The 57,671-nt window shown below is 51.5% G+C and carries 53 protein-coding genes and 1 rRNA gene (1 of these 54 running past the window's edge); 25 read left to right on the top strand and 29 right to left on the bottom strand.

Annotated elements, in window-relative coordinates; all coding sequences use genetic code 11:
* Positions 1-407, bottom strand: a 16S ribosomal RNA gene (locus ACQKE4_RS10090); the annotation flags it as partial.
* 424 nt (positions 408-831) lie between these two features.
* On the opposite strand from ACQKE4_RS10090, the gene ACQKE4_RS10095 reads away from it, so the two are divergent.
* Entirely contained in the window at positions 832-1,023 is a 192-nt protein-coding gene (locus ACQKE4_RS10095) for a hypothetical protein (RefSeq protein WP_427388194.1), read from the top strand.
* Complete coding sequence (locus ACQKE4_RS10100; RefSeq protein WP_427388195.1) at positions 1,001-1,819, top strand: cytochrome-c peroxidase; 819 nt, start codon at positions 1,001-1,003, stop codon at positions 1,817-1,819. The genes ACQKE4_RS10095 and ACQKE4_RS10100 overlap by 23 nt, the downstream gene beginning before the upstream one ends.
* A gap of 77 nt (positions 1,820-1,896) precedes the next feature.
* Here the strand turns inward: ACQKE4_RS10100 and ACQKE4_RS10105 are convergent, their stop codons facing one another.
* The 6 genes from ACQKE4_RS10105 to ACQKE4_RS10130 form a co-directional block, all read right to left on the bottom strand.
* Positions 1,897-2,889 carry an adenosine deaminase gene (locus tag ACQKE4_RS10105; protein ID WP_427388196.1) on the bottom strand — a complete coding sequence of 331 codons (993 nt, stop codon included), beginning with the start codon at positions 2,887-2,889 and terminating at the stop codon, positions 1,897-1,899.
* Positions 2,890-2,914: 25 nt separating this feature from the next.
* The gene (gene cydC / locus ACQKE4_RS10110) at positions 2,915-4,621 is read right to left on the bottom strand and encodes a thiol reductant ABC exporter subunit CydC (protein WP_427388197.1); all 1,707 of its coding nucleotides are present in this window, start codon (positions 4,619-4,621) and stop codon (positions 2,915-2,917) included.
* Complete coding sequence (gene cydD / locus ACQKE4_RS10115; protein ID WP_427388198.1) at positions 4,618-6,288, bottom strand: thiol reductant ABC exporter subunit CydD; 1,671 nt, start codon at positions 6,286-6,288, stop codon at positions 4,618-4,620. Before cydD ends, cydC begins: the two co-directional genes overlap by 4 nt.
* Before the next feature lie 4 nt (positions 6,289-6,292).
* Positions 6,293-7,294: a cytochrome d ubiquinol oxidase subunit II gene (gene cydB, locus ACQKE4_RS10120; protein WP_427388289.1), complete on the bottom strand. Its 1,002-nt coding sequence runs from the start codon at positions 7,292-7,294 to the stop codon at positions 6,293-6,295.
* 8 nt (positions 7,295-7,302) lie between these two features.
* A complete protein-coding gene (locus tag ACQKE4_RS10125) occupies positions 7,303-8,718 on the bottom strand; it encodes a cytochrome ubiquinol oxidase subunit I (protein WP_427388199.1) in 1,416 nt (471 codons plus the stop codon).
* A gap of 247 nt (positions 8,719-8,965) precedes the next feature.
* Complete coding sequence (locus tag ACQKE4_RS10130; RefSeq protein WP_427388201.1) at positions 8,966-9,943, bottom strand: calcium/sodium antiporter; 978 nt, start codon at positions 9,941-9,943, stop codon at positions 8,966-8,968.
* A gap of 304 nt (positions 9,944-10,247) precedes the next feature.
* Between ACQKE4_RS10130 and ACQKE4_RS10135 the strand changes: the two genes are divergently transcribed.
* The 9 genes from ACQKE4_RS10135 (at position 10,248) to ACQKE4_RS10175 (ending at position 19,238) form a co-directional block, all read left to right on the top strand.
* On the top strand, positions 10,248-11,597 hold the full coding sequence (locus ACQKE4_RS10135; RefSeq protein WP_427388290.1) for a PqiA/YebS family transporter subunit: 1,350 nt from the start codon (positions 10,248-10,250) through the stop codon (positions 11,595-11,597).
* Positions 11,590-13,275 carry an intermembrane transport protein PqiB gene (gene pqiB / locus ACQKE4_RS10140; protein WP_427388203.1) on the top strand — a complete coding sequence of 562 codons (1,686 nt, stop codon included), beginning with the start codon at positions 11,590-11,592 and terminating at the stop codon, positions 13,273-13,275. The genes ACQKE4_RS10135 and pqiB overlap by 8 nt, the downstream gene beginning before the upstream one ends.
* A 79-nt stretch (positions 13,276-13,354) precedes the next feature.
* Entirely contained in the window at positions 13,355-13,909 is a 555-nt protein-coding gene (locus ACQKE4_RS10145; RefSeq protein WP_427388204.1) for a PqiC family protein, read from the top strand.
* 36 nt (positions 13,910-13,945) lie between these two features.
* The gene (locus tag ACQKE4_RS10150) at positions 13,946-14,413 is read left to right on the top strand and encodes a helix-hairpin-helix domain-containing protein (protein ID WP_427388205.1); all 468 of its coding nucleotides are present in this window, start codon (positions 13,946-13,948) and stop codon (positions 14,411-14,413) included.
* Between the two features lie 307 nt (positions 14,414-14,720).
* On the top strand, positions 14,721-15,977 hold the full coding sequence (locus tag ACQKE4_RS10155) for a DEAD/DEAH box helicase (protein ID WP_427388206.1): 1,257 nt from the start codon (positions 14,721-14,723) through the stop codon (positions 15,975-15,977).
* 107 nt (positions 15,978-16,084) lie between these two features.
* Complete coding sequence (locus ACQKE4_RS10160; RefSeq protein ID WP_290839446.1) at positions 16,085-16,588, top strand: hypothetical protein; 504 nt, start codon at positions 16,085-16,087, stop codon at positions 16,586-16,588.
* 15 nt (positions 16,589-16,603) lie between these two features.
* Positions 16,604-17,815, top strand: a complete 1,212-nt coding sequence (locus ACQKE4_RS10165) for an MFS transporter (RefSeq protein ID WP_427388207.1) — start codon at positions 16,604-16,606, stop codon at positions 17,813-17,815.
* 17 nt (positions 17,816-17,832) lie between these two features.
* A complete protein-coding gene (locus tag ACQKE4_RS10170) occupies positions 17,833-18,909 on the top strand; it encodes an asparaginase (protein WP_427388208.1) in 1,077 nt (358 codons plus the stop codon).
* Between the two features lie 89 nt (positions 18,910-18,998).
* The gene (locus ACQKE4_RS10175) at positions 18,999-19,238 is read left to right on the top strand and encodes a DUF2789 domain-containing protein (RefSeq protein WP_290839450.1); all 240 of its coding nucleotides are present in this window, start codon (positions 18,999-19,001) and stop codon (positions 19,236-19,238) included.
* 13 nt (positions 19,239-19,251) lie between these two features.
* Here the strand turns inward: ACQKE4_RS10175 and ACQKE4_RS10180 are convergent, their stop codons facing one another.
* Entirely contained in the window at positions 19,252-19,917 is a 666-nt protein-coding gene (locus tag ACQKE4_RS10180; RefSeq protein WP_427388209.1) for a TVP38/TMEM64 family protein, read from the bottom strand.
* A complete protein-coding gene (locus ACQKE4_RS10185) occupies positions 19,910-20,326 on the bottom strand; it encodes an SRPBCC family protein (protein WP_427388211.1) in 417 nt (138 codons plus the stop codon). The genes ACQKE4_RS10180 and ACQKE4_RS10185 overlap by 8 nt, the downstream gene beginning before the upstream one ends.
* A gap of 208 nt (positions 20,327-20,534) precedes the next feature.
* Here ACQKE4_RS10185 and queC point away from each other — a divergent pair, with 208 nt between their 5' ends.
* From queC to ACQKE4_RS10205, 4 genes are read left to right on the top strand one after another with little or no spacing between them, the layout of a single operon-like run.
* A complete protein-coding gene (queC, locus tag ACQKE4_RS10190) occupies positions 20,535-21,248 on the top strand; it encodes a 7-cyano-7-deazaguanine synthase QueC (protein WP_427388212.1) in 714 nt (237 codons plus the stop codon).
* A complete protein-coding gene (gene queE, locus ACQKE4_RS10195; protein ID WP_427388214.1) occupies positions 21,248-21,892 on the top strand; it encodes a 7-carboxy-7-deazaguanine synthase in 645 nt (214 codons plus the stop codon). The genes queC and queE overlap by 1 nt, the downstream gene beginning before the upstream one ends.
* Positions 21,892-22,737 (top strand): 6-pyruvoyl trahydropterin synthase family protein, encoded by an 846-nt coding sequence (locus tag ACQKE4_RS10200; protein WP_427388215.1) that lies wholly within the window; start codon positions 21,892-21,894, stop codon positions 22,735-22,737. The genes queE and ACQKE4_RS10200 overlap by 1 nt, the downstream gene beginning before the upstream one ends.
* Positions 22,734-22,991 (top strand): YkgJ family cysteine cluster protein, encoded by a 258-nt coding sequence (locus tag ACQKE4_RS10205; RefSeq protein ID WP_427388216.1) that lies wholly within the window; start codon positions 22,734-22,736, stop codon positions 22,989-22,991. The genes ACQKE4_RS10200 and ACQKE4_RS10205 overlap by 4 nt, the downstream gene beginning before the upstream one ends.
* 2 nt (positions 22,992-22,993) lie before the next feature.
* On the opposite strand, the gene ACQKE4_RS10210 is transcribed toward ACQKE4_RS10205, so the two are convergent.
* Positions 22,994-26,893: an AAA family ATPase gene (locus ACQKE4_RS10210; protein ID WP_427388217.1), complete on the bottom strand. Its 3,900-nt coding sequence runs from the start codon at positions 26,891-26,893 to the stop codon at positions 22,994-22,996.
* A 27-nt stretch (positions 26,894-26,920) separates the two neighbouring features.
* A complete protein-coding gene (locus ACQKE4_RS10215) occupies positions 26,921-27,622 on the bottom strand; it encodes a tRNA-(ms[2]io[6]A)-hydroxylase (RefSeq protein WP_427388219.1) in 702 nt (233 codons plus the stop codon).
* Positions 27,623-28,151: 529 nt separating this feature from the next.
* Between ACQKE4_RS10215 and acnB the strand changes: the two genes are divergently transcribed.
* From acnB to ACQKE4_RS10230, 3 genes are all read left to right on the top strand, one after another.
* Positions 28,152-30,755, top strand: coding sequence for a bifunctional aconitate hydratase 2/2-methylisocitrate dehydratase (acnB, locus tag ACQKE4_RS10220; RefSeq protein WP_427388220.1), 2,604 nt, complete (start codon positions 28,152-28,154; stop codon positions 30,753-30,755).
* Positions 30,756-30,959: 204 nt separating this feature from the next.
* Complete coding sequence (gene rraA / locus ACQKE4_RS10225) at positions 30,960-31,454, top strand: ribonuclease E activity regulator RraA (RefSeq protein WP_427388221.1); 495 nt, start codon at positions 30,960-30,962, stop codon at positions 31,452-31,454.
* A gap of 51 nt (positions 31,455-31,505) precedes the next feature.
* Positions 31,506-33,449 carry a glycerophosphodiester phosphodiesterase family protein gene (locus tag ACQKE4_RS10230; RefSeq protein ID WP_427388223.1) on the top strand — a complete coding sequence of 648 codons (1,944 nt, stop codon included), beginning with the start codon at positions 31,506-31,508 and terminating at the stop codon, positions 33,447-33,449.
* 4 nt (positions 33,450-33,453) lie between these two features.
* Here ACQKE4_RS10230 and ggt read toward each other — a convergent pair whose 3' ends face one another.
* Together ggt and ppsA are read right to left on the bottom strand one after the other, a co-directional pair.
* A complete protein-coding gene (ggt, locus tag ACQKE4_RS10235; RefSeq protein WP_427388224.1) occupies positions 33,454-35,244 on the bottom strand; it encodes a gamma-glutamyltransferase in 1,791 nt (596 codons plus the stop codon).
* Between the two features lie 233 nt (positions 35,245-35,477).
* Positions 35,478-37,862 (bottom strand): phosphoenolpyruvate synthase, encoded by a 2,385-nt coding sequence (gene ppsA, locus ACQKE4_RS10240; protein WP_427388291.1) that lies wholly within the window; start codon positions 37,860-37,862, stop codon positions 35,478-35,480.
* Between the two features lie 272 nt (positions 37,863-38,134).
* Between ppsA and ppsR the strand changes: the two genes are divergently transcribed.
* A complete protein-coding gene (ppsR, locus tag ACQKE4_RS10245; protein WP_290839474.1) occupies positions 38,135-38,968 on the top strand; it encodes a posphoenolpyruvate synthetase regulatory kinase/phosphorylase PpsR in 834 nt (277 codons plus the stop codon).
* An 18-nt stretch (positions 38,969-38,986) separates the two neighbouring features.
* Here the strand turns inward: ppsR and ACQKE4_RS10250 are convergent, their stop codons facing one another.
* The 4 genes from ACQKE4_RS10250 to ACQKE4_RS10265 form a co-directional block, all read right to left on the bottom strand.
* Positions 38,987-39,565, bottom strand: a complete 579-nt coding sequence (locus ACQKE4_RS10250; RefSeq protein WP_007114399.1) for a hypoxanthine-guanine phosphoribosyltransferase — start codon at positions 39,563-39,565, stop codon at positions 38,987-38,989.
* Between the two features lie 54 nt (positions 39,566-39,619).
* A complete protein-coding gene (gene nagZ / locus ACQKE4_RS10255; protein WP_427388225.1) occupies positions 39,620-40,633 on the bottom strand; it encodes a beta-N-acetylhexosaminidase in 1,014 nt (337 codons plus the stop codon).
* A 115-nt stretch (positions 40,634-40,748) separates the two neighbouring features.
* Positions 40,749-41,285: a L,D-transpeptidase family protein gene (locus ACQKE4_RS10260; RefSeq protein ID WP_427388226.1), complete on the bottom strand. Its 537-nt coding sequence runs from the start codon at positions 41,283-41,285 to the stop codon at positions 40,749-40,751.
* Positions 41,263-41,940, bottom strand: coding sequence for a TetR/AcrR family transcriptional regulator (locus ACQKE4_RS10265; protein ID WP_427388227.1), 678 nt, complete (start codon positions 41,938-41,940; stop codon positions 41,263-41,265). The genes ACQKE4_RS10260 and ACQKE4_RS10265 overlap by 23 nt, the downstream gene beginning before the upstream one ends.
* Before the next feature lie 267 nt (positions 41,941-42,207).
* On the opposite strand from ACQKE4_RS10265, the gene lexA reads away from it, so the two are divergent.
* Positions 42,208-42,885: a transcriptional repressor LexA gene (gene lexA, locus ACQKE4_RS10270; protein ID WP_427388228.1), complete on the top strand. Its 678-nt coding sequence runs from the start codon at positions 42,208-42,210 to the stop codon at positions 42,883-42,885.
* 10 nt (positions 42,886-42,895) lie between these two features.
* Here the strand turns inward: lexA and ACQKE4_RS10275 are convergent, their stop codons facing one another.
* Together ACQKE4_RS10275 and purU are read right to left on the bottom strand one after the other, a co-directional pair.
* Positions 42,896-43,567: an energy-coupling factor ABC transporter permease gene (locus tag ACQKE4_RS10275; protein ID WP_427388229.1), complete on the bottom strand. Its 672-nt coding sequence runs from the start codon at positions 43,565-43,567 to the stop codon at positions 42,896-42,898.
* Positions 43,568-43,604: 37 nt separating this feature from the next.
* Positions 43,605-44,459 (bottom strand): formyltetrahydrofolate deformylase, encoded by an 855-nt coding sequence (gene purU, locus ACQKE4_RS10280; protein WP_427388230.1) that lies wholly within the window; start codon positions 44,457-44,459, stop codon positions 43,605-43,607.
* A 257-nt stretch (positions 44,460-44,716) separates the two neighbouring features.
* On the opposite strand from purU, the gene ACQKE4_RS10285 reads away from it, so the two are divergent.
* Complete coding sequence (locus ACQKE4_RS10285; protein ID WP_427388293.1) at positions 44,717-46,327, top strand: ribonuclease J; 1,611 nt, start codon at positions 44,717-44,719, stop codon at positions 46,325-46,327.
* Between the two features lie 38 nt (positions 46,328-46,365).
* Here the strand turns inward: ACQKE4_RS10285 and moaE are convergent, their stop codons facing one another.
* The 10 genes from moaE to ACQKE4_RS10335 all read right to left on the bottom strand — a co-directional run bounded on the left by moaE (position 46,366) and on the right by ACQKE4_RS10335 (position 54,244).
* Positions 46,366-46,872: a molybdopterin synthase catalytic subunit MoaE gene (gene moaE / locus ACQKE4_RS10290; RefSeq protein ID WP_427388294.1), complete on the bottom strand. Its 507-nt coding sequence runs from the start codon at positions 46,870-46,872 to the stop codon at positions 46,366-46,368.
* Positions 46,835-47,632, bottom strand: a complete 798-nt coding sequence (gene moaC, locus ACQKE4_RS10295) for a cyclic pyranopterin monophosphate synthase MoaC (protein WP_427388231.1) — start codon at positions 47,630-47,632, stop codon at positions 46,835-46,837. Before moaC ends, moaE begins: the two co-directional genes overlap by 38 nt.
* A gap of 5 nt (positions 47,633-47,637) precedes the next feature.
* Positions 47,638-48,216 carry a molybdopterin-guanine dinucleotide biosynthesis protein B gene (gene mobB, locus ACQKE4_RS10300; RefSeq protein ID WP_427388232.1) on the bottom strand — a complete coding sequence of 193 codons (579 nt, stop codon included), beginning with the start codon at positions 48,214-48,216 and terminating at the stop codon, positions 47,638-47,640.
* 56 nt (positions 48,217-48,272) lie between these two features.
* On the bottom strand, positions 48,273-49,505 hold the full coding sequence (locus ACQKE4_RS10305) for a uracil-xanthine permease family protein (RefSeq protein ID WP_427388233.1): 1,233 nt from the start codon (positions 49,503-49,505) through the stop codon (positions 48,273-48,275).
* 84 nt (positions 49,506-49,589) lie between these two features.
* Positions 49,590-50,219, bottom strand: coding sequence for a uracil phosphoribosyltransferase (gene upp / locus ACQKE4_RS10310; RefSeq protein ID WP_290837224.1), 630 nt, complete (start codon positions 50,217-50,219; stop codon positions 49,590-49,592).
* 95 nt (positions 50,220-50,314) lie between these two features.
* On the bottom strand, positions 50,315-50,998 hold the full coding sequence (gene ung / locus ACQKE4_RS10315) for a uracil-DNA glycosylase (RefSeq protein WP_427388295.1): 684 nt from the start codon (positions 50,996-50,998) through the stop codon (positions 50,315-50,317).
* Positions 50,999-51,000: 2 nt separating this feature from the next.
* Positions 51,001-51,480 carry a xanthine phosphoribosyltransferase gene (gpt, locus tag ACQKE4_RS10320; protein WP_427388234.1) on the bottom strand — a complete coding sequence of 160 codons (480 nt, stop codon included), beginning with the start codon at positions 51,478-51,480 and terminating at the stop codon, positions 51,001-51,003.
* Between the two features lie 6 nt (positions 51,481-51,486).
* A complete protein-coding gene (locus ACQKE4_RS10325; protein WP_427388235.1) occupies positions 51,487-52,032 on the bottom strand; it encodes an adenine phosphoribosyltransferase in 546 nt (181 codons plus the stop codon).
* Positions 52,033-52,069: 37 nt separating this feature from the next.
* Positions 52,070-53,368, bottom strand: coding sequence for an NCS2 family permease (locus ACQKE4_RS10330; RefSeq protein WP_427388237.1), 1,299 nt, complete (start codon positions 53,366-53,368; stop codon positions 52,070-52,072).
* Between the two features lie 225 nt (positions 53,369-53,593).
* Entirely contained in the window at positions 53,594-54,244 is a 651-nt protein-coding gene (locus tag ACQKE4_RS10335; protein WP_427388238.1) for a riboflavin synthase subunit alpha, read from the bottom strand.
* A 309-nt stretch (positions 54,245-54,553) separates the two neighbouring features.
* Here ACQKE4_RS10335 and ACQKE4_RS10340 point away from each other — a divergent pair, with 309 nt between their 5' ends.
* The 4 genes from ACQKE4_RS10340 to ACQKE4_RS10355 all read left to right on the top strand — a co-directional run.
* On the top strand, positions 54,554-55,612 hold the full coding sequence (locus tag ACQKE4_RS10340) for a methionine ABC transporter ATP-binding protein (RefSeq protein WP_427388239.1): 1,059 nt from the start codon (positions 54,554-54,556) through the stop codon (positions 55,610-55,612).
* The gene (locus ACQKE4_RS10345; protein WP_290834324.1) at positions 55,593-56,246 is read left to right on the top strand and encodes a methionine ABC transporter permease; all 654 of its coding nucleotides are present in this window, start codon (positions 55,593-55,595) and stop codon (positions 56,244-56,246) included. The genes ACQKE4_RS10340 and ACQKE4_RS10345 overlap by 20 nt, the downstream gene beginning before the upstream one ends.
* 105 nt (positions 56,247-56,351) lie before the next feature.
* A complete protein-coding gene (locus tag ACQKE4_RS10350) occupies positions 56,352-57,143 on the top strand; it encodes a MetQ/NlpA family ABC transporter substrate-binding protein (protein ID WP_427388240.1) in 792 nt (263 codons plus the stop codon).
* 105 nt (positions 57,144-57,248) lie between these two features.
* A protein-coding gene (locus ACQKE4_RS10355; protein WP_427388241.1) for a GAF domain-containing protein crosses the window boundary here: on the top strand, positions 57,249-57,671 show its 5' portion. Its footprint extends 63 nt past the window's final position; the window shows 423 of its 486 coding nt (coding positions 1-423); it begins with the start codon at positions 57,249-57,251; its stop codon lies beyond the right edge, outside the window.

Genomic DNA, 57,671 nt, shown 5'->3' on the forward strand with positions numbered 1-57,671 from the left:
GGCCTTCTTCACACACGCGGCATGGCTGGATCAGGGTTGCCCCCATTGTCCAATATTCCCCACTGCTGCCTCCCGTAGGAGTTCGGGCCGTGTCTCAGTCCCGATGTGGCTGATCATCCTCTCAGACCAGCTACGGATCGTCGCCTTGGTGAGCCGTTACCTCACCAACTAGCTAATCCGACATAGGCTCATCCCGTAGCGGGAGCCGAAGCCCCCTTTCTCCCGTAGGACGTATGCGGTATTAGCCTGGGTTTCCCCAGGTTATCCCCCACTACCGGGCAGATTCCTATGCATTACTCACCCGTCCGCCGCTCGTCAGCATCCCGAAGGACCTGTTACCGCTCGACTTGCATGTGTTAGGCCTGCCGCCAGCGTTCAATCTGAGCCATGATCAAACTCTTCAGTTTAAAATCATTGTGATCCTTACTCGCTTTCTAAAGACTCGCCGAAGACAGCAAAAGCGGATCAAACTTGGCTCAAGGTTCAAACGAATTCATTTCAATTTACATTGCCATGACCGCTTGCCTTGATATTGGGTGACTTGTCACCGCATCAGCAAGCGCCCACATGAATTACCTGATCAAATTGTTAAAGAGCTAGTCGCTGAGGCCGTGCCCCGTTGACTTGTGGCGTATACTACCCGAATTCCTGGCGGGGTCAATAACGAATTGAATATTTATCGACAAAACTCGTTAAGAATTAACACTCCCTCAGTAAAGCCTACTTTGCAACCCAATTATTGATCCAGGACAAAGTGGCTACTCCTCTCTCCCGTAAGCTAATCAATAAGCGGTTTCAAACCGTGGACTGTAAAAGCAAGGGAGAATAATCATGACCATAAAAGCTACATCATTAGCCTTACTGGCAACGGGTAGCGTACTTGCCTCCAGCATCGCTATTGCTGACGATGGGCTAGAAAACTATCGCAACCGCTTCGAAGCCTTACCCTATTTACCTCCTATCCCAGCGGATAATTCGCTGACAGATGAGAAAGTAGAGCTTGGAAACATGCTGTTTTTTTGAACCTCGGATTTCATCCAGTGGAGTTATCAGCTGTGCCACGTGCCACAACCCTGCGCTTGGCTGGGCCGATCGCATTCCGCGCGCGGTGGGTCACGATGGTCAGGTTGGTGAGCGCAACACACCGACCGTATTGAATAGTGGTTTTTTGGGGTCGCAGTTTTGGGATGGTCGCGAGCCTGACTTAGAAGGCCAGGCATTAGGACCGATTCAAGCTCCGGTAGAAATGGCCATGGAGCTGGATCTAGCAATAGAAAGGCTAGTGGGGTTCGAGCTTTATCAGGAAAAATTCAGCGAAGCTTATCCTGATCAAGAAAACCCCATCACTGACGATAATTTGGCACACGCGTTAGCCTCTTTCCAACGCACGCTTAATACTCCCAACTCGCCCTTTGACCGCTACCTGCATGGCGATTTAGACGCCATCAGCCAAGCAGCGAAAAACGGCATGGTGGCCTTCGTAGACAATGGGTGTATTGCTTGCCACCGAGGACCTGCGCTTACCGATAGCCAATTCCATGCTATTCAAGTCCCAGGCTCAACCGATTTAGGCCGCTACATCGTTACCGAAGAAGAGGGTGACAAATATCGTTTTAGAACGCCCACACTACGCAATGTCGCAGTGACCTACCCTTATATGAATAATGGCGCGACAGAAACGCTAGAGGAGGCCGTCGCCATTATGGGCCAAGAGATGCTTGGACGAGAGTTCGATGATGAAACCATTGACGATATCACTGCATTCTTACACACACTAACCGGGGCAATGCCTGACTTTGAAGTGCCTGCATTGCCATAAAGTAGCGCAACAAAACAGCGGCACCGTTAACCAAGGGCCGCCTGGTTTACTAGGCGGCATGCACGTTTTTAGCGTGTTTATAGTGAAACTAAGCGTGCCAAAAGTTCTTCTCGACGCTCGGGAGTGGTGAAAGCCTCCTCAATAGCATTCTGCGTTAGTTGACGAAATACAGACTCATCCCAGCTAAATGCTTCTGCGCATGCGGTATGGTTAGCCAGCATTCCACCACCAAAGTAAGCCGGGTCATCCGAACTAATGGTCACCTTAAGCCCTTCTCTCAAAAGCTGGGGCAAGGGGTGGTCACGCAGATCCTCTACCACTTTAAGGCTTACGTTAGATAGTGGGCAGACCGTTAGGACTATCTGCTCCCTGCGCAAGCGCTCAACCACTGCGTCACTTTCCAAACAGCGCACACCATGATCGATGCGCTGCACACCCAATTCGTCCAAGGCCTCTTTAATATATTCAGCAGGGCCCTCTTCGCCGGCATGGGCAACGCATACTAGCCCGAGCTGTTTAGCGCGCTTAAATACCTCGACAAACTTTACCGGTGGATTATTTTGTTCCGCGCTATCCAACCCAATGGCATCCAGCATCTTCCAGCAAGGTGCAGCTTGTTCAAGCACGTGCAACGCTTCCTCTGCGGGGCGATCACGCAGAAAAGCCATAATCATACCGATAGAAAGATCGAGCGTTGCTTCTGCCTCTTGCTTGGCTTTTAGCAGCCCGCTCATAACTACCTCTAACGGCACGCCCCGCTGCAGGTGCGCCTGAGGGTCAAAATGCATGTCGATATGCACAACGCCCTCCTCTCTAGCGCGTTTGAAATAGTCCATGGCCAGGTCATAGAAGTCCTCTTCTTGGCAAAGCACACTCATACCCTGGAAATAAAGATTTAAGAACCCCTGTAGATCATCAAAGTGATAAGCATTTTTGGCTTCTTGCACAGTCGCGTAAGGCAGTTCAATTCCGTTACGTTGCGCCAGCGCAAACATTAACTCGGGCTCAAGCGAACCCTCAATGTGCAAGTGGAGCTCTACTTTAGGAAGGTTGCGTAAAAAATCATTCATAGTGGGCTCCTAACCGTGAGATCAATTAATCAAGTAAACATTGACTCAGTTTACCGGCATCAAGGTGCCAGTGATACTCAATGCCAGGAGGTCGGACTAATGAGCTAATTTGATGAACAAAATAGATGACCGTTCGACTCGCGAGCCATTGATCTAATGATATGGCAATGTGTTTAGCCGTTGTCTCATCGATACCTGCGAATGGCTCATCAAGCAGCACTACCTTGGGATTACGTAACATTAAGCGTGCTAACGCGACACGCCTAGCTTGACCACCTGAAAGCTGCTGCCCTTTCTCACCCACTGCTGTATTTAAGCCTTTCGGTAATTGCTGTACCCAGCTATCCAACGCGACGGCTCGCAGTACTTCCCATAACATGTGATCACTAGCAGAAGGGTTAGCGATACGCAGATTCTCAGCCAAAGAGCTGTCAAAGAGATCCACTTGTTGAGTGAGTACCGCAAAATGTTCCGCACGACTTTGCGATGAAAGCCGCCATGGTGCCACGCCCCCTACTATCACCTGTCCTTGAGACGCTATAAGCCGGCCAATCAATACGCTAACTAAAGAAGACTTGCCCGCACCCGACTTGCCAGTAATAACCGCGCGCCTCCCCTCCTGCAGTCGAAAAGTGACATTACTTAATGCAGGCTGCAGAGCCTGAGGATAGTGCATCGTCAGCTCCGTAACGTTAATGGCCAAGCCTGATTCTTCCGGCAGACTCGGCGGTGTTTCAGTTGATAATGAGTCACCCGTTAATTTATTTAAGCGTTGCACCGCAGCGTAGCTAGCGCCTAGCTTTATAAAGCTACTGGGTAGCGCGAGGAAAACTTCATTTACACCTAAAGCAATTAACACCACCATGACCACGATAGGCGCTGCTACCAACTGCTGAGAAAATACTAGGCTGGCTAGCCACAGCACCGCTACCACCAATAAACCGGTCACGCTACTTACTAGACAGTTAATTAATGCCGTCTTACGTCCCAACCGCTGCTGATTGACAAGCGCTTGCTGCTCCTGAGTAGCAACAAGGCCACGATGCCACGGGGCGCTTTGATAACTCATTAATTCTGCTGAGGCCTGTACCTGATCGACCACTAGGTGGCGTAAGGATTGTTGATCAACTGTTTGTTGGTAGCTTTGAGCAAATCCCCAGTTAGCAGTAAACAGCGTCACCGTTAACCATAGCAAAAGCAGCGTTATCGCTATTATTACGGCCACGTTTGGCAACCAGAACGCTACAAAAACCACAACTACCAACACACTGAGCAGTGCTACCAGCGGTGGCATGAGAATACGCAGATAAAAATTATCCAGCGTATCGATATCAGCAGTTAATCGGCTCAACCAGTCACTGGCACGCTGACGACGCAAACTGGCATCATCAAGGCGTGTTAAAGAACCGAACACCCGATAGCGTAAGTCAGCAAGCAGCGTTAACACTGTGTTGTGGTTATAGAGCCTCTCGATATAACGCGCCACAGTACGCAGCAAGGCAAAAAAACGAATACCACCGCCAGGAACATAAACGTCTAAACGCGCTGGAATGCCCGCTGCCAAAGCTAAACCCGTCAGTGCACTCGCGGTAATAAACCATCCCGATAGCCCGAGCAAGGCAAGGCCTGCCAAGAGTGTTATCCAAACAAGAAGCGCACCCACAAGAAAGCGCTGACGACGCCGTACCAGCAATTGCAGCCAAGGAAGAAAGTCACGAAAAACAGTCATCATTTGGCCACCTCTGCTAACTCACCCTTTTCAAAAATAAAATGGCGCTGTGCTGCGGAGATCACCGCCGGGTGATGGGTAGCAATGACTAACGTACGACCGTCATTTGCCAGCTCAAGCAATGCAGCGATTACAAGCTGCTCAGTGTCATGATCCAAACTTGCGGTAGGTTCATCCAGTAATACCAAAGGAGCTTTGCTTAGATAAACACGTGCAAGCGCAAGGCGCTGGGCCTGCCCGCCGGATAAACCTATACCGCGTTCCCCAATCAGGGTATTTAAACCGTCAGGTAATTGTGCCAAAAGAGGCGCAAAACCAGAGTGATGCAGCGCTGCCAGCATCTCCTCTTCAGACGCGTGCGGTGCTGCCAAGCGAAGATTATCGGCCAAGCTACCGTGCAACAAACAAGGCTGCTGATCCAACCAAGCCGATTGGCTATTTGCCTGCCGACGGTACTCTCCACTGCTTGGCTGAATAAAGCCGGCAAGCAGTGCCAGCAATGTAGATTTCCCACTACCGGACGCACCACTGATAGCCACAATCTCACCCTTCTCAATCGTAAGGTCTATAGGGCCTATTACATGGCCGCGTCCAGGGTAAGCAACACTGGCACCTGCCAGTTCAATCACTGCCGAGGCGTCATGAGGCCCCAAATGTTCTTGAACAATCAAATCAGGCTCATTGAGTATATTAACGATACTCTCCGCCGCCCCCAATGCCGCAGCGCGATCATGATAATGCTGAGAAAGCGTGCGCAGTGGCTGGAAAAACTCAGGAGCAAGCAGCAGGACGGCAAGGCCTGAAAAAAGAGTCAGTGCAGGAGAGGGACCGTATTCAATATAACCGAGCAGCCCAAAGCCGACATACATCGCCACTACCGCAATCGCTACCGAGGCGAAGAACTCAAGTACTGCAGAAGAGAGAAACGCCAGCCTCAGTGTACGCATACTGAGCCGTCGATATTCATCCGTGGCATACCAGACATCACGTTGAGCAGTTGTGGTATGTCCAAAGAGCTGTAACGTAGCCATCCCCCGCACCCGGTCAATAAAGTGCGCAGATAGCCTTGATACCGCTACAAACTGGTCGCGATTAAGCCGCTCGGCCCCCATGCCTACTAGGGCCATAAAAAGTGGAATAAGCGGGGCAGACAGCAACAAAAATAAGGCGACTAAATAATCCAGCCAGCCCACCACCATTAAAATTAATAGCGGTAAGCAAAGCGTCATACGTAGCTGGGTATAAAAGCGCGCAAAGTACCCTTCTAACGCGTCAATATGCTCCACCACCTGATTCGCCAATGCGCCACTGTGTCGACTCGTTAGCCAGATAGGGCCTAATTCTGCCAGCTTATCTAGTACCTGAGCCCTGGCACGTTGGCGAATACGCAAGCTGGCTTCCAAACTAAGCGTTTCATGACCCCACTGAAAAGCAGCGCGTAACAACACACAGCTTGCCAGCAGGGCAAAAATGGGCAGTAACGCCAATGGTGAGCGGGACTCCACAACTATCTGTTGAATCAGCCATGCCAACCCCACCACCAGCGTAATAGTTTGGCTGCCCGCAAAAACACCGCAAAGCGACGCACCCACTAAGCGCTTACGCTCACTTTTAGCTAGTTCAGATAACCAACTACGCGGCGTTAAGAGATCATTCTTTTCAGCTACCATCCGCTTAGTGATATCCCTCGCCTACGCGCACTTTGCCGCGGAATACCCAATACGACCATGCGGTGTAAGCCAGAACTATCGGGATAACAAACACAAAGCCGATCAGTAGGAACAGCTGCGATTCAGGCGCAGAAGCGGCATCCCACAGTGTATAGTTCGGAGGCACAATAATAGGCCACTTACTGACAATCAGCCCCAAATACGTAAAGAAGTAAATGCCAATAGTGGCAATAAAGGGCACACCCTCGCGGCGTTTTTGCACAGAGCGATATACAATGAAAGCACACGCTAGAGCTAAGAAAGGGAAGACCCAAATTAATTGTATGTGGCCAAACCAACGCTCCCATACTATCGGGTTCACAAACGGCGTCCATATGCTAATAATTCCAAAAACCAACAGCACAAGAGCCAGTAACATAGGCGTGATTTTATAAGCCCAGTCTTGAATATGGCCTTCTGATTTAAGTATCAGCCAAGTAGCCCCCAATAATGCGTAACCAGCCATTAAACCAAGACCGGTTAATATCGAGAAAGGCGTCAGCCAATCAAACGCGCCGCCAACGTAGGCAAAATTTTCGACAGGAAACCCTTGGATATAAGCACCCACCACCGCCCCCTGGGCAAAAGCAGCAACTGCTGACCCCCAGCAGAACGCCCTGTTCCACCAGTGGCGATTACGTCTCGACTTGAAGCGCAGCTCAAATGCAACGCCACGGAATACCAACCCCGCCAACATCAAGAAAACGCCAATGTATAAAGCGGGTAAAAACACTGAATAGACTAACGGAAAAGCCCCTAATAGGCCGGCACCGCTGAGCACTAACCAGGTCTCATTGCCATCCCATATCGGCGCAACCGAGTTCATCATCACATCTCGGGAGTCTTCATCAGGGGCAAAGGGATAGAGAATCCCCAACCCCAAATCAAACCCATCCATCAGCACATACATCATAATGCCGAAGCCAATAATGAACGCCCAAATTAACGTTAAATCAAACATTTCCATGTTCATTTTTAGCTCCTTACCGGGTCAACATCATCGTCAAAAGGAGTATGCGCTGCAGACATCGGCCGCATTGGACGTTTAAAGTTCTCACCTGTGGTTTCACGCTCTTCTACAGGTAACATACCGTTCCGCACTACCCGCGTTAGATAATACACACCCGCGTAGAACACCACGCCGTAGACCAGGATGTAGCCAATCAGGGTAAATAGTGCCATTGGGCCGGTCAGTGAGGGCGTCAAGCCCTCTGCATGGGTCATCATTCCATACACCAACCAAGGTGAGCGGCCCGACTCAGTGACCACCCATCCCGCCAAGACAGCGACGAAGGGCATCGCAATCATGCCGACCAATGATTTTAGAAATAGCGGTTGTTTATAGATATTGCCTTTGCGGCGTAAAATCAGCCCTGTAAGCGCCACTGTAATCATTAAAAGTCCAATCCCCACCATGACCCGGAAAGCCCAAAATACAATCCAGACCGGTGGCTGCTCTTCAGGTGCAGCTTCGCTAATGCCTGGTATTTCACCGTCAGGCGAGTGCGTCAAAATGATGCTCGCCAAGTTGGGAATACCAAAGGCAAAACGGTTGGCTTGCGCCTCTTGATCGGGCATCGCAAATAACAGCAGCGGCACATTCGTCGACGTTTCCCAGTGCCCTTCCATTGCGGCAACTTTGGTTGGCTGATACTCCAATGTATTTAAACCGTGGAAGTCACCGATCACGGCTTGCAGAGGCGCTAAAAATAGCAGCAGCCAAAGGCACATTGAAAGCGCACGGCGATTAGCTTCAGGGTCGCGGTCGCGCAGCAGGTACCACGCACTAACCCCCGCCACTACAAAACCGCCAGTTAAGAAAGAGGCAACCGCCATGTGGGCGAAACGATATGGGAAAGAGGGATTAAAAATTGCCTCGCTCCATGATGTTACATGAAAGCGAAAATCAATAAGTTCAACACCGGCGGGGGTATGCAACCAACTGTTTGCCGATAGAATCCAGAAGGCCGATATAAAGGTGCCTATCGCCACCATAATGGCTGCAAACAAGTGAACACCTTGAGGAACTTTACCGCGGCCAAACAGCAATACACCCAAAAAAGCCGCCTCTAGGAAAAAGGCGGTAACCACCTCATAACTAAGCATGGGGCCTAAGAAGTTTGAGGATGCTTGGGAAAAGTTACTCCAGTTAGTACCAAACTGAAATGACATAACGATGCCAGACACCACCCCCATCCCGAAGACAACGGCGAATACCCTGGTCCAAAAGAGAGCCAAGCGATCCCAGGCAGGATTCTCGGTCTTAAAAAACAACCCATGAAGTAACGCTATGTAAGAAGCCAAGCCAATGGTAAAAACAGGGAAAATCGCATGAAACGACACAACGAATGCAAACTGCAATCGCGATAGCACAAGGGGATCAAGTTCCATTTCACTCTCCTAAGACTGAATAGGTTTCCCATCAATGGGTTAACACAAGCTTAGTCGAGCCTTTTCGGCACCGCACTTTTAGTTATAAGCACTAAGCTTATTTCTTAATACTGCTCTTAAATTGCTGCAACCATGCCAAGTTGGACAGCCATAATATAATAGTAGCCAAGCGTCTAAGATGTGTCGCATTGACGCATAGCGCACCATAGTAGTGCGCTATGACATGGCCATCATTTCAACATAATGACTATCTGGACATGAGTACGATGCTCACCATATAGCCCGTATAAGCAATAAATAGAGCTAACAGTACGCCCCCTTCCAGGCGGTTAATACGCCGTGGACAGCCACGCCAGGAGAACGCAAAAATAATCATCAACAGCGTCATTCCTGTCATGACACTCCAGTCGCGAACTAATACTTCACGACCGGCTTCAATGGGTGCAATCACACCAGCCAGGCCAACCACTGCCAGGCTATTGAACAAATTCGAACCCACCACATTGCCTAGCACCAGATCATGCTCTTTACGACGCAGCGCGCTAATAGAAGAAGCGAGTTCCGGCAGCGATGTCCCTATAGCTACTACAGTTAATCCGATAATTAAGTCACTCACCCCGAAACGCAAAGCAATTTCAACAGCGCCCCAGACCAGTAAGCGAGAACTTGCAATCAAAAATACCAAACCTACTAATGTCCACATTATAGATTTACCACGGGACATAGGTTTGCTATCCAAGGTTTCAGCAACCTCAGCTTCCAGCGCATCCGCTGGCTGATTACGTGAGCGCAAAATGCTAACAATAATAAACACCACCAGCGCAAGTAATAGACATATAGCCTCCCAGCGCGCCACGAATCCATCCAGGAGCATTAAACCGGTAGCCAGCATAACCAGCATTAATAGCGGCATTTCTTTGCGAATAACGCTTGAATGAACAGCAAGTGGCGAAATAAGCGCTACTAAGCCCAGGATTAAGCCAATATTGGCAATATTCGAACCATAGGCATTACCCACCGCCAAACCTGGATTTCCATCAATGGCTGCCAGTACCGACACCATCATTTCTGGTGCTGAAGTACCAAAGCCAATGACGAGCATGCCAATCAGCAGCGGCGAAAGCCCCAGCCAGCGGGACGTTGCCGCTGCTCCATCAATAAATTTCTCAGCACTCCACACCAGCAAGGCCAAACCAAGCAAGACCGCTAATAAGGGAAGTAACATTTCATTTCCTTCATGGATTAATTCCAGGCACTATTTCTTCTAGGTAAGATTGATTAACCGCGCGGGTGTCGCAATCAACTCATACTATGATGCTTTTCATACACGGCATGTTGTGCACTAACCATTGCACCGCAGCATCGTTATTTAAACGCTCGCTGTGGTCAAGCGCCATTACGAGGTTTTTTTAGACACTATTCAGGCATATAGACTTGCTAAATAGCGCATTTGCCAGCTTAATCCGCCACATCCTAGTAGCTTTACTTAAAACACGCACTGAGAGTTTTGGTTTTTGGCTCAACATCGATTGATCAAACGTCCTAATTTAACGGTCAACACGCCACTCGTTGACCGCTCACCGCCTGAGGTTAGAACTCAGCGGCGGCGCCTGCGCGCCTGCCACGAGTGCGACTGGGTCTCGGCTTTACCACCATTGAACTCTGGTGAAAAAGCCTCCTGTCCTCGCTGCTCGCACGTGCTAGTTAAACGTCACCGCTTTCCGGCGCAGCGAAGCATGGCCTTGGCCATTGCGGCTCTCACCGCCTTGGTGCTGGCAATCTCGTTCCCGTTTATTAGCTTTTCTGTCAGTGGTATTGGTAACCGAATTGAGCTGTCTCAAACGGCCACTACCTTAATTGGCTTTCACCAGCCGCTCGTTGCCATTGCCGTTATAATGACCATTGTCGTGCTTCCCGCGGTTTATTTGCTGGGTGTCATTTGGCTACAATTTGGCCTGCTACGCGACCGCCCCTTGCCCTATAGCAGGGATATCGCCCGCACGTTGGCACACCTAATACCGTGGATGATGGCCGATGTATTTATTATCGGCGCGTTGGTCAGCCTTATTAAAATTGTCGGAATAGCGCAAATTGAATTAGGCATCTCATTTTGGGCGTTTTGCGCTTTTGCCGTACTACTACTGATGACCACGCAATCGATTGACGCTGATTGGATGTGGTTTTCATTGGAGGGAGAACCATTAGCGCCTGAAGGCACTCAAACCGGACGCCCTGCTGCAGAACAAAATCTAACTGGCTGCCCCACCTGTGGGCTTATAAATCGGCTGTCCGACCAAGGCCGAGGATACTGTAGCCGTTGCCATGAAAAACTGCATCAACGCCTACCTCATAGCCTACAGCGCACATGGGCTCTATTGGGCGCGTCGGCGATTATGTATATTCCTGCTAACGTTTATCCCATTATGACCACTACCAGTCTTGGCCACTCCTCCCCCTCAACTATTATTGGCGGTGTTGTTCAGCTCATTCAAATGGGCTCCTGGCCTATTGCAGCAGTTATCTTTATTGCCAGCGTCATTGTACCAGTGGGTAAATTGGTCGCTTTAACATGGCTTTGCATAGTCGTTAGACGGAGTAATGTCTTAAATGCCAATAGCCGTACGCGGCTTTACCGCTTAACGGAATTTATTGGCCGCTGGTCAATGGTCGATGTGTTTGTTGTGGCCATTTTAGTTGCTTTGATTCGCGCGGGTTCATTGATGTCAATTACACCCGGGCCTGCAGCGCTCGCCTTCGGCTGTGTGGTTGTGTTAACCATGTTGGCAGCGATGACTTTTGACCCACGTTTAATTTGGGACTTACCCTTACCCTCTTCTACTAGCCGTAAAACGGCCACCAAGGATATTGTTGATGGCTAACGAAACATTAACGCCGAACACCGACCCATCAGATGAAACTGATTTAAACAAAGCTAAAACATCGCGTCAGACTCGTTTGTCTCCGATTTGGGTGGTTCCTATCGTTGCCATCGCGATTGGCTTATGGCTGGTGTATGACAACTACTCAAGTCGTGGCACGCTGGTAACGCTCACTATGGATAGCGCTGAGGGCATCGAGGCGGGAAACACGTTAATTCGCAGTCGCAATGTCGAAATTGGCCGTGTTCAGACAGTACGCTTGTCTGACGACCTATCCCACGCCGTGATGACTGCACGTATTCAACCAGGCGTGGAAGATATGCTGCGAGAAGACAGCCGCTTCTGGGTAGTTAAGCCTCGCATTGGCCGTGAAGGGATCAGCGGTTTGGGAACAGTATTGTCCGGCGCTTACATACAGCTTGAACCCGGCACGCAAGAAGCCCCTCGTCGGGAATTCCCAGTAAGTGATATTCCGCCTGTCGCGCCCAGCGGCCAAGCGGGGCTGCGCCTTAGCTTAACCAGCCAGCTAGGCAATTCACTACGCGTCGGCGACCCGGTTTCTTATCAAGGTTATACCGTAGGGCGTATTGAAGAGAACCGCTTTGACCCTGCCTCACGCACTATGCAACATCAGGTCTTTATTGAAGAACCCTATACACAGCTCGTTACCGATAGCACACGCTTTTGGACCACCAGTGGTATTGATTTTCGCTTAGGTGCCGATGGCGTGCGTGTCAGCGTTGAGTCTCTAGAAGCGCTACTCGGCGGAGGCGTTACTTTCGGCGTACCTGAAGATTTACCTATGGGACAACCCGTTGAAGCCAATACACGCTTTACGCTGTATGCCGATGAAGACGAGGCACGGGAAGGGACGTTCAATCGCTACTTGGAATATGTGCTACTGGTTGATGAAACGGTACGCGGCTTATCAAGAGGAGCACCCGTTGAATTTCGCGGCGTGCGCATCGGCACTGTCGCTGCCGTACCGTGGAAATTTACCGCTCCTCAGCCTGACTCACGCGCGCGGTTTGCGATTCCCGTACTCATCCGCATAGAGCCTCAGCGGCTCGGTATTGAAAATAGCGACATCGACCTGGGTGAGTGGGAAGCACGCTTCAATCGTATGTTCGGGCTAGGGCTTCGGGCCTCGTTGAAAAGTGGCAGCCTGCTCACGGGCGCCCTGTTTGTAGACTTAAACTTCCAACGTGACCTAGCCGATGAGTATGTACCCGAGCAGTTCTCGGATCTTAACGTATTCCCTACAGTTGCCGGAGGTTTTGCCCAGATACAGGCGCAAGTTACCGATTTATTGGAGAAGCTCAATTCGCTTGAAGTTGAGCCTCTATTAGCCGGACTAGACCGTAATCTGCAGGCTTCGGAAAGCGTGCTTAACGAAGTCCGTGATGTCAGTGCTTCACTTAATCAATTGCTTAGTGACCCGGAGACACAAGCGGTGGGTGGCAACTTAAATGCAACGCTTGATGAGCTACGCAGCACAATGCAAGGTTTATCACCCTCGTCTCCCGCTTATCAGGAGCTAACGAGCGCCATTGAACGCCTGGATCGCTTAATGCGTGACCTACAGCCGCTCACGCGCACACTGAATGAAAACCCAAGGGCACTGCTGTTCGACAACCTAGATGCGCAAGACCCCATCCCGCGTGCGCCACGTGAATAAGGAGCTGAGTATGTCGATAAGGATACGTAAGTTGGTAGGGACAGGTAGGTTTTCATGGTTAAGGTGCCTAGCGTTGCTAATGGCCTGCCTGCTAGTAACTGCTTGCGCCAGTAGCGTTACGCCGCCGGCACGCTATATGCTGACAAGCGGTCAGCTAACCAACGCACCTGCCCAGCCAGTAGGAACACTACGCCTTAGTGCCCCTCGGCTGGCTCACTATCTGGATGTTGACGGTATCGTAATGCAGTTGGACGACATTACGTTGAATGCGGCCCGCGAACATCAATGGGCAGAAGGGTTAGGCCGCCAGCTAGAGCGAGGCCTTCGCGCCCGCTTGTCACAAACACTGCCCTCTCTCAGAGTTGTCCGGGCTGAAGGGAGTCAACCCGACGCACTGACACTGCGGATCGAAGTTGATCAGTTTCAAGGGCGTTTTGACGGTTTAGCCGTTGCAAGCGGTCAGTGGCAACTAGTGAATGCTGAGGGTGAGATGCTGGCAATGGAAAATTTTTATGCCGAAACTACTCTTGAGGAAGATGGTTATCCTGCGCTAGTGCGCGCCCTAAGCAGTAGCTGGGATCAATCTGCCGAGCTTATCGCTGAAGAGATACGCTCGGGCGCTTATTTCAACTAAATTATTATACAATCAAGCCATTATGAGGCGGCTCATATGACAAATGATGAACATACAACGCCCCTAGCTATTGAGCAATTACGGGATGGCATTAGCGCCCTAATGCAAACGGTGACGTCACTACTAGATGACGAAGCGACGCTGGCAACTCTTGAAACCGCACTGCATAGCCACGATGCACTCAGCGATCAGTTAGCCTCTTACACGCTTGATAGCTCAGCGGCGGATGCCCTTCAACGCATTGAGCATTTTATTACCCTTCAAGCTGGCCAATATTATCAGGCTTACGAAGCAACGTTACAGGGTCAAGAAAACAACCGATTTATCCCGCTTTTCGCGCGCCAGCTGCTCGCCCTTGAGGGCATAGGTCCAGCCACTGCCCGTCAACTATTTCAGAGCGGCATTTTCACCCCTGAAGCGCTTTATGCGTTAACACCCCAAGCGCTTGAAGCGCTTGAACTACCGCCTTCGATGTTGGCCCGCCTTTTATCGTTACGTTATTAGCTACCAAGCTGACACGAGGCAGCTAAACAAGCTGCCTTGTTATAACCGTGTTACACTGCCCGGCTTATTACTGACACGAATGTATTCCGATGTGTCCGTGCACATCGGAATACAGCGTTGTTTCGCGCTGTAACTCTCTTGTCACCTGTCACGGTCAACCACGGCTAACCAACGACCATCGCGGCCTAGTGAAATATCTGGCACACTTCGCTGCCGCGAAGGTGAATCAACCTCGCTTTTTGAACATTACATCTAGTGACAACAACTACTTACCAGTACTGACTCACTAGGTGATTGCGGAGAACGCATGAGCTTTTCTGATCTTGGCCTGCACGACGATTTGTTACGCGCTGTCACAGCGCAAGGCTACACCGAACCTACTCCTATTCAGCGAAAGGCAATCCCTGTCGTATTAGAAGGTCGCGATATGCTAGCCAGCGCCCAAACCGGCACCGGCAAAACAGCGGGCTTTACGCTTCCGATGTTACAACGGCTAAAAGATGGCAAACGTCCCGACAGACGTCAGGTGCGTGCGCTGGTGTTGACACCGACACGCGAGCTTGCAGCTCAAGTCGGTGAGAGTGTAGCAACCTATGGCCAACATCTATCGCTGCGCTCTCACATTATCTTTGGCGGCGTTGGTCAACAGCCCCAAATTGATGCACTAAAAGCAGGCCTGGACGTACTTATCGCCACACCGGGTCGCTTACTGGATCTGCATCAGCAGGGCCATGTAGACTTATCCGCTGTTGAAATATTAGTGCTTGATGAAGCAGACCGCATGTTGGATATGGGCTTTATCCACGACATTAAGCGCCTGCTCCGCCTAGTGCCTAAAAAACGCCAAAACCTGCTTTTTTCAGCAACATTTTCAAATGAAATTCAAACGCTTGCGCAACAGCTATTAGATAACCCTGCACTCATTGAAGTGGCACCACGCAATACCACGGCAGAGAGAATCGAGCAGGCTATTTACCGCGTAGATCGTGAGAAAAAGCGTGAGTTATTAGCCCATCTAATCCAGCAGAATGGCTGGTTTCAAGTACTGGTATTTACGCGTACCAAACATGGTGCCAACCGCCTTGCCGAGCAGCTCTCCAAGCAGGATATACCTGCCATGGCGATACATGGCAATAAAAGCCAAGGTGCTCGTACTCGCGCACTTAGTGCTTTTAAGAGTGGTGACCTGCAGGTACTTGTAGCGACCGATATCGCTGCACGCGGCTTGGATATCAATGAGCTACCGCATGTTGTCAATTTCGACCTACCTAATGTGGCCGAAGATTACGTACACCGCATTGGCCGTACTGGTCGCGCTGGAAGTAATGGCGAAGCGGTATCGTTGGTCTGTGTCGACGAGCACGCCCTGCTAGGCAATATCGAGCGGTTAATTAAACAGACGCTGCCAAAACATATCGAACCGGGTTTTGAGCCTGACCCAAACATCAAACCTGAACCCATCGAAAACGGTCGCCGCAACCAACGGCAACCACGGGCTAAACGCAAACCCGAAGGCCAAAGTGCCAATACTGGTGGTGAACGTAAACGTCGCGTTAGACGCTAGCTCCTGGTGCTGGAATATGCGAAGGTAGCCTCCTTGCATATTCCAAGCCGCTGTTTTTAGCATTTATTTCCAGCCTTCAGGCAAGAACATTTTTTCACGGAGTGATTATGGCATCATCCCAACTCATGGCCGATTACCGCCAATGGCTGACTTTTCAACGTCAAGAGCAGCTCAGCCGAGAACACCAAGGGATTGTGCAGCGTTTAGAGGACGCACGCGCCACAGCCAATCAAGTGGTTCAGGCTTATCGCAGCATGGCTGAAAAAGCCTCTATTGAAGGCGCCTGCTACCGTACAATTTTTCTGCGTCAGCGTGAAGATAACCATGCCTTACCCTGTGAAGGCTGGCTATTTGTAAGACGCGTGCTTAGCGAGGGCAACAGCACACGCGTACGTGTCACTTTAGTTGAAACGTTCTCGCTTGAAGACGGCATTATGGCAGCAGGAGATAAGCCAGCACGTAAGCTTACCCTTGAGATATTTGACCAGCTGCACATGGATAAAGGTATGCGTACCACGGTAAGGGTAGACTGCTTGGATGCTCCGCAGGATTATCATTTTATCACGCTACTTGATGCCGTTCGTGGAGACTTGCGCCCTCATCTTAAGTAAGCGCCTGGGCTCAGCATGGTATCTCGTCGTTCAATTACGTTTATCTTACTGATGGTTGTGGTGGGGCTTAACTTACGCCCTGCCATGTCATCGGTTGCCCCTTTGCTCACTCGGCTTCAGGAAACGGCTGGCCTGTCGGCTACTGCCGCTGGCTTACTCACCACCCTTCCGGTACTTTTCCTGGGCTTATTCGCTCCGCTTGCACCCATCCTGGCTAAACACTTTGGCAGCGAAAGAACACTCAGCGCGGCACTTATATTGCTGGCGGCAGGGCTTATTTTGCGTGGCCTACCACTTCCCGGTGTACTTTTTGTCGGTTCAGCAATGGCTGGTGCTGCAATTGGTATTGGCGGCACCTTACTTCCGGCCTTGGTGAAACGTGAACTGCCTGATAGCGCTGATTTACTCACAGGCCTCTACACAATGGCGCTCTGCTTGGGTGGCGCCCTAGGAGCCGGTCTTAGCGTGCCGCTGACCCAACTGCTCGGCAGCTGGCAAGCTAGCTTAATGAGCTGGTCGTTACTGTCACTGTTCGCTCTGCTGGTTTGGCACTTCAACATGCCACGCACATCCTCATCAGCTCTGCCCGCCCCGGCCAACAGCGGCACTTTAAGGCTACTTAAACTACCGCTCACATGGCACGTAATGCTGTTTATGGGGCTTCAATCTTCCATGGCCTATATTGTGTTTGGCTGGCTACCGACACTGCTGGTCTACCGCGGTTACAACGAAGCTGACGCAGGTTGGACTATGGCGGTTTCTATTATGTGCCAGTTAGCTTCTGCCCTGGGGGCTCCTTGGCTTGCACGGATGGGGCGTGACCAGCGCCCCGCCCTGCTACTTGTGTTATTGAGCACCGGCCTAGGCCTATGGATGCTACTCATCGCCCCACTGGTTTGGAAATGGCCTGGAGCGGCACTACTCGGTATAGGTCAGGGAGGCAGCTTTAGCCTCGCCTTAAGTTTACTCGTCCTACGCACCGCCAACTCACGGCTGGCAGGACAGCTTTCAGGGCTTGTTCAGGGCGGTGGCTATACACTCGCTGCTTTAGGTCCCTTTGGAGTAGGCGTTTTACTTCAGGCGGGAGCTGACACTGGGAATATTGCTTGGGTATTAATTGTGCTTATTACCCTTTGCTGTGGTTTTGCCTTATTGGCTGGTAGAAATCAGCGTTTAGATGACCAGACGGGAAAGCTTCAAGTGCAGCGTATAACTCGTTCTTATTGACCTATCCAGGAAAACCCATGAGCCCACAACACTCCCCTTTTGCGAGCACAACGTCGTCGAACGCAGAGCGTCTTCTTGTGATCTATACGGGAGGCACGATCGGCATGCAACAGCATGCACAGGGGCTTGCACCAAGCGGTGATTTTGCATCGAGGATGGCGACAGCGTTCTCTCAACTATCGCTGGCGCAGCAGCGAACGTTACCGCCTTATGACGTCCTCAGCTATTCAACACTGATTGACTCAAGCGCTGCCACGCCGCTTATCTGGCAAAAGCTCGCTCAGGATATTAATGACCAGCTTTCCGCTTACACTGGCTTTGTGATCATTCACGGAACCGACACGCTGAGCTGGACTGCGTCAAGCCTGGCATATCAGTTACAAGGACTTGATCGCCCTGTTGTAATGACTGGCGCTATGCAACCTCTTGAAGCCAATGGCAGTGATGGTCTGGAAAATCTCTATGGCGCCCTCCAGTTTGCTGCAAACCCCTCGCTTCAAGAAGTAGCTATTTATTTCGCTGGAAAACTACTGCGAGGCGCCCGCGCTATCAAGCAGCATAGCGAAGCATTTGACGCCTTCACCAGCCCTAGCTACCCCTTGATAGGTGAACGTGTGGGCGATGATTTCGTGTACTACTCCAGCAGGAGCCTTGGACATCACCAACGTGGAGCCCCACGCTTTGAGCTGCCGGACTACCGCCCAGTTAATCAAGGAGAAATCATTCGTATTGTGCTTTGGCCAGGAATCACTGCCTGGCAGCTTGATGCTTGGCTAGGCGACTCCCGTATTAAAGGTGCGCTGTTGCAGCTTTGGGGGGCTGGAAATCTACCTGATGATGCCCGTTTGATGGAAGTACTTGCCCGGGCCAGTGGGGAAGGCAAGCTTTTGGCCGCCATAAGCCAGTGCCCGCAGGGTAGTGTGCAACTTGGTGCCTATGCAGCAGGCCATGGGCTTAGCGACGCAGGCGTGCTATCAGGCGATGATATGACGCCTGAAGCGGCTTTCACCAAATTGATCCACCTGATAGCACAGCCGCTACCCTTAGAGGTGCAGCGCCAGCGCTTTTTAACACCCCTGGTCGGCGAACGTTAGCCAAACGACTGACGCCCAATACTGGCGCAAACTGAGATTCACGCTATGGTGTAGATGGTCAACCTAACAGTTTGAAGGAGCACTAGAATATGGAAAAGCCAGTACACCATTTCAGCGAACTTTTTGAGCAATTAGGCCTTGCTTCAGACGCCGACTCGATCGAGCGCTTTATACAGCGCAATGCTCCTCTGCCTGAACTCATGCCACTGGCTGAAGCCCCCTGCTGGAATGAAGGGCAGGCTGAATTTTTAAAAGAAGCGGTGGCAGAAGATGCTGATTGGGCCGAGGTAGTTGACCACCTTGATGCTTCAATGCATAAATCACACTAATCTTTATAACTTTCTAAATGTCTCGCGCCGCCTCTACGCGGCGCCTAAACCACGCACCAACTAGCAATAACAGTGCTAAGGCAATCAGCGGTAACACCACGTCGAACTGCAGCGCATCCTCCGTCTCGATAGCCTCTAAGGCACCATATATAGCGCTACTATAAACTCCCCACTTTATCGATAACCCCAGCGCCGCTGCCAATAGATACGTTTTAAGAGGAATAGTCCTTAAACCGGCTGCGAAATTAATCACTGAGTGAGGGAAACCAGGCAGTATCCGCAATGCGCACTGGGTCATTAAGTCACTTCGCTGCTCCAGCATCTGCATAACTTTTAATGTTAGCCCACCTGGCGTCCAGCGCTGACCTGCCCGGGCCGCTATCTGATAAGCCCCAAACGCGCCCGCGACACTACTTAGCGTTAACATCACAGTCGCAATTAATGGCGGATAAAAGGGCGCTATAAGCCAAAGCCCAATACTCCCGGGCAACCCTACGGCTAAGGTGACGGCCATAATTAGCATCACCCCTATAATCACCACGGGATGATGTGATGCCTGGGCAGCCCACTGTTTAACTGCCATCAAATCTGGTGAATACCATAACCATACATAAGCCAACATGGCGAGACAGGCAAACCCTAACGCCCAGCGCCAGGGGTGTCGCGGTGCATTATTCATTCAATCGTGCTTCCACTCGTTCAAGAATCTGACGGCTTACTTTGCCAACTAACGGCTTCGCCGCTTTGTTAACCGCCTTTTCCATTAGTCGATTACGGATTTCATAAGTGAGTGTCAGCGCCACTTCGGTGCCTTCAGGGACTTCGCGAAGACGATAGCGCCCCTGATTTTTAACCCCGTCTAACGATTCCCAAGCAAGTATATAGGGAGCTTGAATATCAGTGACCTCTACATCAAATGCCCAATCCATTCCGGCTGCCCGAACGTTCCATCTATAGCGGTTATCGCCAAGCGGCTCAATTGAGCGGATTAGATCAGAGTAATCAGCAAAATCTTCTACGCGGCTTAGTAACTCAAACACGCGCTCTGGTGTTGCCTTAACAATTTCACTGTGTTCAATGGTGGCCATTGGTTTCTCTCTAACAGCATGAATGGTTAGCGTAGCATGATGATATTAACGCTGTCCGCCATCGCATCATGAAGAGCGCATATGGTCAAACACTAGCCAGGCTAGCGGCTATTGCGTAAACTGCCGCCCTTCCGGACCGGATCCCGGAACGCCGCAGCAGCCATTGGTTGCCTGCGATCAACAAATTCTCCGACAAAGAGTAATTCTCATGTCATCATCACCCAACGTGGATGCTAACTCCGCATTTACGACTGTTGTTATCTATTCCGGTGGAATGGACTCGTTTACGGTACTCCATCGCGCGCTCAGTGAAGGGCTCACCGTCCATGCGCTCTCCTTTGATTATGGCCAGCGCCATGCCCGCGAGCTAGACACGGCGCGCCAGGTTTGTGCTTCACTTGGGCTCCCCCATCAAGTCGTCGATATTCGCGCGATTCATGGCCTGATCGACAACTCAGCGCTTACTAATTCAGAAATGGCCATGCCACACGGCGATTACGCAGCGGACAACCTTCGCAGTACCGTGGTGCCAAATCGCAATATGATTTTGCTTTCGCTAGCCATTGCCAAAGCCGTCAATATCGGTGCTGGACGAGTCGATTATGGCGCTCATGGTGGCGACCATATCCTCTATCCTGACTGTCGTCCCGAATTTGTCGAAGCGATGAATCACGTGGCAGGCATTGCCAACTTTGAGCCCGTGCAGTTGCATGCCCCCTACCTATCGTCCACTAAGGCTGACATCCTGCGTGAGGGACTGGCCATGGGGCTTGATTATCGCCATACCTGGACTTGCTACGAAGGCAGGGAGCTGGCCTGTGGCGTATGCGGCAGTTGCCGAGAACGTTTAGCGGCCTTTAGCTCGAACGGCGTCACTGATCCTCTGGCTTATGAGCCAACCCCAGCAGTGGGAAAACGCTGATGTATCAGGTTAAAGAAGCGTTTTACACCCTGCAAGGTGAAGGTGCCCAAGCAGGCAGGGCAAGCGTCTTTTGTCGTTTTAGTGGCTGCAATCTCTGGTCAGGCCGTGAGTCCGATAGAGCAACCGCTAAGTGCACTTTTTGCGACACCGACTTTATTGGCACTGATGGCGTTAATGGCGGAAAATTCTCCACCGCTGCTGCGCTAGCTAAGCATATTGCCGCGTTATGGCCTCAATCGAGCAATAACGCTACGCCTTATGTCGTGTTTACCGGTGGTGAGCCTCTGCTACAGCTTGATGCGGCCTTAATTACGTCACTGCATAGCTATGGTTTTGAGGTCGCGGTGGAAACTAACGGCACGCTTGCGCCACCCGCAGCTATAGACTGGCTCTGCGTTAGCCCCAAGGGAAATAATCCTTTAGCGGTGACAAAGGGTGATGAATTAAAGCTGGTTTTCCCCCAGGTAGATGCACCGCCTGAGCAGTTCTCAGGCCTAGGATTCAGCCACTTTTTCCTACAGCCGATGGATCTTGCTCCGTTAAACCAAACCACCTCAACGATTGCCCAAGCGACCGCTTATTGCATGGCCAATCCGCAATGGCGTTTATCGCTACAAATGCACAAAATAGCAGGATTCGATTAATGTCCTTATTCGTTAAGCAACTGACGCATATCGACGTCTCCCTCTGGTGCTCAACACGTGGCCTTGTAGGCTGCAGCTGGCAGGTAGATGCCGTGCTAGATGGCGAGCTGGGTGAAGACGGCATGCTATTTGATTTTGGTGAAGTCAAACCATGGATCAAGCGCACACTGGATAGCGGTCTCGATCACACCCTGCTGGTGCCCACCCAAGCACGTGGTGTGAGTGTGTCTGAATGCGCTGAAGGCTTATGCATTCGCACAGCCACGCCATATCCTATGGAAGTGCGTGGGCCTAAAGAAGCCTTTACCCTCCTCCCCTGGCAGTCCATTTCGCTCGACTCTATTGCCGAGCACTTAAGCAGCGAGCTAACTGATCAGCGGCCGCAAAATGTCCATCAAGTCACGCTGACGCTAAGCGATGAAACAGACAGTGGCGCAGCCTATGGCTATAGCCATGGCCTTAAACGTCATTCGGGTAACTGTCAGCGCATAGCCCATGGTCACCGCTCTCGGCTGTATATATGGCAGCATAACGCTCGCCAGCCACTATTAGAGCAGCAATGGGCAAACTGGTTGGACAACCGTTATCTACTTGAGCAAGCGGATATTGCTGAACAGACCAATGAAACCCTTACTTGCTGCTATCAGGCTGCACAGGGCAGCTTCTCGATCACATTACCGCAACGGCTATGTACGGTATTGCCGGGGCCCACAACGGTGGAGAATATTGCCATCTGGCTGGCTGAAAAAGTTGCTTCTGAAAGCGGCGTAGCAACGCGCATTCAAGCGTTTGAGGGAATTAATAAAGGCGCTTTTGCAAAGTTTTCACCAAGCATTGCGCTATGAGTGAAGGGTGCCGCCCAGGGTGTGGCGCATGCTGTATTGCGCCCTCCATTAGCTCAGCCATCCCCGGCATGCCAGGTGGCAAGCCGGCGGGTGTACGCTGTGTACAGCTTAATGAGTTCAACCTATGCCAACTATTTGGTAACCCAAGCCGTCCAGCGGTATGCGAGCGTTTTACGTTTGACGTTAGCGTTTGCGGCGAACACCGTGAGCAAGCGCTCGCCACATTGATCTGGCTGGAGCAGGAGACCTGCTGATGCTAGCCCTCAATGCCTACCGGATGAGGCAGCCTGCGATCCAGCAGACTGATCCAGCGGGTTAGCACCGGTGCATCGCTATGGCTAACCTCACTCAGCAGCACTCTAAAGCGCTCTTTCGCCTGCTGATCATTGGCATCGATTCGCGTGAGCCACAGCTCAAGCGCCGCTAACTCCTGATGTTGATTGCCATGTTCACGGGATTGGTTAATTGCCATCTCAGCAATCGCTTTTACCTCGCCAGCCGGATGCCCCAACAAATCTCGTACTCTGGCAAGCTGAGTGGCTAACTCAGGTAGAAACAGCGTCGTCCGTTCACGAGCAATCACTAAACACTGGTCAAGATAGTCTTCGGCAGCGCTTAGTTCGCCCAACTCAATACAGGCATCAGAGTACCAGAGGACGGGACGCTGATAGCGATCTCGTCCATTAAGCTCCGCCATTTGATCCAAGCTGTCGCGTAATTGCACCAAGCCAGCCCTATCACCGGTCAACGCCCGTTGCCAACCCAAAATACCTTGCGCCGAAATTTGCCATAGCTGCAAATCAGGAGTACCTGTCATTGCGGCCGCTCGCTCGGCATGGCGCGCCGCTAAATGCACATGACCAAGCTGACGGTAAAGCGCGGCGGCAAATAGCAGCGCCATGGCTAAGGTACCAGGATGAGCAATTTTTTCTGCTAGCCGAATAGAGGCAGATACCTGCCGCTCGGCACGCGGATAATCGCCACGCAGGCAGAGAGCCCAACCTTGAAAACAGGCTGCTGACACTTGGGGATGATCGGAAAACGGCAACCACTCAATCATCATTTGGGCATTAAGCGGATCAATCTCATCTAAATGATCATGGGCCTGCTGAATGCGCCCTGCCCAATATTCACAGTTGGCACGCGCATAATCAGCCAACCGCCGATAACGCGGGTCTTCGAGACGTGAGGCGATGTCCGCAAGGGTCGAGGCCAAAGCAAAGGCATCTGCATGGGCATAGCGCTGACTGCGGCCTACCCACAGGCCCCATTTGACCAGAAATATTTGTTCTAAATCCTCTGGGTCTTCCAAACTATCGCTGCCGGATTCACGTAGCAGCTCGCGAGCGCGCACGAAGCTTTCATGGGCGGTAGGTGAGCCATGGCCCTCCAACGAGAATGCCGCCTGTCCTCTTACGGTCAGCAAGCTTACTTCCCGCTCGATTTCATGCTCAACGTGGCGCAGGCTAGCCAAGCCAAAATCTGCCATGCGCAGTGCTGTACGATTAGCACTGACTTTAAGCGCCTCACGGGCAGCCAGCTCAAAATAGCGCGCCCCTCTGGCATAGTGACCACTACGCCGCAAGTGAGTAGCAAAATCACCAGGATGACGGCTAATCCACACGGGGAAGCGCTCCTCGATCAATGTCACTACCTGCTGGTGCAGCTTGACTCGCACATCCCGAGGGCATGAGAGATAGGCTGCTTCTTGCAATAATTGGTGGCTAAATTGGTACTCTTGCTCACCACTCTCTTTCTCGACGGGTTCAATAATTTCCAACAGGCGCATATGTTCAAGGGCCTGATTAAGCCGCCCTTTTTCCCACCCGCTACACTCAAGTAAGAAATCTAATCGGAAGCGTTTGCCTAATACTGCCGCCACATGGGCAATTTCCCGGTCGCTTTCCAATTGATCGATGCGGCTGGCAAGTAGACCCAGCAAGCCTTTGGGTAACTCATCAAAATGGACGCTGCGCCCTTCTCGGCGATCCATATCCAAACGACGACATAACTCTTGCATATAGAGCGGCACACCGTCGCAGCGCTCGATAATTTGGTTACGCAAGCGAGGGCTCAGATGAATACGATAACGACGTGAAAGCTGTGACAATAAACGAGATGATTGCAGCGCATCTAAATTGCCTAGGCCAATTTGCTGGTCCCAGTGCAATTTTACCGGCAGGCCATCACGCCCATGATGGCTAGCAACCAGCATAAAGGCAGTGTTAATGGGCAAGCGTGCTTGCAGCCCTGCCAATACCTTAAAGGAGGGTTCATCTAGCCACTGCAGATCATCGATCATCAGCACCAAGGTATGGGTCATCGCCTGACGCTCAATCAAGCGGTGCAGTAGCATCACTACCAACTCAACAGCTTCGCCACTTTGCGCAAGCTGAGTGATCTCTTGAACATCATGCACACCCAGCGCTTCTTCCAACAAGTGCTGCCGGTCTGCATCAAACCGATCAAGCTCTAATGTTTCCTGTAACGCACGAATAGACTCTACCGTTAGTGGCGCTTTCAAATACCAGCTAACCAGCGTACGAGCGACGCCGTAGGGGTCAAGCACCGACATCCGCGTGGTAGGCTGCCAACATATTGCTGCATCGCGGCTGAGCTCTAACTGACGGAAACCCACCATCAGCGCCGATTTCCCCATGCCAGAAGCACCACGCACTAACACACTCTGGCGCAGGCCAATGCCCGCACGCGCGAGCGCATCACGTAGCGTGCGCAAAGAGGTCTCTCGACCCACTAAGCTGGGCGGCAACGCATCGCGTCCCCCTTCATTTTGTCCCAACACCAGCGCACGTAGGCGTACACGACCATCACTGGCCACCAAACGTGACACTAACCGCGGCTGAAGATCAAGCGCGGGCGGCATATGCTGGCTGGCTTCTTGAGAGATGACTAACTCACTGCCTTCCGCCGCGCTCATCAGCTCCAGTGACGTTTGGGTTACCTGCCCCAAAGGGTCGGCCAACTGCCGCTCCGGCAGATAGACTACCCGCCCGCTATGCAGACCAGCCGCTAATTCAAACTGTGGCACTTCGCCTTCGCCCGCCCAATGACGAGCACTCTCTAAAGGAAGCGCCTGACGACAATGCTCATACAGCGCGACTAATTCAGCCAGCTGGTGCGCTGGACCATGAGTGCCGAAACAAGCAAGGCCTAACCCCCCCGTAGCACCGGGTAACCAAAAGCCACCCAAGTGATGACACTGCTGCTCCAACCAGCGCAATAGCTCTAACTGAAGTGCAAGACAGTTACGGGTCGCCGCCCGATCCTGCCAATCGCCTTTTAAACGTAATCGAATAGCCATTACAGATAGCTGGCGCAGCTCAATTTCATCTTCACGCAATGGTTTACTATCCGCCGCCAAGGCGCGAGAAAAAGCGCCTTGGGGGCTAATCATACGTGGATCATGATGGCCGTCGGACCAGTAACTGGCTAACTGCAAAAAGCTTGGTTCCGGCTGTTGTCCTGATAACGCCAACAGTTGTAAATAGCTATTATACTGTTCGTGAGCGGCGGCCATTTGACCCTGTTCAGCCAGTTGGCGCACCAAACGCTCATGAAATGGGCCATATCCGGAGAAGCGACTGACCAACGCTTCAAGAATAGCGTCAGGCACATCCGCATGTACCTCCAAGACTTGTTCGGCAAAACGAATGACACGCTGACGCCACTCGTTGCGAACCTGCACTAACCAGCGCTGAAACTCGCTACAGCTTGCTAATTGGAGTTCCTCAATGAGATCGCCCTGGTAACATGCCATCAGCGATTCAAGCGTATCTAAGTCGCGGGGCCCTTCAAGCAGTTGCTGAAGCTTATGCAAATCCAACTGCCAATTGGTTGGCAGTTGAAAAGCAATGGTTTGCCGGGAAACACTTAACACTTGATCAGCACTTTCACCCAGCGATTGCCGTAAACAGTGCAGCGCGTGACGTAAGTTGGTTCTGCCGGAAGATAAGCCTTGATCAGGCCACAAGAGTTCAGCCAGGGCGGCTCGATTAACCGGCTGACGATGCAGCAGCAGATAAACAAGCAACGCTTTCACTTTGTCATAGCTAAAGTGGGTGATTGCATCTTCGCCTTGGGTGAGCGAAAAGTGGCCAAAAAGAGTTAACTGATCAGTTTCACGAGCATCGCGCATGATAAATATCCTGCCGGGCTAAGCGGCTTAAGCTGGCACACCGCTATGAAAACGAAAAGCCGTATCGGGCGAAGTAATCAGCTCCGCTTCACGCGCCACAAAAAATGCGATTCGCTCGTCAATGGAGTTCGACGTTTGCTGGCGGGCAAGCATCAAGTAGTCTTCAAAGTGACGACCTTCTGACTTCACTAAGGTCCGATAAAACTTGGCAAGCTCTTCATCTAAATAAGGAATTAAGCAAGCAAACCGTTCGCAGCTACGCGCTTCAATTAAGGCACCGATGATCAGCACATCAATCAATCGCTCTGGGTCATTACTACGTAAATGGCGACGCAAACCTTCCGCGTACCGCGAAGCAGTCAAGTGTTGATAAGCAACGCCTCTTGCCTCCATTAACGTTACTACTTGCTCAAAATGCAGCAGCTCTTCGCGGGCTAGTTGTGACATTTTGCTTAGCAACAGTGGCTGATCAACATAACGATAGAGCAAACTCATCGCGGTAGATGCGGCTTTTTTCTCACATTGAGCGTGGTCGATCAGAAGGATTTCTGGGTTTTCCAGCGCCCACTTCAACCACGCAGCTGGGGTTGGGCAGGCTAAAAATTGATGCAGACTCTCCGGCAAAAGATCGTCAGCTTGAAGCGTATGACTAGCAGTCTCTAATGTGCCAGTTTTTAATGTACTGGTTTTAAATTCACTGGTTTGTAACTCACTGAGTTGTATCGACATAACACCATCACCGAGCTTGTATCTCATTATTGTACAACATTTAAGCGTGCATGACGCTTAGCTCCCCGTTACTGCTCAAACTCTACAACCCTGCATTTACTCTTGCTAATGTAGAAGTACGTCCCAAAATGCTCCACACATTTTATGAGCACATCAGCATTAATATGACTCTAAGGTTATAAATTAAGCACTATGGTAACGTGCTGTAACAACAATCACACCCGCACAGAGCCATGTTATCCATTTTTTTGGAAAAAATTTCCGCATCTTCTCCTCAAATGGTTAATTAAAAGCGTATTTTTGATCAGTTAATATCCATGCATCAGCACAAAGTACAAGAGACGCTTCTGCTTGCCAGCTTAACATTGTCGACAGTTTGGCGTAGAATCTCTCTCATCCAACCAGACGCTGTTTGTCAAGCGTATATCACATGTGGTCGACCACACTTTTAACAAAGCACAACCAACACCGTGCAATGTGAAGGCCGTCACCATAAAGTAAATGAGAACGTAGATGAGAGGGCCCCAACGTGATTGAAGCTTACCGCCAACATGTCGAGGAACGTGCCGCTGAGGGCGTCCCCCCCAAACCTTTAACCGCTGAGCAAGTAGCTTCATTAGTTGAGCTGCTCAAAGCACCGCCAGCGGGTGAAGAGGAATTCATTCTCGACTTAATCACTAACCGGGTTCCACCAGGCGTTGATGAAGCAGCCTATGTTAAAGCTGGATTTTTAACCGCTATCGCTAAGGGCGAAACAAGCTCTCCTCTGATTGATAAAGTACATGCAGTTAAGCTGCTTGGTACCATGCAGGGCGGCTACAACATCGTTTCTATGGTTGAGCTGCTCGATAACGAAGAGTTAGCACGCGAAGCCGGGGAACAGCTAAAACACACGCTGCTGATGTTTGATGCATTCCATGACGTTGAAGTGCGCGCCAAGAATGGTAATAGTGTTGCTAAGGACGTTATTCAATCCTGGGCTGACGCAGAGTGGTTTCTTTCTAAACCGGCGCTGGCTGAGAAAATCACCCTGAGCGTCTTTAAAGTGCCAGGCGAAACCAACACTGACGATCTTTCCCCAGCACCGGATGCTTGGTCACGTCCCGATATCCCGCTACATGCTAACGCCATGCTCAAAAACGAGCGTGATGGCATCGAGCCAGTAGTGCCCGGCACCACTGGGCCGCTCAAGCAGATCGAAGACGTTAAGGCTCAAGGCTTCCCAGTTGTCTACGTCGGCGACGTAGTGGGCACAGGCTCTTCACGTAAATCGGCAACAAACTCCGTACTTTGGTTCTTCGGCGACGATATTCCTTACGCGCCCAACAAGCGTGCTGGTGGTTTTTGTTTCGGTAGTAAAATTGCTCCTATCTTCTTCAACACCATGGAAGACTCCGGCGCATTGCCGGTAGAAATGGACGTTACCAAGCTGAATATGGGCGATGTCATCGACATCTATCCCTACGAAGGTAAAGTCTGCAAGCAAGGCACCGATGAAGTACTGACAACATTTGAACTGAAAACGCAGCTGATTCTTGATGAAGTGCGTGCCGGTGGTCGAATTCCGCTCATCATTGGCCGAGGCTTAACAGGCAAAGCGCGTGAGTCACTGGGTCTGCCGACCTCTGACGTTTTCCGCCTACCTGACCAGCCCAAAGATACTGGTAAAGGCTTTACTCTAGCGCAGAAAATGGTTGGTAAAGCCTGCGGCCTGGAAGGCGTTCGCCCTGGTATGTACTGCGAGCCCAAGATGTCTACCGTTGGCTCGCAAGACACCACTGGTCCAATGACCCGTGATGAGCTGAAAGATCTCGCTTGCCTTGGCTTCCAAGCTGATTTGGTAATGCAGTCTTTCTGCCACACGGCGGCGTATCCTAAGCCTGTTGACGTGGATACACACCACACTCTGCCTGATTTCATCATGAACCGTGGCGGCGTTTCATTGCGTCCTGGCGATGGCATCATTCACAGTTGGCTGAACCGCATGCTGCTTCCGGACACGGTCGGTACTGGCGGTGATTCACATACCCGTTTCCCCCTGGGCATCTCTTTCCCAGCGGGTTCCGGGCTAGTAGCGTTTGCAGCCGCCACGGGCGTTATGCCGCTGGATATGCCTGAGTCCGTATTGGTACGTTTCAAAGGCCAGCGTCAGCCAGGTGTGACGCTGCGAGATTTGGTTCACGCTATTCCGCTTTATGCTATCAAGCAAGGTTTGCTGACGGTTGACAAAGCCAACAAGAAAAATGCTTTCTCAGGTCGCGTGCTGGAAATCGAGGGATTAGAAGACCTAACCGTCGAACAAGCCTTTGAGCTTTCTGATGCATCCGCTGAGCGCTCTGCCGCTGGCTGTACCATCACGCTTTCTGAAGATAGCGTTACCGAATACCTGAAATCCAACATTACTCTGCTAAAATGGATGATGGGTAATGGTTACGGCGACGAACGTACGATTAGTCGTCGTATCGAAGGCATGGAAGCGTGGCTTGCCAACCCAAGCCTAATGCGTGCCGACCAGGACGCTGAGTACACCGAAATTATTGAAATTGATCTGGCTGAAATTAAAGAGCCGGTTCTGTGTGCGCCGAATGACCCCGACGATGCTCGCCTGCTGTCTGAAGTAGCTGGCCAGAAAATCGACGAAGTCTTTATCGGCTCATGTATGACGAACATTGGTCACTTCCGTGCTGCTGGCAAACTGCTTGAAAAACAGCCCGCTGGCAGTTTAAAAACACGGTTATGGCTTGCACCGCCGACTAAAATGGATCAGCATCAGCTGACTGAAGAAGGCTACTACGGTATTTACGGTCGTGCCGGCGCCCGTATGGAGATGCCGGGATGTTCACTGTGTATGGGTAACCAGGCCCGCGTTGCTGCCAAGAGCACCGTTGTGTCTACGTCTACACGCAACTTCCCGAACCGTCTTGGTGATGGTGCCAATGTGTATCTCGCCTCCGCGGAGCTGGCCGCTGTTGCCGCAGTAGAAGGACGTCTACCAAGCGTTGAAGAGTATCAGCGTTATATGAGCGAGTTTGACGCTATGGCAGGCGAGATCTATCGTTACATGAATTTCCACGAAATTGAGGAGTATCAAAAAATCGCCTCAAACGTGATTCCGGTCGCTCAAGAAGCTTGATAGTTACTGTAACTCTTGAGGCCGCCCCATCGCCGATGCTCGCAACATCGCAGAAAAGTAATTTATTACATTTTCTGAGTCGATGACCGAACGCCCCGCCACTGAATTTCAGGGCGGGGCGTTTTTTTGGGTGATATCCACCGGGCTGTTTTGAAGCCCTCGCTGTTTGATGAATTTATTATCCGGCTAATGAAGGAGCCTGAAATGACGAACCCCATTGAGATAGTGACGCCTGACCTATGTGATGCCCACCCAGAGGTTGCTGTACTTGACCCAATGTTTGCCAATTTTGGGGGACTGGAAGCTTTTTACGGCCCTATCCGCACGATAAAGTGTTTTGAAGATAACTCACTGGTTAAGCAGGCCGTAACAGAGCAAGGTGATGGTGCGGTTCTAGTGGTAGATGCGGGTGGATCACATCGCTGCGCCATGCTTGGCGATATGCTGGCAGAACAAGCGGTAGCGAACGGTTGGGCAGGCGTTGTGATGTACGGTTGCGTGCGCGATGTAGATATCCTCGCCACTCTTCCACTCGGTGTTCAAGCCGTTGGCAGCCATCCTCGCAGAAGCGACAAGCGCGGCGAAGGCCAGCGTGATGTCGACGTCAACTTTGCCGGTGTCACCCTTAAGCCAGGACAGTGGCTGTATGCAGATAACAACGGCATCATTGTTGCTGAGCAAGAACTGCCACTTATCTAGCAAATTACTTTGTTTGCTAGGTACTCATCACATAAGCCTTAAACGACCCTCTTGCCAGGCGTGGTGGTTACTGCCACCCTGGTAGTTCATTTTTACCGTTTAATGACGATGCAGCCTTTGACCTACCTTGGCTCTGCCTTACTACGCACACTACGCGATCATCTTAGACCGCTGATCGCTTATCACCTGTTTTTTACCCTGCTTGCATCTGCGCTGCTTTTGCCTGCCATTACCTGGGTAATTCGTGGCCTGTTAGCTCAACTCAATCGCACTGTCGTGACGAATGATGAGTTAATCGCCCTGCTATTTAGCCCCTTAGGCCTAGCAGGCATGCTCGTTAGTCTTGGTCTCACTTTCTTAGTTATTTACTGGCAGCAGGCCGGTATGCTTCAAGTCGCCGTGAGGCCACGGGATAATCATTATCGACTGGCACTTGAAGCTCTGTGGCTGAGTACACGGCGACTACCCGCCCTAGCAGGTTTGGTAATACTTCAGGTAGGCACGCATTTACTCCTGCTCGCGCCGTTTATGGCGGGCCTTGCCTGGCTTTACAGCGTCTGGTTGAGCGGCATTGATCCGTACTATTTACAGCGGGTGCGCCCCCCAGTGCTGTGGTATTTCATTGCCTGTGCGCTGCCGTTGATTGCTGCTTGGGTATGGGCAGCATCCTGGCTCTATTTACGTTGGCTATTAGCCCTTCCCTTAGTGGCACTGGAAAACACCCCCCCTTGGCAGGCATTAAAGCGTAGCGTCCGCTTAACCCGTGGCTGGCGCCGTTCTATCGGCGCTGCCGTTCTGCTTCTATTAGTGATTATTGTCAGTCTGCCATTTCTGGCCACGCTACTATTTGATCGTTTGTTTACGCCACTGCTCTGGTGGCTACCTGAGCACAATGCCGTGCTGATTCCTGCCATGCTGGCGTACTTAATTGGCTATGTGCTGGTCACGCTCACCATTACCTTTCTCGGTATTGCCACTAACGCACTGCTGTCCGCTTGTCTGTATATGCAGCTAGCACACCGCGAAACGCGACCTGCGGCGCCTCCGGCAAACACCAATGCAGGAAAACTTGCCTGGGCCGTTGAGCTTAGCGTACTGATATTTGCGGGCCTTCAGGCATGGTGGATTCTGAATAGTTTTGAGATACGCGACAATGTTGCCGTGATTGCTCACCGTGGAAGCTCAATGGTGGCACCTGAAAACACGCTGGCCGCCGTCAAACAGTCACTCATTGACGGTGCTGATTATGTCGAAATTGATGTTCGTTTAAGCAGCGACAATCAGGTGATGCTTTATCATGACCGCAGCTTGGCGCGCTTAACCGGGGATAATCGTGAGTTTGGGGATCTAACAAGAGATGAGCTGAGCCATTATGATGTGGGCAGTTGGTTCGGCGATGCTTTCCAAAATGAGACCATTCCGGCCTTGGAGGAAGCACTCGAGGTGGTGCGCGGAAAAGCGGGCTTAATGATCGATATGAAGCCTTTGCCCGGCCAGGAGCAGGCGCTAGCTGATGCTGTTATTGATGCACTCAATGCAGAAAGCGATTTGCGGTATCGCTGCTGGGCCACCCAGCAAAGCGCCTTCGATGGCTATACTTCCTGCGGGTTTCCCAATGCGCTTTTAGATATGCGCATAGCAACGATGTCACCTGCTTTATTGACGCATCTGAATGCCCGAGCGCCTGAATTGCGCATTACCCTGCTCGCCCAGCTAATACTGCCTGGGACGTTAAATCGAGGTAATTTTGACGCGCTAGGATTACGCCATAATCGCATTACCGAAGGGGAAATCCGTTTAGCTAGGCTTTATGGCTATCAAATACATGCCTGGACCGTTAATGACCGGGCCAGGATGTCGACCCTGATAGATCTGGGTGTCGATGCCATCATCACCGACTACCCAGACCGTTTAACGGCGCTTATTCAGGATCGTCGCGAGTTAAGCGACGGTGCGCTGATGTTAGTCAAGCTACGCAACTGGCTACGCCAGTAAAACGCTACTCGCCCATTACCACACCTTCACGCCGTGGATCAGCACCGCCAAAGAGCGTGCCATCGTTAAGACGCATAATCGCTTGCAGCCCACTGGTTAGCTCGCGCTCGCTCACTGTGTGACCACGTTCACGCAGTGAATCAATCGTTGCCTCAGCAAAACGTCCCTCTTCAACAAATACATCATCACCCAGGGTAATCGCATGTGGTAAATTCAATGCTTCCTGCGCATTTAACCCCCAGTCGCGCAGTGCGACTAACGTTCTCGCGGTGTAATGGATAATGGCAGCACCACCGGGTGACCCTAAGCTTGCGACCAATTCACCACTTTCCTGGTCAAACACTAACGTGGGACTCATGCTTGAACGTGGCCGTTTGCCCGGCTCAACTCGGTTGGCAACGGGTTCGCCCTCTATTTCAGGTTCAAATGAAAAATCGGTTAGCTCGTTATTAAGCAAGAAGCCGCCCGCCAGACCCGTGCCACCATCCGATAATATACGCGAGCCAAATGCCTGCTCAATCGTCGTCGTCATCGCCACGGCGTTGCCATCTTCATCAATAATACTGATATGGCTAGTACCGTACTCAGGCTGCTCAGGCTGGCTAGCCCAGCTAACCTCCAGCTCACCTGGATTACCGGGCTCCGCCGTGTCGCCCATACTCATTTCATCAATCAGCGCACTGCGCTGCTGCAAATACTGAGGCGCCAACATTAGCTCCCAATCTCCACCTGGCGCGTCCACAAATTCAGGATCAGCAATGTAGCGACCACGATCAGCAAAGGCTAGCCGAGACGCTTCTAAAAATTGGTGCAACCACCCGCTGCTTGAAGCGCCATTATCTAACGGTGCTTCAAGTAACGGCTGCTTATCAAGCATGCCCAGTATTTGCATGACGGTAAGATGACCCGATGAGGGCGGCGGAAAGCCACACACTTCCCATTGCTGCCAAGGGGTACATAGCGGCTCACGGTCAAGCGCTTCATAGCCACTCATATCCTCAAGCGTCAAACTGCCCGGACGCACCGAATGATTTTGTACCCTCGCAACGAAATCTTCTGCTACGGCACCCTCATGAAAAGCCACGCTACCGTGCGCCGCTACACGACGGAACACTTCTGCTAATGCCGGATTCTTGAGCGTTTCTCCAACCGCAATGGGCTCGCCGTCGGCGTCATAATAGTATTGGCTTGCCAAGGGGTCTTGGCGCAGTAGCTCTTCGCTGGCAAGGCTAGTATGCAAACGATTACTGACCGCAAAGCCTTCCTCAGCTAGGGTAATCGCTGGCGTAAAGAGATCCGCCCAAGCCAACTCACCATGTTGCGCATGGGCCTTTTCCAGCATCCGCAGCGTGCCAGGCACCCCTACTGAAAGACCACTTGCAACAGCGTCCATAAAAGCTAAAGGCTCGCCGTTTTCGACAAATAGCTCACCATTAACCCCTTGCGGCGCTGTTTCACGACCATCGTAGGCGCGCACTTCAGCGCCATCGTAGTGCATCAAAAAAGCACCGCCGCCAATTCCACTCGACTGGGGCTCCACCAGGTTTAATACCATTTGCACTGCAATAGCAGCATCAATGGCGTTACCACCGGCTTGAAGTACTTGATAACCTGCATCAGTGGCTAAAGGATTGGCAGCAGCCACCGCAAAAGATTCAGCCGACCAGCCCGGCTTTTCCTCATAACCTGATTCTACTTCAGGAGAAATGGAGGGTGCTTCATAGCTAAACCCCCAACTATAAAGCGGCAATACCAGCAAACCTGGCAGCACGTACTTAACCCGTTTTGGGGACATCAGGCGTTCTCCGTGTCTTGTGGAACAACGAAACTATCTACAAAAAGCTATCTACAAAAACAGACTACAAAAACAGACTACAAAAACAATCTCCAAAAGCAGTTGACTAAAACGCTTTACAACAAGGATGTGTAAAGCTATCTGAAAAAACTCGCCACAACAAAGGGTAGCTTATAAAAATGACAACGCCCGACACAATGGTCGGGCGCAAATGAAAAACAAAACAGTCTCAATTATTCGATTTTTTGGCCTGCCAGCATAAACCAGGTTTCCAAGACCGCATCTGGGTTGAGTGATACGGAATCGATGCCTTGCTCCATTAACCATTTCGCTAAATCAGGATGATCTGAAGGGCCTTGACCGCAAATGCCGACATACTTCCCTTTCGCTTTGCAGGCCTGAATTGCCATGGCAAGCAACTTTTTAACAGCACCATTTCGCTCATCAAAAAGGTGCGCCACAATGCCTGAGTCACGATCCAGCCCAAGTGTTAACTGGGTCAAATCGTTGGAACCGATTGAGAAACCATCAAAATACTCAAGGAACTCATCAGCTAACAGAGCATTCGCAGGCAGTTCACACATCATAATGACTTTCAGACCTGCAGGGTCAGCATCACCGCCACGCTTCAAGCCATTAGCGGCAAGTAGCTCGACAACCTCACGCGCTTCATCGGTGGTACGTACAAAGGGAACCATCACCTCGACATTATCGAAGCCCATCTCGTCGCGTACCCGCTTAAGTGCACGACACTCCAATTCAAAACAGGGTCGAAAGGCTTCTGAAATGTAGCGCGAGGCACCACGAAAGCCCAACATGGGGTTCTCTTCGCCCGGCTCATAAAGCTTGCCACCAATCAGGTTTTCATATTCGTTAGATTTAAAATCCGATAACCGCACAATCACGCGCTGTGGGTAGAACGCGGCTGCCAGCGTTGAGATACCTTCAACCAGTTTATCGACATAAAAGCTGACGGGGTCAGCATAGCCCGCGGTACGCAGATCAATCACCTGCTGTAAATCCGCAGGCAGCGTATCGTACTCTAACAACGCCTTAGGATGGACGCCGATCATGCGGTTAATAATGAACTCTAACCGTGCTAAACCAATGCCTGCATGGGGCAAGCTGGCAAAACCAAAAGCGCGATCCGGGTTGCCAACGTTCATCATTATTTTGAAGGGTATTTCCGGCATTGCATCGACGCTGGAAATTTTGCAATCAAACTCCAGCAGTCCTTCATAAACATTACCAGTGTCCCCTTCTGCACAGGAAACGGTGACATCAATGCCTTCCTGCAACTGGGTAGTTGCGTCGCCACAGCCCACCACCGCAGGAATACCTAGCTCACGGGCAATGATGGCCGCGTGGCAGGTACGCCCACCGCGGTTGGTGACGATGGCGGAAGCGCGCTTCATGATCGGCTCCCAATCGGGGTCGGTCATATCCGTGACCAGCACGTCACCGTCCTGGATCTTATCCATATCGTCTGGACTTAATATGACTTTGACCGCCCCACGCCCAATACGCTGACCAATCGCCCGGCCCGTGATTAGGGTGCGCCCCTTCTCACGCAGCTGGAAGCGCTCAAGCTTACCGCCCTCCTGCTGAGAAACGACTGTTTCAGGGCGTGCTTGAACGATATACAGTTCACCGTCATCACCATCCAGCGCCCACTCAATATCCATAGGACGCTGGTAGTGCTGCTCGATTGTCATGGCCTGACGAGCAAGATCCATGACCTGTTGATCGTTAAGGCAGAAACGGCCACGATCTTGATGGGGCACATCGACCGTATCCACCGATTTACCTGCACTGGCATCTTTGCCATAAACCATTTTAATCAGCTTTGAGCCTAAATTACGCCGCAGCACAGCTGGTCGTCCAGCAGCCAGTGTCGGTTTATGGACATAAAACTCATCAGGGTTTACCGCTCCCTGCACGACAGTTTCGCCCAAGCCCCAAGAAGCGGTCACAAACACCGCATCTTTAAAGCCTGATTCCGTGTCTAAGGTGAACATGACGCCTGCAGCGCCGGTCTCAGAGCGTACCATCTTCTGAACACCCGCTGACAAAGCAACATTCTCGTGGGCATAGCCACGATGCACGCGGTAGGAGATAGCGCGATCATTAAACAGCGAGGCAAAAACTTCGTGTACCGCACGTTTAATATTGTCGAAGCCTTCAATGTTTAGAAATGTTTCCTGTTGGCCAGCAAAAGAGGCATCAGGCAAATCTTCGGCAGTAGCGGAACTGCGAACAGCCACTTTAAGCTGAGGATGTTGCTGCTGCAGTTGACCATAAGCATCGCGTAGAGCCGCTTCAAAGCTCGGGGGTAAGGGTGTATCGATAATCCATTGCCGAATGTTGCGTCCGGCTTCTGCTAAGGCCTTAACATCGTCGACATCCAGACGATCAAGCGTCGCATTAATGCGTTCATTAAGCTGTTCATGAGAGAGAAATTCACGGTAGGCATGCGCGGTAGTGGCAAAACCACCGGGCACGGTTACCCCTGCACCTGAAAGATTAGAGATCATTTCACCAAGCGAGGCATTTTTACCACCCACGCGTTCGACGTCCGCCATACCTAACTGATCGAACCACAGAATGTACTCTTCCACGTAACCCCCTCGCTCATAAAGATCGACATAGCCAGTAATAGTCACGAAGACTATGGGCCATGGATTATTCATTGAGACACCCTAGCACCGCGCCACTCTATTCGCCATTGGTCTAATAGCGAAGGCAATGGAGGATTTTTACAACACCAGGGCTTTTAAGGCCATTTATGTAGTGAGTGCCACTCTGGAACTCCAGTAAGTTGTGCTGGCAAACCGCTCGGCTCACAATAGCGGGATGAATCAAAGGCACATCACTTACAGGCGGACTTGCTATGACGCGTACGGCTTTTTTTATTTCTGATGGCACCGGGATCACAGCAGAAAGCTTAGGGCGTAGCCTGCTGGCACAGTTCAGCGATGTTGAGATCAATATGCTGACCAAACCCTATATTGATACGGTTGAAAAGGCGCAGGCGTTAGCAGAGATTATTGAAACAACCGCCGACCGCGATGGTCAACGCCCCATCATTATTGACACCATTGTGGACCAGCAAATTCGCAACGTTATTCGCCAAGCCTCAGGCTTCAAAGTCGATATTTTTTCGACGTTTTTGGAGCCTTTAGAGCAGGAGCTGAACACCCACTCCTCTTATAGCGTTGGGCGTACCCATTCGATTGGCAGCGATGATGTCTATATGGACCGTATTCACTCGGTGCATTTTGCGCTGGATAACGATGACGGGGCGCGCACCCACCAATACGATAAAGCAGACATTATTCTTGTCGGCGTTTCGCGCTGCGGTAAAACGCCGACATCGCTCTATTTAGCGCTACAGTTTGGTATCCGAGCGGCCAACTACCCGTTAACCGAAGATGATTTGGATGAAGATGGAATGCTAAAGCTGCCCAAGGCGCTAGCTCCCCATCGCCACAAGCTGTTTGGACTCACCATTGATGCACGCCGGTTAGCTGCCATTCGCAATGAAAGGCGCCCGAATAGCCGGTACAGCTCAATGGATCAATGCCATCAAGAAGTGGAGCAGGCTGAGTCGCTCTACCGCACCATGCACATCCCCTTCATTGATGCGACGCGCTTCTCGGTAGAGGAAATTTCCACACGAATGATTGCAGAGACAGGATTAACGAGGCGCTTCTCGCCTCGCTAATATTTTATTGCCCCGAGGTTACATTCCCTTAGGGGCAAAAATACCCGGCGCATTGCGCCAATAACCTTTGTAATCCATACCAAAACCGAACACATAGCGGTCAGCTACTTCCAAACTACAGTAGTCAGCCTTCAAACCAGGTACGGCTTTCCGGTTGTGCTGTTTATCCACCAGCACAGCCGTTGTGACACTGGCAGCCTGAGCCTCTTCACAGTAAGCCAAAATCGCCGCCAAGGTAGCGCCCTCGTCCAAAATATCATCGACGATAACCACATGACGACCAGCCATGGGCACCTCCGGGGAGACACGCCAAAAAAGCTCTCCACCGCGCAACTCATTGCGATAACGGGTGGCGTGCAGATAATCAACCTCTAGCGGAAATCCCAAGCGAGTCAGTAAGTGGCCAGTAGTAATTAAACCGCCGTTCATGACGCAGTAAAACACCGGCAGCTTATCGCCTAAATCTCGCGTGATGGCTTCTGCCATGCGATCAAGCGCCCTCTCCACCTCTTGTTGAGAAATTAGGCAGTCGGCGTTATCCATCAGCTCGCGCATAGAATCTAGCGACTCTAACGCTTCTTTATCCAACTTTGACATTTACCAACTCCAGAGCGGTTTAAGGCTTAACAATTTCATTAAATCACTGAGCGTCTATTTACCCGCCAGCGCTTCTAACTTAGCGTGGGTGCGCCGCCAGCGGCCTAGCGCGGTAAGTGCGTCTAGATCAGGACGTGCACGGCTATAGCGAAGCTTGGCGGGCCGCTTAGTCTCAACCCCTTTACACGCCTCCATCACTTCAAGTGCGGCTATCCGGTCATTACACACCAGCAGCATATCGCAGCCTGCTGCTAACGCTGCGCGGGCACGGTCTTGGGGATTCCCTGCTTCGTGAGCTCCCGCCATACTCAAATCATCAGAAAAAACGCAGCCTTTAAAGCCGAGCGACTCGCGCAACATGCCCAACCAGCTTGGTGAAAACCCAGCGGGGCGCGAATCAAAGGCGCTATAAATAACGTGAGCTGGCATGACACCTTCTAACTGGGAGGCTAGATGCACAAAGGGCACAAGATCGTGCTGTTTAATGACCTCTAACGGACGATCATCTATCGGCAGCGCAACGTGGGAGTCGGCGGCGACGCCCCCATGCCCTGGGAAGTGCTTTCCCACAGCGGCCATACCTGCATCGTGAAGGCCTTGGATAAATGCACTACCCAGTTGGGCCACCTGTTGCGGGTCGCCGCTAAAGCTACGGTCGCCGATAACGCTGGAGATACCACTCTCTACATCGAGCACTGGAGCAAAACTTAAGTCCAGTCCACAGGCAGCCATCTCCATACCTAATAGCCAGCCTGCATCTTTCGCTAACGCCAGACCATCCACATGATTCGCTACATAACTTTCGCCAATGCGCGCCATGGCCGGAAGCCGTGTTAAGCCTTTTTTAATGCGCTGAACACGACCACCTTCTTGGTCAACCGCGAGCAGCAAATCGGCGCGCACGCGTCGAATGTCACTACACAGTTGGCGAACTTGGTAGCCATCTTCCACATTACGGGCAAACAAAATAACGCCCCCTACCTCAGGTTCAAGCAACAAGCGCTTTTCTGCGGCAGTCAATTTTGGGCCTTCAAGGTCGAGCATGACCGGGCCTAGCGGTTGAGTCATCGAGATAGGTCCATGAAAAGGGGCGATGATTCTAGACGATCGTCTAGCGGAGTCAAAATTTGGGCAGCGTTAACGTGCGTATTAGTGAATCAAATCTCAGTTAATCAAAGCTCAATTAATCAAAACACTGCCGATCGCCATGCAACCAAACCGGCGTTCCCGGGTTGGCTAAAGAAAAAATATACAGCAAGTCACTGTTGCGTAATCGAATACAGCCGTGGGAAGCGGCGACACCCATTGGCTGGTCAGGCGGCGTGCCATGCAAATAAATATAGCGACGCTGGGAGTCTACCTGCCCTCCTCTGTTAACCCCCTTCTCTAGACCGCACAACCAGAGAATGCGGGTCAAAATCCAATCGCGCGCTGGATGCACATCGGCAAGCTCTGGGGTAAGCACTTCACTTGTCCAACGGCGGCCGCGAAACACCGCATTTTCTGGCAAGCCTTCGCCGATAGCTGCTCGAACATAGTGCCAACCATGAGGCGTTTTACCACTGCCGTTACGCTCACCAATTCCAGCAGCACCTGAAGAAATAGCACACTCATGCAACACCTTAGGCCCGCGCCAACAGCGCAACTGTTGCTGAGTTGTATCAATTTCCAGCCAGATGCTTTCAGTGGGAGGTAGCTCAGCTAGCCTGGGCGTTTGCATGATTTCCTTCTTCTAAAGCAAGAGGTAACGGCGCGTTCATGGCTGCCACCACGACGGGCCGCAGCCGTCTAACTAAATCTCTAACGGTGACCTGTTCGTGGTAATCCTTTTCAGCAATGTCGCGTAGCGCGTCCAAACCTGAAAGCGTAAAGATCACTGTACCTAACATAAAGTGTAGCCGCCAAAAGCGCTCAGCGTCAGGGAGATCCGGCGTGGCTTTACGTACTAGCTCAGTGAAGCGTGTGAATACGTCACCATACTCTTGCTGAATATGGCGCCTCAAGTGTCCCTGGGCCTGGCTGTAGGCAAGGCCTAGCAGGCGCATAAACACTTTTAAACTGTTGCGCTCGGCAGGCACCGCAAGGACAGTGTTTGCCATGGTTTCAAGCAGGGTTTCAAGCGGAATCACTTGCCCTGCATGGGTCGCTTCCAGCTCATCAAGTGCGGTATGAAATCGCTGAGTGAAGGGGTCTAAATAGCGCGAAAAAACGGCCTGAATCAATGCTTTCTTGGAGCCAAAATGATAATTCACAGCGGCTAAGTTGACGCGCGCTTTACTAGTGATGTTGCGCAACGAAGTTTCAGCGAAACCTCGCTCTGCAAACAGCACTTCAGCGGTGTCGAGTATACGTGTCACCGTATCAGATTGAGCCATGGCGCTCTCCAGGGAAACGGGTGTTTAAAACATAGCAAAATACTATGCCATAACTCAGATAGGCTCAACGCTTGATTTGTTACTAAAAAAACCAAGCAATGCTTAAGAAAAAATATCGTTTTAAACAATTGAGAACGTTCCAAGCGAGATAAATATGAGTATTGACGAGCCATATACTGGACAGAGGAACATACTGTATACTTAAACACTTATAACTTAGTCACCCTTTAATTTGTTACTGTCTATTCACTATTTATGGAGTCTGGTATGTCGCGTCCGCTAACCGCTCGTCAACAGCATGTATTTGATTTTATCGTTAAGACTATGGGCGAATTTGGCTACCCTCCAACACGCGCTGAGATTGCTAAAGCGCTTGGCTTCCGCTCGCCAAATGCTGCTGAAGAGCACTTGCGCGCGCTAGAACGTAAAGGCGTGATTCGAATTATCCGCAATACGTCGCGCGGTATCCGGCTGCCCAACCAAGAGCCGCAGGAAACTATCGATCCTACTGTCGCTACGCTGCCTGCAAACGTGGATTCAAATCCCACCGGCTTACCGGTCATTGGTGAAGTGGCCGCTGGAAGCCCAATCTTGGCCGCCGAACACATTGATCGCTACTGCCCGTTACCGCCTGAATACTTCACGCCTAAAGCAGACTACCTGCTTCGGGTACGCGGACTATCCATGAAGGATATCGGCATTTTAGAGGGCGATTTATTGGCAGTTCACCGCACAGAGCGAGTACGCGATGGGCAGATCGTTGTAGCTCGATTGGATGATGAAGTGACGGTTAAGCGCTTTAAACGCCAAGGACATCAGGTAACCCTGTTTGCTGAAAATAATGACTTCGCTCCGATTGAAATCGATCTACGCTCACAATCTCTTGAGATCGAAGGCGTTGGCGTTGGCGTCATTCGTGGAGGCAATGGCCAAGCGCTCGGCTAACAACAGCCCTCTACTGCATATCGATATAACGGTGGTCATTAAAAGTGGCCACCCAATCAGGATGGTAGACCAGCAGAATACTCAGCAGCATGCCGGTAATAAAGGCCTCTGACGGCATGAGCAGAGGCAAGAAGCGAGCGTACTCCTGAGCTAGAAAAATCGCGTCAGGATCGGTTCCGGCGACAATGATCAGCAAAACTACAGTAAGCCCGCCCCCTAGCGTAGCTAATGCGGCCCCGAAGAAACCACACGCAAACAGAAAGACCATTAAGTTATCTGGCAGGCGGCGGTCTACCAACCGCCAGACCACACCAATGATAGTCGCTGGCACAATCCCCGTCACCAGCACATTCGCCCCTAATAGCATCCACTCATTGCGGCCGATAATAACCATTGCCACATTGATCACGACATTGCTGATCAAAGCCAAGGGCACTTTGAATATCAGCGTCATTAAGGCGGTAAATACCAGATGCAGCGTTAGCCAGTCGACCGCCTGAGCGCGTAGCTGCCACATCAGCACCACCGCCAGAGTCGCGCCCAGCCAGCGGTGCTGAAGCTCCGTATCGTCAATTAATGCTTGCCACGGCTGCCGCCAGAGAGCCCAAACCATAACGCATAGCGAGAGTAGCGAAGTGAGCAATAGCGCCCAGGGCGCTAATACACTTTGCGCAAATGACATGGCAGCCTCCCTGGTGAGTGAGCGTTATGATGAGCTGTTAGCTGAAAACAACCGTTTTGTTGCCATGAACAATTACGCGATCTTCTAAATGCCAGCGTAAGCCGCGCGCAAGCACTGCTTTCTCAACATCACGTCCAAAGCGGACTAAATCTGTGGGCGTATGACAGTGGCTTACCCGGTGAATGTCCTGTTCGATGATAGGGCCCGCATCGAGTTCCTCGGTCACGTAGTGGCAGGTAGCACCAATGAGCTTAACGCCGCGTTGATAAGCCTGATGGTATGGCTTCGCGCCCGCGAAAGAGGGTAAGAAACTGTGGTGAATATTAATTACTCTTCCTGCATAGCGTTCGCATAACTCAGGCGGAAGAATTTGCATATAGCGCGCCAGCACGACGCAATCCGCGCGAACAGCGTCTATTTCAGCCTGAACCTGGGCAAACGATGCCTGCTTATTTTCAGGGTCAACCGGCACATGGTGATAAGGGATACCGTACCACTCGGTTAGCGAACGCATATCATCATGGTTGGAAATAACGCTGACAACATCGCAATCCAACTCTCCTGCCTGCCAACGGTAAAGCAGATCAACCAGACAGTGTGACTCCCGCGACACCATCAGCACTACACGACGACGCTTCTGTGTATCCACCAGCGACCACCGCATATTGAACTCGCTGGCCACCGGCTCAAACGCAGCTCGCAGCGCTTCCACCGACATGCCCACTGAATCCGCTAAAATTTCGTAGCGCATAAAAAAGCAGCCGGTTTCTAGATCGGAGTGCTGACTTGCTTCAGTGATAGAGCCGCCCTGCTGAGCAATAAAGCTTGAGACACTTGCAACGATACCTACCCGATCAGGACAGGAAACAACTAAACGATAATAATGGGACATGTGAGCTACTCTTGACCTATTTCAATCCGACTGATTACCAAACCAGTCTCACAATCCCGCGACTGTGGACGTGAGACTGGGTTACGTAGTGTATCGGAAGGCCCTGGATGATTGTTAGCCGCCCCTGCCTTCCCGTATAGTTAAGGCATTACTTTTTAGGTTTTTTATAACTAATGCATTCACCTCGCGTTCAAATTCGTCCCCGTCGTCGCCCCCCCCTGCGCTTACTGCCGCTGGGGGGATGTGGTGAAATTGGAATGAATCTAACGCTCTACGGCTATGATGACCACTGGATAGCCGTTGATTGCGGCATGATGATTCGCCAGGATCTTCCTAACTCGCCGCTACAGGTGCCTAACCTTGATACCCCAAAAGCATTAGGCATTACCCCTAAAGCGCTGTTTATCACCCATGGTCATGAAGATCATATTGGCGCTGTGGCTTGGCTGTGGCCAATGTGGAACTGCCCCATTTATGCCACCCCTCTTGCGGCGGGCCTGTTGAGATTAAAATTTGCCGAGCATGGTCTTAGCAGTGCAGCTATACAGGTGATTGAACCTGGCGAAGCACTGGAAAGTGGGCCATTCACGTTACGCTATTTACTCTTAACCCACTCCATTCCAGAAAGCTGCGCATTGGTAATGCTGGCGGGCGGTTACCGCGTGTTACACACCGGTGATTGGAAGCTTGACCCTGAGCCGCTTATCGGCACGCCGATGAGCGCTACACAGTTTAGGGCCCTTGCACCCATCGATTTAGTAGTGGGCGACTCGACCAACGCTCCGATGCCCGGCCACTCCGGCAGCGAGGGGGACGTGGCCAAAGCATTAGCCAAAACCATCGCTAACTGCCAAGGCCGCGTGGTGGTCTCTTGCTTCGCCAGCAATTTGGCACGGGTGCTTGCCATTGGCCGCGCAGCGCAAAAATGCGGTCGCCGCATCAGCTTAATGGGCCGCTCAATGGAGCGGATGGTCAGCGTGGCGCGCGGGCTAGGCTATATGGATGATTTACCACCGCTGGTGCCCAATCATGACCTAGGCTACCTGCCACCGGATGAGGTGGTGATTATCGCCACTGGCAGCCAGGGAGAGCCTCGCGCTGCCCTTCAGCGCCTTGCTCAGGGACGCCATCCCTTTGTCGAACTGGAGCCCGGTGACAACATCATTTTTTCAGCTAAAGCGATTCCAGGTAATGAACGGCCAATCGAACAGTTAAAAAAGCGCTTAGTTCACTTAGGCGTGCGCCTTTACGATGAATTCACCAATCCTGAGTTACATGCCACTGGCCACCCTGCTCAGGAAGAGTTAATTAAACTTTACCTGTGGATTAAGCCTAGTCATCTAATGCCCGTCCATGGTGAGGCGCGGCATCAGCAAGCCCATCAGGAAATCGCCCAGCGGTTGAGTATCAGCGCCCCGCTAGCACCGGTCAACGGCGATTTAATCTGCTTTGATAGTCACGGCTTGCGCTGCGAGGCGCGCTACCCACAGCCGCCCTGTATTGTCAGCCAGAACAGCGTTGTACCCCACCCAGGGCTTGAGAGCAGCGCAACTCATACAGCACGCCGTGGTAGCTTATATTTAGCCCTACCGGTTACCGCAAGCGCCACCGGCTGGTCTCGGATTGGACGCCTAATGCTGGATGCATCAGGTGCCAGTCCGCTTGACGAAGATAGCTTTAGCGAGTGGCTTGATGATCAGCTTGAGGCGATTGCCGCGGATACGTTAGCTGATTTACGTCAAGCGCTACAGCCACGGCTCATTCACTGGCTGGCTGATCACATGCAACACCTGCCGGAAGTACATTTACAAATCATGGCCGCAGAAATGCCTGAGCCTGCTTCGTATGGAAGCGCGATTAACCGATAGCATTGCACCATTGCTAATAGCGCAGCGATGCGGCAGTCTTAACTCCAACGCGCTGCATCTAGTTGATCGGAGTGCCGTTCTTTAACCCAATACTCGCCTTGAGTAGAGTGCTCTTTCTTCCAAAAAGGCGCCTGGGTTTTTAGAAAGTCCATAATAAAATCGCAGGCTTCAAACGCCTCTCGGCGATGGGCACTGGCAACCAACACTCGCACAATAGGGTCACCTGGCGCCAAGTAACCTACTCGATGGATAATACGCACTGCCTGGAGCGACCAGCGCTGCCAGGCCTGCTCGCCAATCGTTATCAGCGTTGACTCGGTCATACCAGGGTAGTGCTCTAAAGTTAACCCCGTCACATCAGGCGTTTCGTTGAAATCACGCACTAATCCGGTAAAGCTAACCACTGCGCCTATATCGCTGCGACCTGCTAATGCATCGTCATAACCATAAGCCATGGCGAAAGGCGTTGCTTGTATCACTACCTTAATATCCAGCTCGATATCCACCCTAGCCCCCTGTAACCGGTGGGAAGAAGGCCACTTCATCATCGTCGGTTACTAATGCGTCATCGTTTGCCATGACTTGATTAATCGCGCATAGCGTACGCTGGTCGGTCAGCACATTAAAACGCACATCACGCTTAACAAGTGCTGACTTTAAACCACTAATATCACGGCTAGCCAAGTCATCCAACCCAACCACCGCCTCGCTTTCACCAAGCCGCTCGCGCAGTTCAGCCAGAAACTTTACACGGATGCAGGGCGATGAGCAGCGCTCACCTACACTAACCTCGCCCGACTCACCCTCGCCGGTCACAATAGGCGCCTGCACATTAGTGCGCTGATAGTCACCACGCTGACCGCCCTGCTTACTGTCGAGCTGAATGGCCTCGATACACATATTTTTATCGACGGCTTTACACATATCATAAAGCGTCAAACACGCCACCGAGACAGCCGTGAGAGCCTCCATTTCAACGCCGGTACGACCATTCAACCGACATAAAGCGGTAACGTTGACACACGATTCCGCAAGATTAATGTCAAACTCAACCGACACCTTGGATAGCGCCAAAGAGTGGCAAAGCGGGATCAGCTCATGGGTACGTTTAGCGGCCTGAATGCCGGCAATACGAGCCGTCGCAAGCACATCACCTTTGGGTAACTCACCGCTGGTAAGCAATTTGAGCGTTTCTGGCTGCATTACAATACGCCCTGAAGCCACTGCTTCGCGGCGGGTTTCTTGTTTATCGCCGACATCCACCATATTGGCTTCGCCAAGGGCGTTGAGGTGGGTTAGATGCATATTGGTCACCTTTCCTTATTAATAGCCAACGTACTTGACGCCAAAACGTTATTTTTCGCATTTACCCAAGCCACGATCCAGCGCGCAATCGCTTCACTATCGTCAAGGCTTAACTTCACCAAAGAAGCAGCTAATTGGATAGGCGCAGGAGCACTCAGCGCCACCGCCTCAACGTAAGGGCCGGTCAAAATAGTGGCATCGCCAATACCATCACGGTAAAGCACCAGCTTGGGGATAGGCCAAGCTTTAAAGCCTTCGACAATCACCAAGTCGGGTTGGTGCAATGCCATCATCGCAATCAACTGGGCTAAATCGGGCTCTGCTTGACCAGGTGTTTCCTGCATCAAAGCAAATCGTTCTCTAGAGGCAATTAGCATCGGGGCCGCCCCGGCGCAGCGCAGTTTGTAGCTGTCTTTGCCAGGCTGGTCGACCTCAAAAGAGTGGTGCGCATGCTTAATCACGGCTACTTTTAAGCCATGCTCGCCAAGCAGTGGCAGCAGCTTCTCTAACAGCGTCGTTTTACCCGTCCCGCTCCAGGCAGCAATGCCCAATACGGGAAAAGATGCGCTCAGTTCGTCAGCCATACCTCCACCACTCCTGTTGACCACTTTCGGCACTTATTGCGCGTAAGAATGCCACCTTACTCCCCCTCTCGTTCCCGGGGTAATAGCCAGTTCAACGCAATCCCCACCAGCGCGGCCAAACTCACACCTTGCAGAGTAAATTGACCACCTCCAAACTGCATGCCGCCAATACCAAAGACGAGAATCAGCGAGACCACGACCAGATTTCGCGGCGCCGTTAGCGACTGCCCTGCACGCACCAGGGTGTTCATGCCCACCACGGCAATGGAGCCAAATAGCAGTGTCATAATGCCACCCATCACCGGGCCAGGTATGGTTTGTAACAGAGCGCCCAGTTTAGAAACAAACGCCAACACAATAGCCAGAACAGCAGCGACAATCATAAATTTGGGATTGAACGCTCGCGTCAGTGTTACCGCCCCCGTTACTTCCGAGTAGGTAGTGTTGGGCGGTCCACCAAACAGAGCGGCTACGGTAGTGGCTAAGCCATCGCCTAACAAGGTGCGATGAAGACCAGGCTTTTCAAGATAGTTTTTACGCGTTACCGAGCCAATGGCAACCATATCACCAATATGCTCTACCGCCGGGGCAATCGCGACCGGAATCATAAACAGGATGGCAGCCCAGTGAAAACTGGGTGCCGTAAAGCTTGGCACAGAGAACCAGGCAGCTTCACGCACCGGGGTAAAATCAACGACTCCCATCAGCAGCGCCAATACATAGCCCGTGGTAATACCGCCAATAATCGGCACCAAGCGTAGCAAGCCGCGACCAAACACTGCCAGCAGCAGCGTTACCAGCAAACTGGCCATGGATAAGAAAATAGCGGCACCATAACCAATATTATCGCTGGTTTCACCGGTCGCCATACTCACCGCAACCGGTGCCAACGCCAGGCCAATCACCATAATCACCGGGCCTACCACCACCGCAGGCAGTAACCGGTGTAACCAGGCGGTGCCTTTAAGACGCACAGCCTGGGAGATGGCGACATACACCAGCCCCGCCGCCATCAGCCCGCCCATGGTGGCAGATATACCAAAACTCGCTACAGAACCCTGGATAGGTGCAATAAAGGCAAACGAAGAGGCCAAAAAAACCGGTACGCTTTGTTTAGTCACCGCATGAAATATCAGCGTGCCAGCTCCAGCAGTAAATAGCGCAACGCTCGGATCAAGGCCTGTTAGCAGGGGGACCAATACCAACGCGCCAAACGCTACAAACAGCATTTGCGCGCCGGTTAGCAGTACTTTCGGCCATGGTTCAGCGTTACTGACAGCTTCGCTCATTGGAGAACTCCGGAAGTTTGAGAGTTAAAGGGGCAAAAAAATGCCCCTAACGCAAAGCGTAAGGGGCAATATTAGGAAGGACGCTCAGCGCGTTCCGAAAATCTTATCGCCAGCGTCACCCAACCCGGGGACGATATAGCCATTTTCATCGAGTCGGTCATCGACCGACGCCGTGTAAATTTCAATATCAGGATAAGCTTCTTGCACCCGTTTAATCCCTTCAGGGGCTGCTACCAAGACAATCACTTTCATATGCTCACAGCCACGCTCACGCAGCATGTCTAGCGTTGCCACCATTGAGCCACCTGTCGCCAGCATCGGGTCAATGACAATGGCCATCCGCTCTTCGATATCGTTGGCAAACTTGGCAAAATAGGGCACCGGCTGAAGCGTTTCTTCGTCGCGATATAGGCCTACCACGCTCACCCGTGCACTTGGGATTAAATCTGTTACGCCTTCCAGCATGCCAAGGCCTGCACGCAGAATCGGCACGACGGTGACCTTTTTACCCTTTAAGCGACGCGTCGCAATCGGCTCACCGTTCCATCCCTGAATTTCATGGTCTTCTAGCTCAAGTCCTTTAGTTGCTTCGTAGGTCAAAAGCTTAGCGACTTCACCTGCCAGTTCACGAAAGCTCTTAGTGCTCAGATCAGCTTCGCGCATCAGACCCAGCTTATGTTGAACAAGCGGATGGTTAATGGCGTAAACACTCATGGGACTTCCTCACTGCAGGGGATTCAGTATAGCAACCAAGGTTGCATCAGCTAAGCACAAAATTGCGCACATTCTACCCGCAACCACTAACGAGGTTAAGCGGTTTCAGGTAATTGCCACTCAATTGGCGTTCGGCCTTGCGCTTGTAGAAATTGATTTGCTTGAGAAAAATGCCGCGTACCAAAAAAACCGCGGTGTGCGGAGAGCGGTGACGGGTGCGGCGCTTCAAGTATCAAATGGCGCTCCTGGTCAATCAGCGCTCTCTTTTGCCGTGCATGGCTTCCCCAAAGCAAAAACACACAGGGAGACGCATGTTGGCTGACGGTTTCGATAGCACGATCAGTAAACGGCTCCCACCCCTTACCCCGGTGGGACGCCGCATTTCCCTGCTCCACGGTAAGCGATGTATTCAACAACAGCACGCCCTGCTTAGCCCACGCTTCCAGATGCCCGTGACGAACTGGAGTAAAGCCTACATCGGTGGCCAACTCTTTATAGATGTTAACCAGCGAAGGCGGCACGGGCACACCCGGCTGCACCGAAAAGCACAGGCCGTGGGCCTGATTTGGGCCGTGGTAAGGATCCTGCCCTAAAATAACCACTTTCACTTCACTCAACGGTGTCAGCTCAAAAGCGCGAAACCACTGTGATGAGTGGGGGAAAATAATCTTCTTAGCGGCTTTTTGCTGTGCTAAAAATGCTTTCAGCGCCAGCATATAGTCAGCCTGAAACTCATCACCCAGCCACTGACTCCAGTCATCGGGAAGTGGATTGGCCATCATTACCTCTTCATTTGATCAACAAGCGGCTCAACGTAAGCAACACCCATATCCCAGGGGAACTGAATCCAGCACTGTTGAGCAACTTCCGTCAGGTATTGATCCACCAGTGGACGACCATCTGGTTTGGCGTAAATAGTCACAAAGTGGGCTTTCGGCAGCATCTTACGCACGGCACGTGCGGTTTTGCCAGTGTCCACTAAGTCATCGACCAGTAGCCAGCCATCGCCGTCGTGATCAACGCCCTTCATGATATCCAGGCCGCCTTGATCCATGTGGTCATAGCTTTTAATACATACTGTATCGATGAGGCGAATATCCAGTTCCCGGGCAATAAGCGCAGCCGGGATTAAGCCGCCACGGGTAATCGCCACGATGCCTTTAAAGTCACGCTCAATCATCTGGTGACAAAGGGTGCGCACATCGCGATGTAACTGATCCCAAGAGACAGTGAAGTGCTGATGGTAACGGTCGCTGCTCATTGAGAATTACTCGTCTTCGTTGAAAGAACAAACTGCGAATACGCTGTAACCAGCATCGCGAATCTTTTGTGAACCACCCAATCCCGGTAGGTCAATAATAGTAGCAGTTTCAACTACCTGGCCACCGCTACGCTGAATGAGATTAGCTGCGGCTAGCATAGTGCCGCCCGTCGCTATCAGATCGTCCATCAGCAGAATTCGATCACCTTGCTGGAAAGCATCGGAGTGGAGCTCAACTTCCGAGTGCCCATACTCAAGCGTGTAGGTCTCACTGATCGTTTTAAACGGTAATTTACCTTTCTTACGCACCGGCACAAAGCTGCATCCCAACTCATACGCCAGCGGCGCGCCGATAATGAAACCACGCGCATCAATGGCCGCGATGGCATCTAGGTCCATCTCCTGGTAGCGGTGTACGAAGCTATCGATCAGCTTGCGAAAGGCAGCGCTATTTTGTAGCAAGGGAGTAATGTCTCGAAAATTCACTCCCTGCTCAGGCCAATCGGGAACCGTGCGAATAACGGACTTAATGTAGTCGCCGTAGATGCTCATCGCGTCTCTCATTGAGTAAAAAAGTGGTAAGGGCCTATCACCCTAAGAATAGATATCTTGCCGCAAACAGCAGCGCTAAAACGATGACCGCTGGGTTCAAATCACTGAAACGACCCGAAAGCGTTTTAATTGCTACATAGCTAATAAAGCCAAGCGCGATCCCTTCGGCAATTGAGAACGTTAGCGGCATCGCTAAGGCAGCAATCAGTACTGGCGCCGCGTCAGTTGGGTCTTCCCAGTTCGCATGGGCTAAGCTGCCCGCCATCAATACGGCGACATATAGCAATGCACCCGCCGTCGCATAGGCCGGGATAGAACCCGCTAGTGGCGCAAAGAACAAACTAATAAGGAACATGCCAGCGACCACCACCGCAGTTAAGCCAGTACGCCCACCGGATGCGATACCTGCAGTTGATTCAATATAGCTAGTCGTGGTGGAGGTGCCCAATGCTGCACCCGCCATAGAAGCGGTACTATCGGCCATCATAGCGCGACCAATACGCGGCAACTTGCCGTCTTTATCCAGCAGCTTACCCCGATGAGCCACACCCACCAGCGTGCCGGACGTGTCGAACAGATCAACAAATAGAAAGGCGAAAATCACACTGAGCATGGCAATATCAAGCGCGCCCATCAAATCCATCGCCATAAAGGTAGGCGCAATCGACGGTGGCATCGACATAAGACCGCCGTACTCATTATGCCCAAGCACCATGGCAATAACGGTAACGCCCAAAATACCGATCATCACCGCACCGGTGACTTTAAGATAAGCCAATGCCGTAATCACAAAGAAACCCAGCAGTGCGTAGATAGCTGGCGGCTGGGAAAGATCGCCTAAAGAAACGTAAGTTGCAGGGTTAGCAACGACAATGCCAGCGTTTTTCAGCGCAATCATCGCCAGGAAAAGGCCGATACCAGCAGCAATGCCTAAACGTAGCGACATCGGAATAGAGTTAATGATCCATTCACGGATTTTGAAAAGGCTTAATGCAAAGAACGTTAGGCCGGAGAAGAAGACCGCGCCCAACGCTGCTTCCCAGGTATACCCCATCCCCAGTACAACGCCGTAGGTAAAAAAGGCGTTAAGTCCCATGCCAGGCGCCTGAGCAATCGGATAATTGGCCCACAAACCCATTATTAAACAGCCAATCGCTGCTGCTAAGCAGGTCGCCACAAATACGGCACCGTAATCCATGCCCGCTTCAGAAAGAATGCTAGGGTTAACAAAAATGATGTAGGCCATCGTCAGGAATGTGGTAACCCCGGCGATAACTTCTGTTTTGATGTTGGTATGGTGCTCGGTGAGCTTGAAATAGTTATCCAGAAGTTTCATGAAGCTTATTATCCTTCGCGCTAATGCCGCATTCGCAGGCGATCTGGTACCGAGAAAAGCCGCACATATTACCGAAAGCCTCACTGTGATGCGAGCGCCTCAGCATGACGACTAATGAAAGCAGGAATAGCCCCGCAGCTTAATGCCAAGCAATCTTTGGGCCATGACCTAACCGATCGGTCAATCAATAAGCAAAAAGAGTCCACTATTGGCGTTATCGGGTCTCTATTTGCTGGGGCCCTGTTGGCTATCCCCTCTTTGCTGGGACAGTACACGCTCTACCGTTTCAACGATCACCTGGGTCTGAGGATCAATTTCGATATTAACGAAATCTCCAGGCGCCCGGTCTTGAAGAGTAGTTCGGCAGAGCGTTTCTGGAATCAAATTGACGCTAAATTCAATGTTGCCGCTTTCTGCTTGGCGCACATCGCCAATCGTCAAACTAATCCCGTCTACACCAATATAGCCTTTTTCGAACACAAACCTGCCTAGCCTTTCCGGTAACGTAAACCACAGCCGACGGTTATTGGGCGCCTCTTCAATTGAGGCCACCTCAGCCATAGCAATAATATGGCCTGACATGGAATGCCCGCCGATCTCATCACCAAAACGCGCCGCGCGCTCTATATTGACGCATTGCCCAGGCTTTATTGCACCAAGATTGGTCAAGCGTAGCGTTTCACGCATTAAATCAAAACTAACATAATCGCCATCAATTGCTGTCACTGTTAAGCAAACGCCGTTATGCGCTACCGATGCACCCAGTTCAAGTCCGACTCGCATTGAAGGCGGCAGCTCCACTACATGCACGCGAAACGCTTCTAACTCGCGCACTGCTACGACTTTAGCCACACCTTGCACAATGCCGGTAAACATATCGCCCTTCCCCTTAAAATCGAAATATTGACTAAACTCTACCCGGCAAGCTTACTACTGGAGCCTCAAAATTGTGCAGTGTCTTGGTAATATTTGACATGCATACCGCCTATCTTTAGACTTTCGCCGCAATTGAAGTGACGCCGATTTGTACCCATATTGCGGGCGTCCACTGGACCACTGGTCTGGTGAAGTGCAGCTAAAAGGGTGTGTCCAGCGTTGATGACCACCCATAAGGGTGGCTTTTTTTATCCCCCCTTCGCCTGCTGCCCCGCACTCCGTCTTCGGCCTACCGTTAAGGCAGACGCTATGATTGAACTTAGCAACGTCAGTAAAACCTATTTCAGTAATAACAAGGGTAGCGGCACTAATGCCGTCTATGCGCTTAAAAATGCAAATCTCACGGTTCCGAAAGGCACGATTCACGGCGTCATTGGGCTTTCAGGCGCCGGTAAATCCACGCTAATTCGCTGCGTTAATTTGCTTGAGCGCCCGACCAGCGGCAGCGTTATTGTCGATGGCGAAGAGATGACGCGCTTAAGCAACGCGGCACTCAACCGGGCGCGCCATCGGATAGGCATGATCTTTCAGCACTTCAACCTGCTGACTACCCGCAGCGTATTCGACAACGTTGCACTGCCCCTTGAGTTAATGGGGCAAAAACGCAACGTCATCCGCGAGCGTGTCATTCCGCTGTTGGAAATGGTTGGCCTGGCAGATAAAGCTAACCAATACCCCGCCCAGTTATCCGGCGGTCAAAAGCAGCGGGTGGCGATTGCCCGCGCGCTGGCAAGCAAACCCCAGGTACTGCTGTGTGACGAAGCGACCTCGGCGCTGGATCCGCAGACCACCAGCTCAATTTTAGAGCTGCTGAGAGACATTAACCATCAACTGGGTATTACCATCTTATTGATCACCCATGAGATGGAGGTAGTTAAATCTATTTGCCACCGGGTCAGCCTAATCTCTGATGGTGAGCTTGTGGAAGATTCGGAAGTGGGCGACTTCTTTACCGCTCCCCGCACTCAGTTGGGGCGTGAATTCCTCAACGACTTCCTGCAGTTAACACCCCCCAAGGAGCTGATTGAAAGGCTCTCCGACACACCGGGTGTCGATACGCATCCCGTGGTGCGGCTAACGTTCTCGGGTGATGCTGTCTCAACACCGCTCATTTCACGCCTTGCCCGTGAGTGCAGTGTCGATGTCAGCATTCTTCAAGCCAAGGTAGAGTCCATTCAGGATCGCACACTAGGACTAATGATCGCTGAACTACTGGGGACGCCCGATCAAACACAGCAAGCCATGACCTATCTTGAAGCGCATCAATTACAGGTGGAGGTACTCGGCCATGTCCAGCGCAATGTTTGATCTTATTTTACAAGCCACGCTGGATACTCTTTATATGGTGGCGGTTTCCGGGGTTATTTCCACGCTAGTCGGTCTCCCGCTGGGGGTGCTGCTCTATGTTACCCGTCCGCGCCAAATTCTAGCGAAGCCAGTGCTTAATCAAGCACTTAGCATTATCACCAATATTGGCCGCTCGATACCTTTTATTATTTTGATGGTAGCCATCATTCCATTCACCCGCATGCTGGTGGGCACATCGATTGGTATTAATGCAGCGTCAGTGCCTCTCACCATCGCCGCTATCCCTTTTGTTGCTAGGTTGGTTGAAGGTGCACTTAACGAGCTCTCGCCTGGGTTAATTGAAGCCGCTCAAGCCATGGGCGCCACCCCATGGCAAATCATTTGCAAAGTACTTATTCCAGAAGCGCGCGGTGGCATCATGACGGGGTTAACCATTACCGTGGTCACGCTAGTTAGCTACTCTGCCATGGCAGGAGCCGTCGGCGGAGGTGGCTTGGGCGACTTAGGAATTCGCTACGGTTACAACCGTTTCAACCCAACCATTATGCTGATTACCGTCGTAATTCTGGTGGTTATGGTTCAAGGGTTTCAGAGTTTGGGCGACTATCTGGTTCGCAAAAGTGACCGTAAATAGCGACTTTTGGTGCTATCAATCAGATATAACCAAAACGCATTAGATTTATGTTTTTTATTACCGTATTATTGACTTATTTACGAACAGCGCCACTGGAGAGCATCCATGCAAAAATTGATTATCGGTAGCCTAACGGCCCTTGCCCTAGCGATTAACGTTGCCAACGCCGAAACACGCAGCATTAAAATGGGCACCGTCGCAGGTCCTGAAACGGAAGTGATGGAAGTTGCCGCTCGGATTGCTAAAGAAGAGTTCGACCTGGATGTCGAAATCATCGAATTTACTGACTACGTCACCCCCAATGCCGCTTTGGCAGATGGCAGCCTAGATGCCAATGCCTACCAGCATGAGCCCTACCTGCAGTCGATGGTAAATGACCGTGGCTATGACTTGGCTATTGCGGGCTATACCTTCGTGTATCCGATCGGCGCCTACTCTGAAAAATATGACAGTATCGACGACCTGCCGGACGGAGCCCAAATCGCGCTGCCCAACGACCCTTCCAATGAAGGTCGCGCGCTGATTTTGATGCACAACGAAGGCCTGATTACGCTGAATGATCCGACATTCCTTGAAGCAACGCCAATTGATATTGCCGAAAACCCACGCAACTTCCGCTTCCGCGAAATCGAAGCTGCCCAGTTGCCCCGTGTTCTTCCCGATGTCGATATGGCGTTTATTAACAATACCTTCGCCCAGCCAGCCGGCTTAAGCCTGGACGACGCCTTGATCAAAGAAGGCCCCGAGTCGCCCTACGTCAACCTGATCGCCGTTCGTGGCGGCGATGAAGATCGTGAAGAGATTCGCCAACTGATTGACGCTTATCAGCGTGATGAAGTTATTGAAAAAGCGGAAGAACTATTTAAAGGCGCAGCAGTACCGGGCTGGATTGAGTAACACTTAGTTAGCCGTAACGCTGCTGAGTAAAATCGTTGTTATAAACCGATCAGGCCGGCGCTCATAAAAGCGCCGGCCTGTTGCGCTGTATAGATAAGGAAGTATATGCAAGCTACCGTCGACTACTCGCTACTTAACCGTCAGCTCGAAGCACTGCTCGATACCCGCGACTGGCTCACCAATAGCGCTCAGACCTGTGCCTTTATTCAACAGCAGCTTAGCGACCTTAACTGGGTGGGCTTTTATTTGCAGCACCAGCCCAATCTTCTGGGCTTAGGCCCCTTCCAAGGCCTACCCGCCTGCCACCCTATCCCCTTTAGCAAAGGCGTCTGTGGTGCCGCTGCTCGTGAACAAAAGACCCAGCGAGTGGATGATGTACACGCGGTCGCTGACCACATTGCTTGCGACGCCAACTCACGTTCAGAATTAGTGGTTCCTATTGTTATTAACAGCCACCTCTGGGGCGTGCTCGACTTAGATAGCCCTCTTTTCGCGCGTTTCACTGAACAGGATCAAATCGGCATTGAA

The organism is Halomonas sp. NPDC076908, from assembly GCF_050269715.1.
Lineage (GTDB): Bacteria > Pseudomonadota > Gammaproteobacteria > Pseudomonadales > Halomonadaceae > Vreelandella.

Bases quoted from the DNA above. Each gene is read 5' to 3' on its own strand.
- ACQKE4_RS10095 (WP_427388194.1), top strand. From the start codon at position 832: ATGACCATAAAAGCTACATCATTAGCCTTACTGGCAACGGGTAGCGTA.
- ACQKE4_RS10105 (WP_427388196.1), bottom strand. From the start codon at position 2,889: ATGAATGATTTTTTACGCAACCTTCCTAAAGTAGAGCTCCACTTGCAC.
- cydC (WP_427388197.1), bottom strand. From the start codon at position 4,621: ATGATGACTGTTTTTCGTGACTTTCTTCCTTGGCTGCAATTGCTGGTA.
- cydD (WP_427388198.1), bottom strand. From the start codon at position 6,288: ATGGTAGCTGAAAAGAATGATCTCTTAACGCCGCGTAGTTGGTTATCT.
- cydB (WP_427388289.1), bottom strand. From the start codon at position 7,294: ATGGAAATGTTTGATTTAACGTTAATTTGGGCGTTCATTATTGGCTTC.
- ACQKE4_RS10125 (WP_427388199.1), bottom strand. From the start codon at position 8,718: ATGGAACTTGATCCCCTTGTGCTATCGCGATTGCAGTTTGCATTCGTT.
- ACQKE4_RS10130 (WP_427388201.1), bottom strand. From the start codon at position 9,943: ATGTTACTTCCCTTATTAGCGGTCTTGCTTGGTTTGGCCTTGCTGGTG.
- pqiB (WP_427388203.1), top strand. From the start codon at position 11,590: ATGGCTAACGAAACATTAACGCCGAACACCGACCCATCAGATGAAACT.
- ACQKE4_RS10145 (WP_427388204.1), top strand. From the start codon at position 13,355: ATGGCCTGCCTGCTAGTAACTGCTTGCGCCAGTAGCGTTACGCCGCCG.
- ACQKE4_RS10150 (WP_427388205.1), top strand. From the start codon at position 13,946: ATGACAAATGATGAACATACAACGCCCCTAGCTATTGAGCAATTACGG.
- ACQKE4_RS10155 (WP_427388206.1), top strand. From the start codon at position 14,721: ATGAGCTTTTCTGATCTTGGCCTGCACGACGATTTGTTACGCGCTGTC.
- ACQKE4_RS10160 (WP_290839446.1), top strand. From the start codon at position 16,085: ATGGCATCATCCCAACTCATGGCCGATTACCGCCAATGGCTGACTTTT.
- ACQKE4_RS10165 (WP_427388207.1), top strand. From the start codon at position 16,604: ATGGTATCTCGTCGTTCAATTACGTTTATCTTACTGATGGTTGTGGTG.
- ACQKE4_RS10170 (WP_427388208.1), top strand. From the start codon at position 17,833: ATGAGCCCACAACACTCCCCTTTTGCGAGCACAACGTCGTCGAACGCA.
- ACQKE4_RS10175 (WP_290839450.1), top strand. From the start codon at position 18,999: ATGGAAAAGCCAGTACACCATTTCAGCGAACTTTTTGAGCAATTAGGC.
- ACQKE4_RS10180 (WP_427388209.1), bottom strand. From the start codon at position 19,917: ATGAATAATGCACCGCGACACCCCTGGCGCTGGGCGTTAGGGTTTGCC.
- ACQKE4_RS10185 (WP_427388211.1), bottom strand. From the start codon at position 20,326: ATGGCCACCATTGAACACAGTGAAATTGTTAAGGCAACACCAGAGCGC.
- queC (WP_427388212.1), top strand. From the start codon at position 20,535: ATGTCATCATCACCCAACGTGGATGCTAACTCCGCATTTACGACTGTT.
- queE (WP_427388214.1), top strand. From the start codon at position 21,248: ATGTATCAGGTTAAAGAAGCGTTTTACACCCTGCAAGGTGAAGGTGCC.
- ACQKE4_RS10200 (WP_427388215.1), top strand. From the start codon at position 21,892: ATGTCCTTATTCGTTAAGCAACTGACGCATATCGACGTCTCCCTCTGG.
- ACQKE4_RS10205 (WP_427388216.1), top strand. From the start codon at position 22,734: ATGAGTGAAGGGTGCCGCCCAGGGTGTGGCGCATGCTGTATTGCGCCC.
- ACQKE4_RS10210 (WP_427388217.1), bottom strand. From the start codon at position 26,893: ATGCGCGATGCTCGTGAAACTGATCAGTTAACTCTTTTTGGCCACTTT.
- ACQKE4_RS10215 (WP_427388219.1), bottom strand. From the start codon at position 27,622: ATGTCGATACAACTCAGTGAGTTACAAACCAGTGAATTTAAAACCAGT.
- rraA (WP_427388221.1), top strand. From the start codon at position 30,960: ATGACGAACCCCATTGAGATAGTGACGCCTGACCTATGTGATGCCCAC.
- ggt (WP_427388224.1), bottom strand. From the start codon at position 35,244: ATGTCCCCAAAACGGGTTAAGTACGTGCTGCCAGGTTTGCTGGTATTG.
- ppsR (WP_290839474.1), top strand. From the start codon at position 38,135: ATGACGCGTACGGCTTTTTTTATTTCTGATGGCACCGGGATCACAGCA.
- ACQKE4_RS10250 (WP_007114399.1), bottom strand. From the start codon at position 39,565: ATGTCAAAGTTGGATAAAGAAGCGTTAGAGTCGCTAGATTCTATGCGC.
- nagZ (WP_427388225.1), bottom strand. From the start codon at position 40,633: ATGACTCAACCGCTAGGCCCGGTCATGCTCGACCTTGAAGGCCCAAAA.
- ACQKE4_RS10260 (WP_427388226.1), bottom strand. From the start codon at position 41,285: ATGCAAACGCCCAGGCTAGCTGAGCTACCTCCCACTGAAAGCATCTGG.
- ACQKE4_RS10265 (WP_427388227.1), bottom strand. From the start codon at position 41,940: ATGGCTCAATCTGATACGGTGACACGTATACTCGACACCGCTGAAGTG.
- lexA (WP_427388228.1), top strand. From the start codon at position 42,208: ATGTCGCGTCCGCTAACCGCTCGTCAACAGCATGTATTTGATTTTATC.
- ACQKE4_RS10275 (WP_427388229.1), bottom strand. From the start codon at position 43,567: ATGTCATTTGCGCAAAGTGTATTAGCGCCCTGGGCGCTATTGCTCACT.
- purU (WP_427388230.1), bottom strand. From the start codon at position 44,459: ATGTCCCATTATTATCGTTTAGTTGTTTCCTGTCCTGATCGGGTAGGT.
- ACQKE4_RS10285 (WP_427388293.1), top strand. From the start codon at position 44,717: ATGAATCTAACGCTCTACGGCTATGATGACCACTGGATAGCCGTTGAT.
- moaE (WP_427388294.1), bottom strand. From the start codon at position 46,872: ATGAAGTGGCCTTCTTCCCACCGGTTACAGGGGGCTAGGGTGGATATC.
- moaC (WP_427388231.1), bottom strand. From the start codon at position 47,632: ATGCATCTAACCCACCTCAACGCCCTTGGCGAAGCCAATATGGTGGAT.
- mobB (WP_427388232.1), bottom strand. From the start codon at position 48,216: ATGGCTGACGAACTGAGCGCATCTTTTCCCGTATTGGGCATTGCTGCC.
- ACQKE4_RS10305 (WP_427388233.1), bottom strand. From the start codon at position 49,505: ATGAGCGAAGCTGTCAGTAACGCTGAACCATGGCCGAAAGTACTGCTA.
- upp (WP_290837224.1), bottom strand. From the start codon at position 50,219: ATGAGTGTTTACGCCATTAACCATCCGCTTGTTCAACATAAGCTGGGT.
- ung (WP_427388295.1), bottom strand. From the start codon at position 50,998: ATGGCCAATCCACTTCCCGATGACTGGAGTCAGTGGCTGGGTGATGAG.
- gpt (WP_427388234.1), bottom strand. From the start codon at position 51,480: ATGAGCAGCGACCGTTACCATCAGCACTTCACTGTCTCTTGGGATCAG.
- ACQKE4_RS10325 (WP_427388235.1), bottom strand. From the start codon at position 52,032: ATGAGCATCTACGGCGACTACATTAAGTCCGTTATTCGCACGGTTCCC.
- ACQKE4_RS10330 (WP_427388237.1), bottom strand. From the start codon at position 53,368: ATGAAACTTCTGGATAACTATTTCAAGCTCACCGAGCACCATACCAAC.
- ACQKE4_RS10335 (WP_427388238.1), bottom strand. From the start codon at position 54,244: ATGTTTACCGGCATTGTGCAAGGTGTGGCTAAAGTCGTAGCAGTGCGC.
- ACQKE4_RS10340 (WP_427388239.1), top strand. From the start codon at position 54,554: ATGATTGAACTTAGCAACGTCAGTAAAACCTATTTCAGTAATAACAAG.
- ACQKE4_RS10345 (WP_290834324.1), top strand. From the start codon at position 55,593: ATGTCCAGCGCAATGTTTGATCTTATTTTACAAGCCACGCTGGATACT.
- ACQKE4_RS10350 (WP_427388240.1), top strand. From the start codon at position 56,352: ATGCAAAAATTGATTATCGGTAGCCTAACGGCCCTTGCCCTAGCGATT.